Raw genomic sequence first — 57,671 nt, 5'->3', positions numbered from 1 at the left:
GAATATCCACATGGGGGTATTTTTCAAATAAAGCTTCTCGTTGTTTTATGTCAACCAAATCAGCGGTTGCATGCTTCGGTGATGTTTCCGGATATTTTGTCTTCAATTCATTGACGGTTGCTTCTACTTCTGAGTTATTCCGGCCATTGACGAGTACATGAACTCCTTCTCTGGCAAGTTCAAACGCGATTGCCTTCCCAATACCTTTCGTTGATCCTGTTACTAGAGCGGTTTTTTGATGTAATCCCATATCCATCTTTCATTTCTCCTTGATCGTTTGGCATGTACGGCAAGCTGACTGGAATCATTCATTGGTTATTCCGTCTTCTGCTCCCGATAAGGATAGTTTACCGTGACCAAATTAGTTCGTAACTAGCCTGCTGTGCCAAACTTCTTGCTTAAGACGCCAATTCGAAGGCGTTTCCCCTTCCCAACCTCGGAATGCACGGTAAAATGAATTTTGATCTTCGTATCCTACGAGGAAGGCCACTTCTTTTATATCAAGTGAGGGATCAGATAAGTACTCCCGTGCCTGCTCGTGCCTGGCTAGTGTCAGCAGCTGTTTGAAGCTCGTGTTTTCTTCAGTAAGACGTCGCTGTAAAGTCCGGTGACTCACTCCTAATTCCTTCGCCACAATGTGGATGTCGGGGCGCCCTCTGGTGAGGCTGCGTTTGAGAATCCATACGACCGCGTCTGTCATGGATGGACTGCGCTGCTGTTCATCAAGGGAGCGATCGAGCACGGGTGTCAGAATCTCAAGCAACTCTTCGTTATAAGTAATAAAGGGCCTGTCCAGATCTCTCTGATGTAAGATCAATCGGTTGCTTGGTGCCCCAATCCGGATATTGCAACCGAAATATTCTTCCAGCGTCTTCAGATCTCCCATAGCGTGCGAAAATTCGACCTGCTGTGCATTTAGGGGCTGACCCGTTCCACGGCGTCCAAGCTCCAGAAGAAATACGAGCGTAATCCCCACCAAAACGGGCGGTCCTGATTGACTCGTATTTTTCCACTCCAATTCGATCGTGCAGTGCTCCTTCTCCTCGGTAATACGCAAGCTTTCGGGAGGGCACATTTGTTTGTAACGCGCCATGCGATGCAGTGCATCACGATAGTCACGAGCATGGTAAGTGGCTAAAACACTCGGTGGATAGTGCGCTGTTTCAAAAACGGTTGCGAGCTTGATGATTCCTTCAGCCGTATCACCTATTAGATCGGAATAAGCCTGCCAGATCGCGAAATACTCATCCGTATTGACGGTTATATTGGTGATCTTCTTGAGCGGCAATTGTGCTTGGCGTGCTACGTCATGGGCGTCAATTCCCAATTGCTCTAATCCAGCCCAAAATCCAGGGGCGATTTTAATACGTTCATTGGGATGGGGCTTCATACCTTGGACTCCTTTGATTAATTTCAAGTATAGACTAGGATACTCTTTCGTTCATAAGATGTCTATTCTAATGGAATTGTCTTAAAGAGGAATGACGGTATTAGGTATTAGGCAGTAGGCTGCTGGACGTAAAAAAGCCGCCATGAAGGCGACTCCTTTACCATGCAATTTTTCAGTTGAATTACTTCCAAATTATTTCTGGATAACCCCTTGTTTGAGCAGTTCGTTAACATTTAGCGATTGATCATAAGGGACATCAATCTTGCCTTCATTCACCAATTGAATGATTTTATCCCGGTACGGGCTTGCCAGATCAATTCCAACGATCTCCCAGTTATTGTCCACTTCAGGGGAAATCTCCTGATGCTTTTGAATGTATTCAACCAGGTAATCCCGGATGCTGCGCGGTGACTCCCAGTCGCGGTTCGCTGCTACCAATTTGTAGGCCTTCAGTGCGCTGCTGTATCGATAATTGTTGACTGCAAGCTTCAGTTCCTGTGAGTCCGTCAGAGGTTTACCTTGATACATCACGTCAACGATCCGTTGTCCTGCAGGTTTGGATACATCGATTTTGTAATCCACACCCGCAAACATATCATACAGATAACCTGGAACCTCTGGATCGAAGCTGATGGATACGTCGCCTTCTTTCCATTGATTATAGTGGGAAGCAGACCACTCCATATAAGCTCTTAGTTCTTTACCAGTCACATTAACGGTATATAGTACGTTGTCGAATTTGTAGATGTCAAAAATATTGGCATACGTGATATTGCCTTCTTTTAGATTGGAGGTGTCTTTAAACAAAGCTGCGGCCGAGACGTCCGCTCCGCTCACTTCCAGCTGAACCTTGTTGATGAGATCAACCACGGCTGTATCTTGGAGCTTGCCTTCCGGAATGCCTTTAATTTCATCGACAGGCTGGAAATCCGCAGTGGCCTGTCCGAATATACCGCCCGAAGTACCTTCAGCTCCAGCAGAGCCGCCACCTGTAATGAATTGGATGGTTGCTTCATGTTCTTCTTTCACCAGGTTTTGAATTGCCGGGTCCGGCGTGTATGCGGCCATATCGACTACTTGAACTTGTCGGTCCGTTACTTTAGTTGTTCCATGATCTTTCTTCACTTCAATATCAAAGCGCACAATATCGCGTCCGAGGTTGCGCGGGCCACCAATTACGGTTTGTCCGATTTTTTCATTGACAATAATGTGCATGTGTCCAACGAGCATGGCATCCAACTCAGGCACCATTTGCACAATACGTTCTGCAGAATCCGAAGCCCCATCTTCGTCGAATTCAGCAAACATGCCGGCATGGGCGCTCGCAATAAGTACATCCACTTTCTCCTCATTTTTGAGATATTGTGCATACTTCTTCACCGTTTCACCCATGTGCTCGAATGTCAGACCGTCCACTTTATCTCCGTCCCAACGAGGAACGTTCGGTGTCGTCACGCCGATAATCCCCACTTTTACACCATCCACATCAATAACCGTGTACGGTTCGCCCAGCGTCCCACCATCTTGTGTCAGGATGTTGGCCCCAAGAACAGGGAAATTCAATTCCTTCATAATACGATCAACATGATCCAGTCCGAAGTTGAATTCATGATTTCCGAAGACCATAGCATCATAATTCATGGCATTCATGGCTTTGGAAACAGGATGAACCACATCCGTATTTTTACGATAAATATCATCCGTTAAAATATTGCCTTGATATGTGTCCCCATTGTCTATTAACAGTACATTAGGGGAGGTCTTCTTTACCTCATTGACATATGTAGATATCCGTGCCAATCCGTTGTTCGTTGTTTCCGCGCTGTCTTCATAGGTGTAACCCCACAAATTACCGTGTACATCAGAGGTACCCAGGATCGTAATGCTGGTTGTTTCTGGTTTTTCTTCTTTTGGAGGTACCTCACTAACAGCAGGAGTCTTCTCAGGAAGCTTTAACTTCTGACCGATTTGAAGAAAGTTTACATTTTTCAATTGATTGAGCTTTTGCATTTCCGCAACGGTTGTCCCATTCGTTTTGGCAATAGTCCATAACGTATCTCCTTTTTTGACAGTGTACGTTTCGGCAGCCGCAACTCCACCAAAAAGGGTAGACAACAACAAAACCATGATGAGAATCCAGCTCAACTTTCCACGATGCTTCATAAAATCCCTTTCACCTCTTATCTAGTTATGTGTGTTACCAAGTCTATCAACTAAATCATAACAAGATAAATGAAAAATATGGAGATTAAATTCAAGTTTCGGACAAAAATATTATATTTTTATACTTCATCATGTCGAATTCATGGAAATCTTCTAACTCATCTTTTCTATTATGTGATTATATGGTTATAAGACCATTTAATTTAAATAAAAAAAGCCCGATCCAGTTTGGACCAGGCTCCCTATATTCTACCCCTCTACAATATCTGCTTGCAGAGCAGTTGCAATTTCAATCATTTTAGGAACAACAGCTTCACTTGAAATAGCCACGTACAAATCTCCCGAATAAAGCCGGAACGGAACTTCCGTGTTATCGTGCTTCCACATAAAAAAATCCCCATCGATTGACATGGTACTTTCGGTTCCTGTAACGGTCAAAACCTGAGCATATGTAAAATCGGGCTGGGATGCAAAGTATTCTTTGCACTCCTCAAGAGTGATGGATTGCTCCACATTTTGTTCTTGCATCGAACGTGTGATACGGAAACGCTGATTCATTGATATGCCTCCAAATTCATTCATTCTGTTTTTGCTTTTCATCCATAATAGCAATTTACTTATCGTTTCGGCAAGGAATTGGCTCAGAACGCGCGGGATATTACTTCATTTTTCTTTGTTTCCTGCATCTTCGATCGGTTAAAATAGAAAAGAACCTCATCAAGAGGTTCATACTCCACTACCTGAACTCTATTGTTGAACAGTGCCTTTGCCAGTCTTCACCGTCTGTACTTCATACATGTTAACCGTTGTGCTGATCAGATATGCAGGTTTCTCCTGCCCTCTTTTGTTCCGGTGACCCTGTAGATGCGCATCGCTCTTCTCCCAGTTTTTCCACGCTTCTTCCGATTCCCAACGAATGATCACCATAACCTCTTCATGTTCCTTGCTTTTCTTGTTAACCATTACACTGAAATCAATCAGTCCAGGCATATCTACCACAGGGGTCGGACCACTGAAGCGTTCCAGCACCTTATCGCTGTTCCCTTTTTCAATAACCATACTGCGAGTTTGGATCAACATGACTATTCCTCCTGGTCGCCGCAGACGCTGTATACACACCAGCCTAGCAGCAATTTTATATCTCTCTCTTCTATAGTTTAATCCAATTGAAAATGATTATCAATATTACACAATATCAAGTAACAGCTTGTAATTGGAACCCTATGAAAATTTTGCTATACTACAGTATGCTAGATTAGTGTACAACGTCCCTTTTTCTACTAAATAAGGAACCAGGAGGAATATACAGAATGTTACGTAAACGTTTAGGCAAAACCGTTGCTGCCACCCTAATCGGCCTGTCCCTGCTTGGAACAACTGTAAACATCGGTGATGTACATGCAGCACCTGCCATTTCGGTTAAGCTGGATGATGTTGCGCTGCAATTTGATGCTGCCCCGCGGATTGATAAAGGAGTAACCTATGTCCCATTCCGTACAGTTGGGGAAGCGCTTGGAATTCAGATCACATGGAACAGCAAAACGCAAACGGTTAAAGCAGTAGGCAGACTTAAAGGTCAAACCACCGAGGTTCTTCTCAAAGTGGGCAGCAGCACAGCAACTGTTAATGGAACGAAAGTAAAGCTGGCTGCCGCTCCGGTACAGCGAGAAGGTCGGGTACTCATTCCGCTGAGTTCGTTCAGCAGCCAATTCGGCGTGGGTGTGGGTTGGGATCAGGCTACACGTACGGTTTCTCTGGTATCCCCGCAGCGCGAAATGCATCTGAGAGCATTTTATGCCGTGCGAGCATTTCATGAAATCGATCTTGTTACATCCATGAACTCCGTAGCCTTTGGCTGGAGTCGCATTGACCGGGAAGGCCAGTTTACGCTTCAAGGCGAGGAGTATTATCTCCCTGAGGCAGCAGGCGATGTGACCCCTCAAACCATCGTGGCGGATGCTGCAGATCAGAACATTAAGCCGTACCTTATGGTCTATGCACTGGATGGCCAAGGGGAGTTAACCAAAGTTTTGAGTGACAGCAGTCTTCGCGAAAAATCGATTCAGGGCATAACCGATGCCGTTGCAGAGAATGGATTCGGTGGAGTCGTTCTTGATTTTGAAGGATTGGGTTTTAAACTGGATGCCAAACAGCAGCAGAAGCTGCTCAACGATTACGTTAAACAATTAAAAGCTTCCTTGCCTAACGACATTTCTATATCACTAGCTGTACCGCCACTAAACAGTGCATACAAAGGCTATGATTACAATACGCTCGCTTCCTTGGCAGACGATCTCATTATTATGGCTTATCAATATAACCCTGCGGGTACCGAAGCACAGGTTCCTGAACCCAACAGTCTCGTAGATCAAGCCATTCAGCTAGCACTAAACGCAGGTGTTCCAAAAAACAAGCTGCTGCTTGGTATTAACTTAAACAGCGAAACGGGAACCTCCGTTGATGACAAGCTTGGATTAGCCAAGCGATACGATCTCAAAGGTGCTGCATTCTGGCGCCTTGGGTTATTCCGTCAATTCAGCAATCAAATGGAAGACGCGGTGAATGCATCGGTTATAAAGGAGTAGAATGAGTCCATGCGAACTTGTCTTCTATGAATATACTATTCTATCTCACAGGATAGGGGGTATGTAGATTGGCTCAATTTCTGGATGCACGAGTTTCGCAGAATGCGACATCGACCAACTCCATTGCTATACCGATTCCAGTAATCAACACTCCAACGTTATTTGCTCAGATTGGTCTATTAACTGCAGGCGCGGGGCCCAATCCCCGTGTTCAAATGAAAGGAACCATTACGGTACAGTTACCTCTGGCGCTTTTTATAGTGACGATCACGATTGTGAGAGGTACTCTGGCAACAGATCCGTTCATCTACTCGGCCAGTACCACATATGGATTGAGCGGCATAATTGCACCTGAAGTCATTACGTTTTCTGCAAATGACTTCAATCCTCCCATCACACCACAACTAACCTACTCTGCGTTCATCAGCACGAACTTATTGGGAACGGTTCGAGTAGGCCCTGAAAATTTGGACGGAGTTCTCGTCTCAGATTAATCATCATTTAAATCCAATCTTCTTTCCTACCGGAGCTGCTGCGGTAGGTTTTTTTTCGACTGAAAAAGCTCCCTTCACAGTAGCAGGTTATAAATATCCTGTCTTCTGTAAGGGGAGCTGCTTGAATCTTACCTATTAATACTGTTTCAAAACCTGTCCCAGAATCTCGATTCCCTTCACGATCTGTTCATCCGAAGGTGTCGAGAAATTCAACCTGATGGCATTGCAGGCTTCGCTCTCATCAACCAGGAAAGCCGTGCCTGGAACAACCGCTACGCCACTGGCTGCAGCTGTTTTGGCATAATCCAGCATCGGGATATGAGCCGGCAGATCACACCAGAGGAAAAGACCGCCATCCGGACGGGTAAATGTCATGGAATCCCCCATGTTCTCCTTCAGCTTGTCCATCATTAATGAAGATTTTCTGCGATATACCTCCCGAATGCTGCTGATATGTTCGGCATATGAATATTCCGCCATGAACTTGTATGCCAAAATTTGGGGAAGCATGGCCGTATGTACGTCTTCTCCCTGTTTGGCCACCACCATCTTCTGTACAACCTCGTTCGGCGCGAGAACAAACCCTACGCGTAATCCAGCAGACAGAATTTTGGAGAATGAGCCTACATAAATAACCAGTCCTTCTTCGTCCAAGGATTTGATCGTTGGCACGTCTTCTCCGCTGAAACGAAGCTCACCATATGGGTTATCTTCGAGAATCATGACCCCGTATGTTTTGGCAAGATCATAGATAGCCTTGCGTTTCTCCAGACTTGTCGTTACTCCCGTCGGGTTTTGGAAACTTGGGATCAGGTAGATCAATTTTACATTTTGCTCTGTCCGCAGTGCATGTTCCAGCTTCCCGATGTCAATGCCATCGCTCTCCATGGGGACACCCACAAGCCTTGCACCTGAAGCACGGAATGAATTCAACGATCCAATGAAGCTTGGACTCTCACAGATGATCGTGTCTCCTTCATTACAGAATACTTTACATGCAAGCTCAATACCCTGCTGAGCACCAGAAACTATGAAAAGTTCATCCGATGCTGAGCCTGTGTTATAGCCGGTCTTCAGGTGATTGGTCAATGTATCGCGCAGCGGACCGTAACCTTCTGTTATCCCGTATTGCAGGGCCGTTACCGGATCCTGCTCCAGAATCGTCTGTGTGAACGTCCGAATCGCTTCAATTGGGAACGTTTCCGGAGCGGGATTTCCAGCAGAGAAAGGAATAACGTTTTGACCGGAAGATGCCTTCAGGATCTCTCGAATAATGGATGGTTGCAGTGCTGCAATCCGATTGGAAAATGAATAATTCATTGGTGTATAGTGCCTCCCTACTTCAAATCTGACGCTCATGACTGCTTCTGCACTCCATTCTATTATACGAGGACTTGTCCGTTTTCAAAATGGTCTCCTTCAAATTAGCTGAAAACAACAAAAAAAGAGGTCGGCATAAGCCTCCCCTTTTCAGATCCATGAATTGTGCTATAGCCCGTACATTATCTACGAACCACATTCATCTCCGATAGCCTTGTGGCCTTAACCAAATATGTCGCAAGTCCAGGAATTAACCGGGCTAGCCCTGGATAGTATTTGTTCGTTTTTGCAAATGCCAGCTTCTGAATTCTTCGAGCCCTTCTAAGCAGCTGGGTAAATTCGTTGTTGGCGTCCTTCGTATAGCCCTGCTGCCAGTCCTCAAAGCTAATGTTCTTCTTCAAATAACGGTTGGTCCATTCGGCACATAAAATGGAAGAACGCAGTGCAATGGACATACCGTCCCCACACAACGGAGGAATCATCAGCATGGCATCCCCGATATGCGGGAATTGTGACCAAGGTTCAGGGATATTGGACAAGTTAAGGGGTGCTATGGAAACTTGAGTTTCCGGAACCGGGCTGCCTTCAGCAAGTCTTGCAGCCAGTCTGCCATTGGTTGTGGATGCTGCCTGCAGAATATCAGTTACAGACTTACCACTTCCCTGTACCGTATCCAATGTCAACAAGGCTGCCACGTTAGCGGTACCATTCTCGATCGGAGAAATACCGACATACCCTCCCTCGCAAAAGTAGAGCTCCACACGATTGGACAACTGGAGTCCGCTGTAGTGCGACTTCACGCCAACATATACCGTGTCATCCCGCAATTCAGGCGGAGACGTGATCCCGCGCGGCTTTTTGGTTCCATAGGCTCCAATAACCGCTTTTGCTCTGTAGCTTAATCGTTCATTCCCTTTTTTGACCTGCACCTCATAGTGGTCATCTTCAAGCTGCTGAATACCGATAATCGTCGCTTTATTGATGATTTCGGTTCCCGCCGCTTTGGCTTCGCTGTGGAGAATTTGATCCAATTCATGCCGACTGATCCCATAGGCCGATCCCGGTAAAGGAGCTTTAATCTGCCCGCCCTGAGGCATGATGATTTGGGCATGATCCATCGTGCTTGGCATCACTTTCTGATCAAGGAGTCGAATGTCCAGATATTCCAGCATTTCTTTGGTTTCTGGTGACATGAATTCACCGCAGGTTTTGTGACGAGGAAACGCCTGCCGATCAAGCAGTAATGTACGATGACCCCTTCTGGCCAGCTGCAGGGCACATGTACTGCCTGCGATTCCCGCACCTATGACAATGGCATCCAATGGTTTGGACACGTAAAATCACCTGCCTTTCATTTGTGCACCATCATCGGATTGGGCTTGAAAATCTCAAGTTATTGCTCCAACCCGATGATTCGGTATAACGACGGAGTACCGGAATAATGGTTTCCATTCGTAAGTCATGGTGTCATGGTTCAATTGCTGTTTTAACGCCTGCCAATCTCTTGCCGTAAAACCTTTGGCAACGGAGAGTGGACCATCATGGCGAATATAACGATTCCGGGATATCATTCGGGTCGTGATCCAAACTGCCGTATAAGATACCGGATGACGATGGATGTCGTTAATGACGACACCATATCTGGAGACACGCATCATGTGCGTGACCATATCAATCAGCAGTTGTCCGTCAAAATGATGCACAAATTGTGAGCCTGTAACGATATCCGCAAGGGCATCCGGCAGTTTCATTACATCGGCACGCTGCACCGTGATTCTCGGTTCATTTTGAAAAAGTTGTCTCGCCTCCTCACAAGCCTCCTCTGTCAGATCGACAAGAGTAATCCGGAGTTCGATCCCCTTCTGATCGGCCCAGTGCAGCAGTTTCTGATTTACATCCCCTGAACCTGCACCCACATCCATAATACTTAGCTTCGTCGGTCGACCAATGGATTTCCATAGCTTCTCCACACCTGCGAGGGTAGGACCGGGAGCAGCAAATATTTTATTGAGCCGCCTCAGATGCTTCAGTGCTTCACGCAATTCTTCTCCACCCATGGAGAAATCATCCATCAGTTCATCTTCCTTCGCACGGATCGACAGGCTTCTAAAGAAGGACATGATCCTTCTCCTTCGCTGCTGGAAAGTATGATGGTACATAAGTAAATTTCATGAGCTCTGCGGTCAATCCAGGTCCAAATGCCATGGCCACACCCTCGGTGGAAGACTGATTCCTTGCTTTCATATCCTCGCGCATGGCATTAAGCACAAACAGGATGGTGTTAGAGGAAAGGTTACCTACCGTTCGAAGGACTTCCCTGCTGTACTTCGTTTGCTCTTCCCTTAGATTCATAACGTCCTGAACCGAGTCCACGATTCCCCGTCCACCTGGATGAATGGCCCATAGTTCAGGCAGACTGTCATTGCCGAGTAACTGATGAAGCTCGTTTTCCAGATGCGTACCCAGCAGTTTCGGAATACGGGGAGACAAATAAAGATCATAACCTTGATTGCCTACCTCCCAGGTCATATCTTCCGTCGAATCTGGAAGCAGGACGGAATAGCCGATTCCGAGATCCAGATAATGCCGTTGTTCGGGTGCCGGGGCACCAACGACACAGGAAGAAGCTCCATCTCCGAAGAATGAAGCTGCAAACAGGGCTTCCCTCTCCTTAACCGGTTGAAAATGAAGGGTGCATAATTCCACGCATACGACCAGCACCTGCGCATCAGCCGCACCCTGGACTACATCCCGGGCCATTTGAATGGCTTTCAATCCTGCCGCACAGCCCTGGAAAATCAACGGTAATCGGTTCACCCGGGAAGACAGACCCAAATGACGAATAAGCATGACGTCCAGACCAGGCAGATACTGTCCAGTACAGCTGACCGTAATGAGATGTGTAATTCGATCAGGAGACATTCCCGCGTCCTTCAACGCCTTCTCGGCAGCCTCAATCCCAAGCGGAAGGGCCTCATGTTTATATGTATTCATTCGTTCTTCGGTGGTAGGAATTTGTGAAAGATCACCAGAAGGCAGGTAGCGACAATCCTCAACGGATCCAAGATAACTGGGTTCAACCGTATAGCGTGTTTCGACGCCGCAGGATCTGAATATTCTTTTGGCGAAACGGGCCAAGTCGGGTTGATCCTGCAGGGATGAAGCAATAAGTTCAGCAATATCAGTCTGGGCTACCTCATGAGCAGGTAATGCAGTCCCCATGCCCAAAATGGCGATATCTGTGTGGTTACGAAAGGATTGATTCATGTTTAACCTCCTATGATGGATGAGCTGTATCCTTTAATTAACAACTCTTACCCTTAACAGCGGCCTTGTAATCGGGCGATCCAGTTATATTTATTTATATGGATAAACATGATCCGCATTCTCCATCTGGATGTCCTTCTTCAAAAAGTGTAAAAAAAAGAAGCCGCCCGAAGGCGACTTAAAGAGATTTTTGGACTTGCGTCCACCATGTATTTCAGCATTTTGCATTATTCAATTCATCGCCGATAATGACGACTTCCGTCTCCAGGTTGACATTGAACTGACTGCTCACCTTCTCCTGAATGAGCGCAATCATGTCGATGTAATCCTGTGCCGTTGCATTATCCACATTCACGATGAAGCCCGAATGCTTGCGGGAGACTTCTGCACCACCGATCCGCGTCCCCTGGAGTCCGCAATCCTGGATCAATTTGCCCGCGAAATAGCCTTCAGGACGCTTAAAGACACTTCCACATGAAGCATACTCCAGTGGCTGTTTGGACTCTCTTGCATAGGTTAGTTCATCCATCTTCGCCTTGATCTGCACCGGATCACCCGGCTGCAGGTTGAACTTCACCTCAATGATGATATCCCGTTTTCCCATAAACACACTTTTGCGGTAGCCCAGCAGCAGCTCATCGCTCTGCATCGTTATGATTTCACCGACCTCTGTCACGACAACAGCAGAATCGACCACATCAGACATCTGACCCCCGTATGCTCCGGCATTCATGTAGAGTGCACCACCGACCGAACCCGGGATGCCACATGCAAATTCCAGTCCGGTTAGACTCTCGCCTAACGCCTGACGGGATACGTCAATAATTGCCGCACCGCTCTGCGCAGTCATGGTATAACCATCAACGCTGACCTGGTTAAGATTCTGCAGCGAGATTGTAATCCCACGGATGCCTCCATCTCTGACGATCATGTTGGAGCCATATCCCAGTATGGTCAACGGAATGTCATGCTGAGCTGCCTGCTTCACAATCATTGCAACTTCATCTATGGTTTCAGGGAACATGAGAATATCGGCTTCCCCGCCAAGTCGTGTATACGTATAGTTTCGAATCGGTTCAGAATATCGAATACGGTCCTTATGGAAGTTGTCAAACAGGGATTTACTTAGTAACTGATATGAATTCATGATTTCTACCACCTTGTCTTGATTGCATCGTATAGGTTATTTTACTCTGAATGTCTCCATTTTGTCGCAATTAATTCGAATTAATCATTATTTTTTTAAAATTATCATCCCGGACTGAAAAAAGCCGCCATGATGGCGACTTAGGGATACTCTATTCTGTGGCCTTTTACATTATAACTCATTTCAAGTAAGCGAGCATTATCCTTGACGTTCCCTCTTATTACAGCATCTATCCCTTCACAGCTCCCAGCGCCACGCTGCCTATAATTTGCCTGGAGAATATCGCAAAGACGATGATAATAGGCAGGATGGAGATCGCAACCCCCAAATACAGCAAACCATAATCCATGCCATAGTACCCCTGAACCAGTGCAACCAGTACAGGAAGCGGATATTTATCCAATGAAAAAAACAGAACAAGCGGCGTGAGAAAGTTGTTCCAGGAACCGATAAAAGTAAATATGCCAAGAGCCGAAATGGCTGGCCCCAGAATGGGCAATACAATCTGATTGAATGTGCGAAACTCCCCTGCACTGTCCACACGTGCTGATTCAATGATTTCATCCGGAATGCTGCTCTCCATAAATTGCTTGATGAAAAATACGTTAAAGGCATTAGCCGCCGCGGGTAGAATAATGGCCGCATAGCTGTCCAGCAGCCCCAGCGTACTGAACAGGCGATACATCCCGATGAGAGCGAGCTGCCCAGGCACCATCATCGTGGCAAGTAAAAACATGAACAGCCAGGTCCGGCCCTTAAATTTGAATTTGGCGAAGCCATATGCTGTAAGTGAACCGATATACAGTGACAATACTGTCGAGGTTCCGGCAATAAAAAAACTGTTCGCAAAACCGCGCCAAATATTGATTTTGGAGGCCATATTCATATAATTATCCGCTACAAATGGACCGGGAAGGAAGGTGAATGTAGATGCAATAGTTGCATTGTTATGTGTGGAATAGATAAGCATCAGATAAAATGGAATGATACAGATCACGGCCAGACCCGTGAGGAATAAATAGATGATAACTTTGCCTACCGTAAGCCGCTTTGTACTGGCATATTGCTGGATCGCTGCGCTTGGTTGTTCAATTGATTTAGCAGTTTGCATGGAATTCCCCCTCCCTATGAACGGCTCTTCCGCTTGGTCATCATGAAGGATACGACGGACAAGAGAATGATGATAATGAACAGGCAGAATGCGATGGCTGCCCCGTAACCAAAACGTGTACTTTGGAATGCCACATTGTACAGATACATTATACTGGTCATGGCCGCACGGTCCGGACCACCGGTTCCATTCGTCAATGTGAATGGCTGGTCGAAAATTTGAATGCCCCCAATGATGGACGTAATCATCTGGAACAGAATGATCGGGCGCAGCATCGGAACGATAATATGGATGAAGATATGCTTCTTCTTTGCGCCATCCATCTGAGCAGCTTCCTGCAATGCCGGATCAATCCCCTGAAGGCCAGCAAGGTAGATGACCATGGAGTACCCAAAATATTGAAAGAACAGAATGGCTGACACAATAAGGCGCATAAACCACGGATCATTTTTCCAGTTAATCGGGTCATCAATCAGCCCAATCTGGACCAAAAAGTGGTTCAATCCGCCGGACTGCCAATCAAATATCAAACTCACAAGCAGACCAAGCGATGCCGCTGTCACGATGTTAGGGAAAAAGTATACGGCTCTGAAAAAGTCTCTACCCTTAAGCAGCTTATCGTTCAGGATAAAAGCGAGGATCAGAGAGACGGTAAGCTGCGGAACCACAGAGACACCCCAAATGAAGAGTGTATTAAACAGCGTTTTATAGAACAATGGATCTTGCAGAACTGCAGCATAGTTTCCTACCCCAACGAATTCGGGCGTAGTGATCCCGTCAAAGTTGGTAAAGCTGATATACAGGGAATATAGAATGGGATAGAGTCCAAAAATGGTGAAAATAATGAAAAATGGGGCGATAAAATAGTAGCCATAATGGTCTTTGCGGATTGATTTGGCAAACATGATGCGTTCCTCCAGTCATCGGATGATTAAAAGCTTTCGCTCCCTCAGCTAATCCACTTCCAGCTCCGGAAATCTCAATTGAACATCGCGTTTGATTCGCTTCACCGCTTCTTCCTTGGTCTGAATGTCGTTATTGAGATACAGCTGGAGCACATTTTTATAAATGTCACTGTTAATGATGGAGTCATACTTGGTTCGCTCATAAACAGGAACCTGTTTGGCCGCTTCGGAGAAAAACTCGAAATGCTTTTGTCCTCCCAGATAAGCTGAAGTTACGGATTGTGCGAGCTGATCATTGACAACCATATTACTTGTAAAATAATCCTGTTCCTTCGCCAGCTCAGACAGAAACTCATGGTTAAAGTTATAAAACTCAATAAACTTCCAGGCCAGGTCCTTTTTATCACTTTGGCTGTACATCGCAATATACGTACCACCCGCACTAAAAGCAGATGGCCCTGGGGCAAGACCCCACATGCCTTCGGTGTCTGGTGCGTTCGCCTTGAATGTGTATTGCAGTGCCCAGGTTGCTCCAGGATAGAACATGACTTCCCCCTTTTGCATTGAAGCCGCATGCCCGGCACTTCCTTCTTCATATTCGGCCAGCACCTTCCGCTGACGAGCTTCCCGAACCAGATCCAGAACCTGCATGTAGGTTGGGTCGATGACGAGCTTACCATCCTTCACCCATGGGATCCCGTCATAGGAATTGGAGATGGCATTCCAGTTTGCCAGTGCATGTACTTTGTTCCCGCTGGCCTGCTGCACCTTCTCTCCGATCTCGAATATCTTTTCCCATGTATCGATCTGCTCGCCTACCTTCTGCGGGTCATCTGTGCCCAAATATTCCTTGGCCAAATCCCGTCGATAATAGATGCCTCCCGGTGTCCCCTGATAGCCGATGGCGCGAATATTCCCTTCGCTATCCTTCTCATTGGCCTGCACAAATGCATACTGCTCTGGAATCAGCTCATTGGCGTTATACGGAGATGCAGATAAATTCTCCAAATAAGGAACATCAATCAGCTCTCTGATATTTGCGTTCTCAATCATAAACACATCAGGAGCTTTCGACCTCGTCTGCAGTGCGGATTTCAGTTTGGTAATATAGAAATTCCCTGGGATGTTGACGAAGTTCACCTTGATGTCCGGATACTTCTCTTCGAATTTCTCAATGGCATAACCCGCTTCATCCGTAAAACTCCAGACGGTAATCTCTTCCTGCTTGGATGCATGTTCTCCCTTCGACTGACAACCGGATACGATCATCACTGCGCTTACAAGTGCAATAATGGATAGATATTTCAATCTAAAGTTTTTCATGGGCCCCCTCCTTCAATAAAAGGAAACGCTTACATTTTATTCGAGTATAGTGATTTTGGAGAGGGCTTTCTCCTCAAATATTGTGAATCATCCTTCATATTTTGTGATGTGGGTCTGATGCTTCTTCCGAAATTCGGACGGCGTGCAGTCATTATATTTTTTGAACAGCCGATTATAGGAGCTCACATTGTTAAATCCATGCCCGATTGCGATATCTAAAATGGAGGCTTGACTGAACAATAATGCCCATTCCGATTTGATGATGCGAAAGTGGTTCAAGTATTCCATCAGGGTTACTCCCTTGTTCTCCTTAAACAGCTTGCATACATGAAATTTGCTGAATTTGATGTGCTCTGCCACTTGATCCAGCTTGACGGGTTCGGCATAATGTTCCTCCAGGTATTCACACACTGATTCAAGGAATTCAAATCTTTTGGACGACGTGCAGGGCTCTCCCGAGATGCATTCGTGTGTCGTCGGTGTCTTGGTGCGCAACAAGTGAATGATAAGATCGTACAGCCTTGCAACCATGATCCATCGGTATCCCGGCTGCTGCTGTTTCTCTTCATCGGATATGGCATCTATATAATGACCCAAATTCTTCTCCCTGCAGATGGTAGACGGAAGGATTGTCGTTTTATGAAAAACTTCACGAAGCTCCTGAGATTCTTTGTCCGCTGCGAGGTTTCCCGTTAACCATTCCAGTCGAAACAGAATAATGGTCAAATGATCGGTACCCGGCAAAAAACAGTGAACATCCCCTGGTTTGATCAACAGCACGTCTCCTTGTTCCAGCTCACAGACTTGATTGTTTACTCCAATTCTCGCGCGTTCTCCATTCACTACGACCAACTCAACCTCTTCATGCCAGTGTGCGGCAAAATTAAACTGTTCACCTGTGTGAATTACCCGGATCGGAAAACCTTCTGTCATATGACCTGTTTCAAGAAACGTTGGCACTCCCATCAGATCACCCTTTCCATATTTACCAATTCCTTAGTAATCATATTATGCATGAAGTGCAGGATTCCTTTCGACTTGGAAATGAAAATAAATAATACCCAAGAAAAAAGTCACCTACATTTCATCATGCGGGCGACTTTTACAAACACAATATGGTAGCGTAACAAGTTGGATCTTTCAGCAAAGGTGTTTCTATACGCTAGTCTTGAAGCGAACGGAATGACGTTCCACACATTGATTATTCAATATGTATGAAGACTCCACGGTTTCTCCCTTTAACATTTGGATAAGTACATGTCCGGCCAGTTGGCCAGCATCCGTTTTTGGTTGACGAAATGTCGTAAGTGGTGGGTACACATAATGAGATAGATGTATGTTGTCGAATCCGACAACAGACACTTGCTCAGGAACTGAAATATGATGTTCCCGGAATGCCTCTAGCCCGCTAATAGCCATCTCATCACTCGCAAAAAACACTGCCGATGGAAGCTCATTTTCGATCAGAAATTTGGCCGCTTGATAACCGCCTTCTTTCGTGAAATGTCCGCTCAGCCTCCACTCCTTCCTTTCTTCAACACCCGCTTCGTGCAATGCTCTCAAGTAACCCTGATAACGTAGGAGATTGCAATCCGAACTGAATGTTCCATTAATATAGGCTATTGTACGGTGCCCTTTATCAAGAAGGTATCGGGTTGCCACATATCCTCCTTGTTCATCATCAATCAGAACATTTACAATATGATCATTATTTAGTTCCCGATCCATTACCACAATAGGAAATCCTGATTCAGCAGCTTCAAGAAGCAATTTATTTTGAATATTCTGAGCAATTACAATGGCGCCATCTATTCTTTTTTCCCGGATGTAGCGGCTAGCAGTTGAATGTTCTCCACCGAGTGAATTGCATACGATCATATCGTATCCATGATGCATAATAACCGATTCTATACCTTTGACTAATTCCGAGAAATACGGACTGGACATATCATGTACAATTACACCGATCGTTTGAGTATTCTTACGTTTTAGTTCTGACGCGGCTCCATGCTTGACGTACTTCAGTTTGCTTGCAGCATCAAGCACCTTCTGTCTTGTCAGCTCACTTACATTGTCTTTGCCGTTGAGTACACAGGATACAGTTGAACTGGCTACACCGGCCATCTTTGCTACATCTTTAATGGTTATCATGAACATACTCCTCAAAAGACCATTCTCATTTGTGATCAGAAAAAAATAAAATCATTCACTGGCATTTTATCACGCCATCTGGTTCATGTCTCCATTCGTATCGCATGGCTCTTTTTGCTACGAACGCCCTTTTTGATTTATTATTGAATAAGCAATTCCTATGTATAACATCTACAACCACATCTACAACCATATTTTAGAAACAGGGGTGTCCCATTGAAGTATAGCGAGTATGCAATAGGTCAGGTTTACAAATCAAAATCGATTAAACTGTCCAAAACCGATATTATGGAGTTTGCGAAAATGTACGACCCGCAGTATATGCATTTGGACGAAGAAAAAGCCAAACAAGGACGATTCGGAAGCCTGATTGCATCCGGCATGCAGACGATGAACATATCCTTCAAGCTCTGGATTGAAGTGGGCGTATATGGGGAGCATGTTGTGGCCGGCACGGGAATGAATAACATCCAATTTATTAAGCCTGTATTCCCGGATGATGAACTCCATGTAACGGCTGAAGTGATCAACCTCCTGCCAAGACGCAGGGGCAATGGAATCGTTACTGTGTTACTCACAACGTTTAATCAAAACAATCAAAAGGTATTTCAGGCCGAATTAAGTGCGTTAATTGATAATTGATTTGCCGCTAATACAAATCAAGTAAAATAGCCGCTTCCCGGAAACATTCGGGGAACGGCCACATATTCACATTTTAGTTCAAGTCCGAAGTCCCATTTATAACCGATTAATCCATCGGCGTTTTCTTGTGTGCAGCAATAGAAAATGTTCCGCATTCCGCTTGCACAGGTATAATGTGTTTGATATCCCGATTGGCGAAAGTTTCAGCACATCATATAGGTCCTCCCTAAAGTAATCTAACCTCTAATTTGCGAGTGCTTCCGGTATTGTCTTATTCTGATTTGCGGACAGCACATCCTTGGTTGGTTGAAGAAGAACCGACCCACAGCGAGTCGGTTCTTCTTCGTTTTTTATGCGAGTGTTTGACGCACATATAACCGGCTTGTTTCCTCCCATATCTCCCCAGGCTGCAGACTGAATAATCCGGCCTCCTCGGAACGCAAGTCCAAATTCGGGGCATTAACGAGATTGATCTGAGGTTCCGGACAGAAAAATCCCTCCTTCGCACCATTGTTCCAGATCATCCACTGTTTATAGGACGTGCCCACATCATAGATTAGCGTCTCTCCACTTCTCATATCCTGCAGTTCCATCCGGTTTCTTCCATTCTGTGGTACTGCAGTGTAATGGTTATCCATCTCAGCAAAAAACGGATATACCCCGGAGTCACGCATCTGCTCTTCCTCGGACACAAACGGTTGAAAACGTGTCGTCGGCAGCATACGTTCATCCAGTTCCCATCGTTCTCCTACTGTAAGCTTGAGTCTATATTCACGAGCCGATCCATCTGGCGAAAAAGGGGCATTAATGGCTGTATGAAAGGCAAGCAGACAAGGCATGGATTTGCATCCATGATTGCGGATTTGCACATGCTGCATAAGTCCATTTTCACTCAGTGCATAGCGTAAAGTAATATTGAAGCTGAACGGAAAGAACGAATATACAGGATGAGTCTCATCGACGGTGATCGACACGGTTACATGGCTTTCCTTGCCCGTATGGGCATACTCCTCCACTTTCCATGGAGTGTTGTACAAAAATCCATGCAAGTGATTACCTGTAGCTTCCTCATTAACTGGCAATTGAAGTATTTCCCCATTCCAGGCAAACTGCCCATTCTTATAACGGTTCGGTGGAAACAATACAGGAATACCGTGAATCATCGGTCTGGCTTTGAAAGATGGCATCTCGTCGGGTGCCGGTTCATGCAGAAACCGATATCCCTTCTCAACATCACGGTAAGCCACCAGATTGCCGCCAATCTCTGGAAGCATTACAGCCTCGTACGAACCGTACCGCAAATAAATCGCTTTCTCGCCGTGGTACTCACCTTCCCAGGATGCACTTGTTTCACATGTGTTCAAGACACGTCCCTCCTTATTCTCCAGCGGCCGATGGTCCCCGTCCTTCGATAATGGCCCGGATCTGTTCCATCGGCATCTTCGGCTGTCTGTCATACGTCAGCAGACCATTAATCTCCTGTTCCACATCCGTCAGTTGTGTATAACAAAAACCTTCAACGACAGGAGAATCCAGCAGTGGCTGTATTACGGCATGCAATCGCGCTGCAAAATCTTCATCATTCTCGGCTCCGGAGTAGCCCCAGCCCTCCCATTCGCTTTTTTTGTAACCAATCCCTCCAAATTCGGTAATCAGTATGGGCTGTCCTTCATAGCAATAGCCGCCTACACTCAGCTTTCGGCTGCCAGGCAGGGCACTCACTGCATTTTCACGGGTACGATATCGTTCCTCAAGGATTTCCCGTCTCCATTCATAATCATGGATATTGTACAAATCCGTTTCTACCATCTCCCAGCCGTCATTTGAGATAACCGGACGAGTCGGATCAAGTGACTTGGTCAAATAATACATCGACAAGGCGTGATATTGCTGCTCCTTGCTGGTCAGAATGTTGGGAACACCCCAGCTCTCATTAAGAGGTACCCAGACTACAATACTTGGATGGTTGTAATCCCGCTCCAGTGCCTCCTGCCATTCCTTTGTGATCTGTGCAACATATTGTTCGGAGAAATCATAGGCATTCGCCATCTCTCCCCATACCAGCAAACCCAGCTTATCGCACCAGTATAGATATCTTGGATCTTCGATCTTCTGGTGTTTTCTGGCACCGTTAAAGCCTAATTCCTTTGTCAGTTCCACATCATGCCGAATCGCCTCGTCACTCGGCGGAGTCAGGTTGCCATCCGGAAAATAACCTTGATCCAAAACCAGCTTCATAAAATAAGGACGGTTATTCAGAAACAGTTTGCCATGTTCAATCGAGATTTTACGCATACCGAAATAACTGTCGACCTCATCGACGGATACACCATCCACCAGCAGCGTGAAATGAATATCGTACAGGTTGGGTTGTTCTGGTGACCAAAGCCTGCCCAATCCATGTTGATTAAAGGTGTGAAGTCCGATGGTACGGCTCTCCTCCCTGCCGCTGATTCGGTATTCATCCTCCGTCAACTGATCGCCCTGATAAGAAATCTGCACACGCAGTCTAATTTCCTGTGTGTCCCTCTCCCTTTGTTCACTTTGAATAAAGGAGGTGATTTTTATCTCGTTGCGATCGATATGGGGAGTAAGACGAACCTTTTGCAAGTAAACAGAATCAACGGCTTCCAGCCAGACGGATTGCCATATTCCGGTGGTGCGGGTATAAAAAATTTGTGCGGACTGCTCCTGCCAGAATTGCTTCCCGCGCGGCAGTGTCACATTCCTGCTGTAATCCAGTGCCTGCACTGTTAATACGTTGACCCCTTCCTCCAAAGCATCCGTGATATCGGCATGAAAAGGGGTGTGTCCCCCTTCATGTTGAACCACAAGCTGTCCATTGACCCATACAGAGGCTTCATAGTCCACCGCTCCGAAATGGAGCAGCAGACGTTTGCCAGAAAATTTCTGCGGGATGTCAAAGGTCCGTTTGTACCAGACATTATCATGAAAATCCGGATCTCCAATACCGCTTAACCGGCTTTGAAAAGCGAACGGAACCTGAATTCGGCGGCTAAACACTTGAGTCCCCTCATTCCATTTGTCCGCACGTCCGCGATTGTCATCGTCAAACTCAAACTCCCATTCTCCGTTCAGACTCATCCAATTTTCCCGCACAAATTGCGGGCGAGGATAATCTTCTCGTACCATTGCCATCAGCACTCCTGTTCCCGTTGAATCTGTAGTGTTTCTTTAGCCTTTAAGCCAGATTGATCTTGCGGATCACTTCGAGTGGTACTTTTGGTTTACGGTCTTCCGTCAGCAGACCATTAATCTCCTGCTGCACATCCGTGACCTGCGTATAACAATAGCCCGAGATATATGGGATGGCTTTGATCGCTTCGGTGATGGAACGGAAACGTTCAATAAAGGCTTCGACCGATTCCACCTGATTACCATAACCCCATCCTTTATCCGACTGGAAAGCAATACCTCCAAACTCACTAATGATAATGGGTTGCCCCTTATACTTGTAACCTTCAGCAAAAGCAAACTTCCATCGATTGGAAGCAGTCTTGTTATTTACGATCATGTCCTTATCCTGATACCGTTCCAGAAAAGCTTCTCCCGACTCCACATAATCGTGAAGTGTCAAAATATCCGATACCGTATGCTCCCATCCGTCGTTGGTAATGACCGGACGATACGGATCAATGGCTTTGGTCAGATGGTAAATGGACTCAGTAAACTGCTGCTGCCTTACCTCATGGCCAATCGTCGGTATTCCCCACGATTCATTAAATGGAACCCAGGTAATGATGCTGGGATGATTGTATTGCTGGGGAACAATTTCTAGCCATTCTTTGGTGAATCGACTTACAGCCTCATCGTTAAACTCAAAAGTTGCCGCCATTTCCGACCAGACCAGCATGCCTTTTACATCACACCAATACAAAAAGCGTGGATCTTCCAGTTTCATATGTTTACGGATTCCGTTATACCCCATCTCGGCAATTTTATCGATATCCTCAATTAGTGCTTCCACTGAAGGCGGGGTCAAATGGCTCTCCGTCCAATATCCCTGATCCAGAATCATTCTTTGGTACAACGGAGCATTATTCAGCAGAATCTGCCCATTTTCAATCGATATTTTTCGCATACCAAAATAGGAATGGACCCGATCGATTTCCTTCTCATCTTCATACATCACAAACTCGATATCGTACAGGTTCGGTGAGCCTGGTGACCATAACGACTGTTTCCATGGCCCGCCCGCTTCATGTTTCACACTGGCTTCCACCGTCATCCAGGGTCTGTCCGGAGACAGACCGATGGTTTGCACATGCTGACCCTTCAGCTCAATCCGTGTCTCCAAACGCAAGTTGTTCTTGCCCTCGATCCCACTCAACTGAAAGTCCAAACGAATCATATGACGGTCGATATCCGGTGTCATCTTGACCGCTTCAACCCTTGCTTCACTTACATGCTCCAGCCAGACACTTTTCCATATCCCGGTGCTTTGTACATAAAAGCATTCAAAATTATCATCCACCCAGCGTTGTTTCCCCCGAGGTTGCACTGCACTCTGACTGTCTTCAACTTCAAGAACAATATTATTCTCCGAGCCGTAAGTGATATAAGGGGTAATGTCGAATGAAAACGCTGCATACCCTCCCTCATGCTCACCCACAACCGTTCCGTTCACCCAGCATTTTGCGCGATAATCCACCCCTTGAAAATGCAGAATGGTTCTCTTGCCTTCTACCTCGTTAGGAATAGTGACCTGCTTGCGGTACCAAACGAACGGATGAAATGTTTCGATCCCGATTCCGCTCGCCTGAGTTTCATAGGTAAAGGGAACTTTAATTTTGAGTCCTTCCGGAAATTGAGCTTGGTCATACCAATGCCCGCTCTCACCCACTTGATTGTCGTCAAAACTAAAGTCCCATTCTCCATTCAAATCTAACCATTCTTGGCGTACAAATTGTGGTCTTGGATAATCTTTATTGTAAAATTTAGTTGTCATCTTGTTCTCCCCGATCTCCTATTTATTTGGCTCATTGGCCTGAAACACATCAGCGTTAGGTTTAAATATAAGAAAATTGCAGGTTATCCCTTAATACCGGACATGCTAATGCCTTTAACAATCTGTTTCTCAAAAATGATAAACAATATAATGATGGGAACAGAAGCCACGGCATTAATAACCATCGGTTTGACGTAATCTTCCGAATACTGCCCCATTAACGTTGGAATACCCATTGGCAGCGTAAACAGATTATCATCCGTTATGGAAAGGAATGGCCATAGGAAATTGTTCCACGAACCGATAAAGGTCAGAATTGCCATGGATGCCATCGCCGGTCGTGTCAAAGGAAGCATGATGCTGGTAAAGATTCGCCAAAAGCCTCCGCCGTCTATTTGCACACTCTCCAGCAGATCATTAGGCACGCTATCGAAGAAGCTTTTGAGTACTATGACAGCTACAGGTGAAGCCAAAGCAGGAATAATCAATCCACTGTATGAGTTCAGCAAATGCAAATCCTTGGCTACCTGATAGAGCGGAATAATGGTAGCTTCTCCGGGGATCAGTAATCCACCAAGAATGAAAAAGAACACAAAAGTACGGAAACGAAACGGCACTTTGGAGAGAGCAAATCCAGCCATCGCCGCGAAAATCACAGTCAGTACCGTCACAACTACAGCGACAAACAAACTGTTAACAACCCACTGGGAAAGCTTGGTGGTCGTAAGTACTTCCTGATATACAGCCATGGAATATGGAGGTTTAAACCAGTCCAGGACCGTGATGATCTTCATGCCTTCTTCTTTGATGGATACAACCAGCATCCATACCAGTGGGGCAGCGAACATGACTGCCATCAATGCTGAACCTATACGGTATAGCCATTTCATCAGCTTTCCGCCCCTTTCCGGTTATTAATCCAGTATTGCAGCGCCGACAGCACCAGCAGGATAACGAACAAGATATAGGACATCGTTGCGGCATAACCCAGATTGTTGTTCTTGAATCCGGTCTGATAGATCAACTGAATAATCGGTCGTGTCTGGTCAAGCGGTCCCCCGCCCGTAATAACGTAGATCTGCATAAAGACCTTATATGAAGCGATAATTTGCAGCATGGTAATGGTTTTGGTCAGTGGCTTCAGATAAGGAAGAGTAATCTTCCAAAATATTTGTGTATCGCTTGCTCCATCCAGCCTTGCTGCTTCATAGATCTCATCCGGTATTTCCTGCATGGCCGAGAGATACAAAATAAAGTTGAAGCCGACCGTCCACCAGAGGGTAATGATCGTAATCACGACCCATGCCAGCCCCGTTTCTGTCAGCCAGAAGATCTCAGCATGTTCAGGCAACAATTGAAACAGGTGCAGCACGGAATTTACAAGTCCCGTATAGGGCTGAAATACGAATAATCCCAGATAGGCTGCGACGGCAACAGAGAGCACGCTTGGAATGAAAAAGATGATGCGGTAGAATTTCTGCAAAACCGATTTTCGGTTGGCAATCACAGCCAGCATAATGGCAAGGATAATCATGGTTGGAGTACTTAAAAAAACGAAAAAAGTTGAATGCCAGATTGCCTCCCAAACTTCCCTGTCCTGAAGAACCTTACGGAAATTGTCAAGGCCGACAAAATCCATTTTCTTAATCAACGTCCATTTGTAGAAGGTCATCTCAACGCCTTTAATCATTGGCCAGATCGTAAATAAACCATAGACAATTAAGAATGGAAGCAGAAATACCAGCGCCTGAATATCCGCTCTCATTTTTTTGATCTTCATATGCGTCTCCCCTTTGATTGGCACGCAAGCCTGTGATTGTAATGAGGATTAACACAGGCCTGCATGATCCGTCATCCTTCTATTCACTCAGTATTTTCTGAATGGCTGCCTCCATGTTGTTCATGGCATCCGCCGGAGTCATTTTGCTCACCCAGACTTCATTCAAAAATTTAAAAGCGGCTTCATCACGGATTTGCGCATTTTTGGTGGAATGTTTACTGAATTTAACGACGCTTGCCACCTCGGCATAATCGCTGCGATATGGCAGATCCTTAAATTCCTGCTTCTCCAGCACAGATGGCTTGGATGGGATATGTCCTGCTTTGGCCCAAACTTGACCATTGTCGGCAACATAATCGGCAAAAATCATGGCCGCTTTACGTTTGGCTGGATCTTCATCCTGCGTCAGTGGCAAAATGATCGTGTGAGAATCTCCCCAGGTTGCTTCCTGATCATAGAATTTGGGAATAGGCATGGCTCCAAACTCAAGTCCCTTGGTGGATTCCCACGTTCCTGTTGTCCATACCCCTGTCATGATAATGGCTGAAGTACCACTCTGAAAATTTTTATAAAAGTCCGGATCATTTTTCTTGATATAACCTTCGGTAAACAGTTTCTGAACATACTCAGCTGCTTTAATGCCTTTCTCCTTATCTATGGCTGCGGATTTCAGGTCATCCGATACCACATCATTTCCACCCATTTGTGAATATAAGGACCACCATAGCCGGTATGGATCATCATTGTTATTGGAGAGTGCAAAAGGGGTCACCTTGGCAGGCAGCTTTTCTTTTAAAGTCTGAAGGAAAGTGAGAAATCCGTCAGCGGATTGCTCCAGGATTGGCTTGCCGTCTTCGCCAAGCAGCCCCGCATCTTTTAACAGTTTTTTGTTGTAGAACATAATAAAAGGATGAGTATCAATGGGAGCGGCATAATGCTGGCCATCGACTGTAACCGCATCCAAAAGATTCTGATTATAGGAATTCCAATCCACGCCTGCATCTGTGGCGGGAGTGTCGAGTTCAGTGACTACCCCTTGGTCGATCAGATCGGGAAGCCTGGAGGAATGGGAAATGCCAATGTCCGGTCCATTGCCGTTTCCAACAGCGGTAATGAGCTTGGTGTAATACTCTCCCCAAGCCAGTTTCGTATTTTTCACTTCGATGTTCGGGTGAGTTTTGTTAAATTCATCGACCAATGTCTGCATGTTTGCACCATCTCCGCCATCAAACAGTGTCCAGAAAGACAACGTTACTTTTTCATCCCCGGAGGCATCATTACCAGCGCTGTCATTACTTCCGCTGCAAGCACTTAAAACCGTGGATAGCGAGAGAAGTAACGTTAGTGCCAACAAGCCCATTCTTCTTTTCATGCGAGTATCCCCTTTGTTCTAGTTTTATAGATACAAACGATTTAATTGATTTATTACATTATTATTGTATCTATAGTGGGATTATATCGATGTATTTTTTGTTTGTCAACGCTTTCAATCGTATTTCATGTAATTATTAAATTGAAAAAAGCTTTAGTTACAGTTTATCCGCAACTAAAGCTTTTTCATTAATACACATCGGGATCCATTACATAATTAATAGTCATTTTGATGTTCTGATCGTGATCTCCGAATTGGCGACCAAACAAGTTAACGCCCCCTTGGTACACCGCGTCTGGTTTGATGCCTATACGTAAACGAAGTTTATGGCTGTTCTGCAGGTTGAGCTGATCCAAAGTAACCTGTGAAATTCTCTCCATATCAAGCGTTGTCTTCTCTTTATCCACCCGCCACGTCTTAAGCAACCCGTACTGGGTAGATCCCTCATACCACCAGGCAGGGTTCAACTTCCCTCTCCTGTCCCCAAAATCACCGGGACAAGTCCACATGCCGATTTCCACACCATTAATCCATATGGAAATATCAGAAGGCCAGTTGAGATCATAATTAGGGGCTTCGGAACACATCTCCATCGAAAGCTCCAGGGAATCAATCCTCGCACCTGACGGTATTTCTAAAGGCATTAAATATTCGACATAACCTTTGCGAAACCACATAATCTGGGCCCCTATATGTTTCGGGTGAAAGAAGCTCGCCGGCTCATCCTCGCGTATAATCATTCCATCCGCATTCGCCATACCGCAAGTGGGTGATACTTCACAATCACTATAATGACCAATCGGCATATCTACTTCATAAACCTGAATATTCCCTTTGGTACCTGCTTTATCCAAATTCAGTGCAATATGAATATCGTCATAATTGCGACTGCACACCTTCATCGCTCCGCGAGAAGCTGGCTGCAGCTCTGTATTTATTAACCTCGCAGACTCCAATACTTTGATATTGCTGGCTACTGTGGATACAGGCAAGTTGAGAGCTTCAGCGATTTCCACAATGTTAAGGTTTTTGGAAATAAGGAGGCGGAGGATATCCACCCTGGAACGTGTAGATAAAGCATGAGTAACTGTTACCAGCTTGTCCGGTTCATCAAAACTAAGTTCAAGCATTGCGTTATCCACCTCATTTCAAGTTTGTGTTTCAATAATTTTACTTGTATGCATCTAAAGAGTCAACTTTGCTGTATTAAACCTTTTATTTTGTATTAAACGAATTTTATCGAATGACTGTTTTTATCTTCACTTCAACGGTGCAAATCACTCTCATAGCCAACACAAAAACACCTTAAAAACCATCCTCCATCTCTTACGACATGGGGGATTTTTTAAAGGTGTTTTGCCGTGCCTCAAGCTTTGGCTTTGGGTTCAATCAGACAAAGCTTTCGCCCGTTTATAGTGAGCTTTTTTTGACTTTACTATTTTTTGATGCGTATGGTTTGGATTTGCTGTTATTTGCTTTCCCCGTCTTTGTAAACCACTCGGACTTGGGCTTGCGTGCCGGGTTAGCTTTGGACTTGGCAGGTTTATTCGCCGCGGGTTTGCGGGCTTTAGCTTTCGCTTCGATTTTTGCGAACACAGGAGCACTCGCCATCGGATAAGGGTGACCCTTCACTTCAGGAATGCTCTTCTTGATCACCTTCTCAATATCCTTGAGGAACGGCAGCTCTTCCTTTTCACAAAAAGAGATCGCCATCCCGCTATGCCCCGCTCTACCCGTACGTCCAATGCGGTGTACATAGGTTTCCGGAATATTAGGCAGGTTGAAGTTAATGACATGTGAAAGCTCTTCGACGTCAATTCCTCTCGCCGCAATATCCGTCGCTACCAGCACTCGTGTAACTCCGCTTTTGAAATTGTTCAGTGCCTTTTGCCGATCCGTTTGAGACTTGTTGCCGTGAATAGCCTGGGCAGTAACATTCACCTTGGACAATTCCCGCGTAACACGGTCCGCGCCACGCTTCGTGCGGGTGAACACCAATGCCGAAACAATGGATTTATCCTGTAAAATGTGGTTCAACATATTTTGTTTCTTGCCGTTCTCCAATAAATACACAGACTGTTCAATTCGATCTACCGTAGAAGACACAGGCGTAATTTCTACTTTAACAGGATCAACCAGCAGCGTTTTTACCATTTTTGTGATTTCCGGAGGCATCGTCGCCGAGAAGAAAAGGGTTTGTTTCTTGCTCGGCATCTTGGAGATGATTCTCTTCACATCGTGAATAAAGCCCATATCCAACATGCGGTCAGCTTCATCAAGAACCAAAATTTCAATAAAACTCAAATCAATACGTTTTTGATTGACCAGATCGATTAATCGGCCGGGAGTTGCGATAATAATGTCTGCGCCTTGATTCAGCGCACGCTCCTGCACCTTTTGTGAAACACCACCAACGATAGCCGAGCAGCGAATATCCGTATAACGGCTATACGTCTTGATGTTATCCGAAATTTGGATAGCAAGCTCTCTTGTCGGCGTTAAAATCAATGAGCGAATACGGCGTCCGGGTTTGGGACCACTGGCCTTTTCGCTTAATAGTTGAATGATCGGCACAGAAAATGCTGCCGTCTTCCCTGTCCCTGTTTGCGCACAGCCAAGCAGATCTCTTCCTGCTAACACGGCTGGAATCGCCTGTTCCTGTATAGGTGTCGGGGAGGTATAGTTTGCTTTGTTCAAACCTTCCAAAATCGGTGGGATAATATTCAAGTCTTTAAAATTCATTGAGTCTCCTTAATTACGTTCATATATAAGACGTATCTTTGTTTTCACACGTAACGTATAAGGATAACATTAAAAAGACAATTTGTATATTATCTTTTCATTTCCAATGGTTCAACTCACCAGTTTCAACCCCACCGCTGATCCGAGAACCAAGGCAATAAACACGATTCTCAACGCATTTCGGGATTCTCCATAAAAAATCATACCCAGTATCGCGCCCCCGGAAGCTCCGATTCCCGTCCAAACCGCGTAAGCCGTTCCCATAGGGAGGGTTCTCATCGCCAGAGACAGGAACCCAAAGCTTAACCCAAAACCTGCAACTAAGAGAAGAATGGATGTCAGGTTGCGATCCTTGTTCCATTTATTAATCATCAGCACACCCATCATCTCGAACAACCCTGCCATAATAAGAAATACCCAGCTCATGAATGATGCGCCTCCTTCGTTTTCTGCTTGCTTACCATCTTCAGTCCGATTACACCGAGTAGCAAGACACCAATGAGTATCATTTTCCCAGCCTGAACAGCTGCACCAAACAATATAATCTCTGCTAGTACTGTGCCCGCCGTACCCAGTCCAACAAAGACCGCGTATACAGTGCCCACATCGAGTGAACGGGAAGCTGCAATCATTAAGGAAAAGCTGATGGCAATGGCAATTACGGTTGCTCCCCATTCCACCAAACCGCTGGCATGCTTCAGGCCGATCACCCAACCCACTTCGAAAAACGCTGCAATAATGACAAACAACCAGGTTTTGTTCATTCTGACCTACTCCTTTTTCAATACATTTCATACAACCAGGATGGATCTCTTCGCGAAAAATAAAAAAAGCCCGGGAAATAAACTGCATTGATGCAGTTCATCTCCCAGGCTTTTATCCCTCCGTGGCACAACCATCAGGTTATGAGCTTTCTCTCGGACCAGACCGATATTCTATCGCGGAACCCTAGAAAACATGTCGTATGATTTTATGATACCTATTATACACACTTCCCCCCTAACGGCAAGCCTTTTATGATTTAATAATCATCCCCATTAATCCCACAAAGGTTGCCGCTTGATATGGGGAAATGATACAGCCATTCAAATCTTCCATGTTCAAAACCAAAGAATCAAAGTGGCAATTGCTAAGATCCATGTCTTTCATTTTGGTCCCCATCATGGAAGCTTGATCTATTTTACAGTTGTCCATAACGATCTTCTGCATTGCAAGATAGGCAAAGTCAGATCGAATGAATGAAGATTCGGCAAAAGCGACGTGTTTAAGATGAGCAAACCTGAAATTGGAGTAATCTCCCACACATTCAATAAATCGAACATTTTGCATTCGGCTGTTGGAGAAATCAGTACCAACCATTTTGCAATTTTTCCATGCGACGCGGTGCATAAAAGCATCTGGTAATTGGACATTGGAGAAGTCACAATTTTCAAAAATCACATCCGTAAATTCGAAATTATCCAATGTCGAATCGGAGATGATCACATTTCTAAAAATGACATTCTCAAAGGAAGCTTTGGCTGCTTCCTGGTGATCGAGCGACATATTTTCGATGAGTTGATTCCGGTATTCAACTTTGGATTCCAATACCTCAATGGTTCCGGATGTCATCCATTGTTCCTGCATTTTGGGATTGTCAATTTTCATGGTTCACCCCCGTCTCCTTCATAGCTACGACCCGCAACCGGCTTGTATCCAGAAACCATTGTCCTTCAGTCATAAGATGCGGCTGTACCTTTTTCTCGACCGCATCTATGATGACTTCTTGGTCTGCAGGTGTGACGTCCCGGAAGAAATAATCTGCAAAACTGCTCACCCATTTCCTAACACCTGGCTTGAGCGGTTTACGCTGATCGAAATGTTCGGCCATGGTGACACGGAAGCCGTTTTGTTCGAGCAGTTGGGCGTATTCCCCAAGGGTAGGGTGATACCACGGATTTCGCCCTTCCCATCCATATCCACGCGCAACCAGTTCCTCCTGAATTGCCATTGTCAGTACAGCAACATTGCCTTTTCCCGCAAATTCAGCCACAAATCGTCCGCCCTCTTTCAGGGCTAAGTATATCGTATGAACCACAGCAGGTGCGTCCAGTATCCAATGTAAAGCAGCATGTGAGAAGACTGCATCAAACGGATCATTTGTCCGATAATGACATGCATTCTCCACTTGAATGTTCAGATCGGGGTATTTCTTCTTCGCCTGACTGATCATTTCCTCTGACAGGTCGATGCCTGTTGGCAGAGCTCCTGCAGCTGCAATTCGGGCTGTTAAATCTCCATTGCCACATCCCACATCAAGAATTCGTTCTCCAGGAGAGGGCTGCAGCAAGGAAATAAGGTCTGCTCCCTTCTTTACTGGAGAATCTGGCGTATGACCGCTCAGCTCTTGTCTTGTCGATTCTTTAATACTCATAAATAATATACCCACTCTCAATTAAAGATCTAATGTATCCATGATAACTTTAATACACCGGAAATGTCAATCCAATCTGTGAGCATAAAAAAAGGCTAACCAGCAGTTTCTGGCTAACCTGATCGTTACAATGCCTTCTTCCATGGCTTTCTTTTTTGCGCACGCGATGCGAATCGCACTTTATTTAAACACACTGTCCGGAACATAATACACTTTCTGTGTGTTCTTCTTGTTTACCGGATCCGAAACAATGGTAAAATACACGTTACCATTTTTGGTCTGTACACCTTCAATTTCCCGTTTCCCTACATTGGTAATATTCACAAGCGTTTTGTACGTTCCCGAGTTCGATATCAGTGCAATTTTCGGTGTATCACCATCCGCACCTCCCGAAGTGTAGATCTCCGTTTTGTCTAACAGATCCGCACCCTGAAATGAATCATTCGGTCTGATGATATTGTCACCGGACTGCGTAAAACTCGCAACACAGGCACCAACTGCTGCAGCACTATCCAGTCGTACCTGCTTATTGCTATCCAGCAACTTGTTCAATTTCACTGTATCATAAATCGACCAAGTGACTGTTTTCTCCTTCGTTTGTACCCGGAATACGGTATATTTGCTGTTGCCACCGCCATCAACGCGGTACGTTTCACCCAGCCTTGAACCATTTTTATTGGCATAATTCATGTATGTGAATCGGTTCAGATCGGTGTAATCTACTGTTTTACCAGCAGCGTACTTCAGCCTCGCTACCTGCAGTGACCAATAATAAGAAGTTGAAGAGTCCGCTTTGGAACTGAAATAAAAATAGTTATCACCATTGTAAGTATACATATCGAGTGTTTGACAGTGGCCTGTATTCGTAATGGTCATTTCATCAACATAAGCAGCATCATTGCCGTTAATCAGCAATCTGGACAGATAGCATGTACCTTTGGAGCGCTGAGTCACATAGAGGTACTTATCCGCAATATATGCTTTTTGAACAGCTACATTGTGATTAAGCCCTTTCAGATTATAGGCCAGTTTAGCCGTAGTATTTACGGTTTTCCCAGGATTTGATGCGAAGACCGGAATGACAGACATGCCAAATACAACCAAGGCGAGCATTAGAGATGTGTACATCTTCAATGTTCTTCTGATCAGACTGGATGTTCTCACTTGAGACATAATGATACCTCCATCACATTGATCTTTGTTTTGCATCGAATTTAGCGTCAAGGACTACTTCCATTCTAACTACATTTCGAAATTGGATAAAAGTGCCATTAGATGTGTTTTAATAACCACCCTGATGTACCTATAAAATAGGGCCATGATTCCATCCGGGATGAATTCATGGCACCTTTTTCGAATATAAGGTTCAATACTCAATTGTAGTGAATAGTGAAATACATCTGCTTATAAACGCCTCATCGTTCTGAAGCACCCGACTTCTCCCCAATGTGCATTGATTTACGTTTCACATACAAAGTAAACAGGAGAAGGGCAATCAAAACAGACACCGCACTGACACTAAAAAGAACGCTGTAGCTCGTGTATTCGGATACCAAACCCAGTAAAATTGCACCCAAACCGATCCCCAAATCCGTAGCGGTCGAGAAAAAGGCATTGGCCGCACCTTGACGATCCTTCGGTGCCATGCGAAGTGTTATAGCTTGAAGAGCAGGCTGTGCAGAACCAAAGCCAATGCCGTATAGAACGGCAGAACTCAGTAATCCGAATAAACTGGTCGAAAAACTTAAGACAATCAGGGCCAAAATAGTCATGATAAGGGCTGGCACAATAACAGCCACCTCCCCGGTTCGGTCAGAGAGTTTTCCTGCAATGGGACGAGAAAGAGCAAGCGTTGCTGCGTAAACCAGAAAAAAAGTGCCGGAATTTACTTGTATTTCCGCCGCAAATAGTGGAACAAAAGTGGTAATCCCGCCATATGCAACAAACAAAAAGAAAATGGGTGCCATGACAGGCAGGACGGATTTTTCGAAAATTTGAATTTTCTTCTGACCTGTAATCGGCTTGAACGGCATTTTAGCACCCAGCGTCAGCAGCAATGCAACAACAGATAGTGCAGCGGCAAACTGGAACATGCTCTGATAAGAATCAACTTGCATGATACCCAATCCAATCATCGGACCAATTGCCATGGCAAAGGTCATGGAGGTGCTGAACCAGCCCATCCCTTCCCCTCGGCGCTTGGCTGGAATCATGTCCGTGATGGCGGTCATCATGGCAGTCGTGGACATGGCCCAGCTCATCCCATGCAGAATCCGTAGTCCCATCAGTACCAGAATGCCGCCAACCCAGTTATACATATACATCGATGCAATAAAAACAAGCAGCCCTCCGATCATAAATGGACGTCTGCCGAACCGATCCAGCAATCCTCCGACAAAGGGCCGGAATGCAACAGAAGACAACATCAAGGCGCCCATCGCCAGCCCCACTTGCCGTTCATTGCCACCCATCTCTTTAATGAAGAGCGGAAGAGTCGGATATAGCATATAAAATGAAGTGAATAAAAAAAGCAACCCCACTGTCATCAAAATAAATGACTTGGTCCATAAACGTTCCAACGATACATTCCTCCTCATCAGTACGACTTTAACAGGTTCCTCTATTCTAACTAGGATTCATAAAGCTCATCTTCGATTTATAGAACTGAAGAATGGGTTTGTCTAGTAAAAAAAGTCGCCACCAAGGCGACTTCATGAATAGATAAGTTTACATGCTAGCTGAGATTTCCGGTCACCGGATGAGGCACATACGCTTCTTCCAGGAAACTGATTTCTTCCGCAGTGAGTTTCACTGAAAGCGCGGATACAGCATCTTCGAGATGATGAATCTTGGTTGCACCAATGATCGGTGCGGTTACTGCTTCTTTTTGCAGCAGCCATGCCAGAGCAACCTGAGCTCGTGGAATATCGCGTTTCCCAGCCACTTCCGCTACTCTCTCCACTACCTGACGATCGGCTTCCACCATTGTACTTTCATAAAACGCTTTTCCGACAGGATCAATCTCCGAACGGGCAGTCTGTTCATTCCAATCCCGTGTAAGGCGTCCTTTGGCCAGGGGGCTCCATGGAATAACACCAACACCTTCATCAAGACATAATGGCAGCATTTCACGTTCTTCTTCGCGATATAACAAGTTCAGATGATTTTGCATGGAGACGAATTTCGTCCATCCATGCCGTTCGGCTGTATGCTGGGCTTTCATGAACTGCCAGGCATACATGGAGGAAGCCCCAATGTATCTGACTTTTCCAGCCTTCACCACATCATGAAGGGCCTCCATTGTTTCTTCAATAGGCGTTGTATGATCCCATCGATGAATCTGATACAGATCCACGTAATCTGTTCCCAAACGCATAAGACTGTTATCGATTTCGTTCATAATCGCTTTTCTCGACAACCCTGCACCATTGGGTCCATCATTCATCCGGAAAAACAATTTGGTCGCCAGAACAATCTCATCCCGGCGGGCAAAATCCTTCAAGGCACGCCCTACGATTTCTTCACTGGTTCCATCTGAATAGATGTTCGCCGTATCAAAGAAATTAATACCCGCCTCAACTGCTTTTTGAATAAATGGGCGACTCTGCTCTTCATTCAGTGACCACGGAGCCATCCCCCGTTCCGGTACACCGTAACTCATACAGCCAAGGCACAATCTCGAAACGTCCAGACCGGTACGTCCCAATTTGACATATTCCATGATTCACACTCCCCTTGATTATTTCTATCCCAACAACCCAAAATCACTGTCGATTTTCCCAAAAGGTTCAAAGCCCCGTCCTTTTCTCCAGTTCTTCCGTGTATCGCGCGCCCATCAAAGTAATCTTCGAGGCTGCGTCATTTATGTTCTTTACATCTTCAGGCGTGAGTATAATGTCTGCCGAGTTCAGATTTTCTTCCAATCTGCTTCGTTTGCGCGTGCCCGGAATCGGTACGATCCAAGGTTTCTGTGCAAGTAACCACGCAAGCGCAATTTGGGCCGGACTGGCCTTTAATGCCTCCGCCTTCTCTTTCAATAGATCAATCAGCACTTGATTCGCCTCCAATGCTTCAGGCGTAAACCGGGGCAGAATGTTTCGCAAGTCCCCTTGATCAAATGTCGTTTTTGAGTTGAAACTTCCCGTGAGATAACCTTTGCCCAGCGGGCTAAATGGAACAAAACCAATGCCGAGTTCCTCAAGCGCAGGAATCAGCTCTTCTTCGGGACGTCTCCACCACAGGGAATATTCACTCTGCACTGCAGCGAGAGGCTGAACTGCATGAGCACGACGGATCGTATTCACTCCAGCCTCGGACAGTCCCCAGTGCTTCACCTTTCCTTCCCGAATCAGATCCTGAACAGCCCCCGCCACTTCCTCAATGGGCACATCCGGATCGACCCGGTGCTGATAGTACAGATCAATGGCTTCGACCTGCAGACGCTGCAGTGACTCCTCCGCCACCTTGCGAATATGTTCGGGACGGCTATTCATTCCGCTGTGTTTGCCGCCCTGTATATCGAAGCCAAATTTGGTTGCGATGATGACTTGATCCCGCACGGATTTCAGCGCTTCGCCCACAAGTTCTTCATTAATATAGGGTCCGTATACCTCAGCAGTATCGAAGAAGGTTACACCTCGCTCGACAGCTTCCCAGATCACAGAGATCATCTCACTTTTGTCAGAAGCCGGGCCATACCCGTAGCTCATGCCCATACAACCAAGCCCTATCGCCGAAACTTCCAACCCGCTATTTCCCAATGTCCGTTTTTGCATCATGCATCTTCCTTTCCCATATAATAATACTTTTAGCCAACATTCCAGGCATTTCACTGAACACACTCTCACTTGTTTAATTCTGTGAGCTTAGTCTTATTATGCTCAAGCATGTGCACCAAGCGGTATATCAATTGTCTTAAATGATTGCCTAATCCTATCACAGGCTCTTTTGATTTCAAATAATAGGCCTTATAATGAAACCAGGTTAAACCCGTAAGGAGGATTCAAATGACCGAGGATCTATCTCATCAGAGCCGAGAATTAAGCGAGTTGGTTGAGCGTCATTCCATTCGCAGCGGTGGTGTGGAGACACCAATCCCTTCCCTGTTTTTCTTTCATCACACAAGGACTTCCGAACCGGCATATCGGGTTTATAAGCCTTCATTTTGCGTTATCGTTCAAGGTTTAAAAGAAGTATTGCTCGCCCAGGAGCGCTTCGAATACGGCCCTTCCAATTATCTGATCGCTTCCATGAATCTTCCGGTGATTGGGCAAATTATCAAGGCATCCTCTGATGCCCCTTACCTAAGTCTCAAGCTTGAGTTCACACCGAATCAAATTCTTGAAGTGTTAAACGAATGCAACATACAAGTAACTTCCAAAGAAAACGCCAGACGCGCCTTATTCGTCGGAGAGATGGAATCAACCATACAGGATGCCCTACTTCGGCTGCTTCGCTTACTGGACACACCGGGGGAAATTCCTTTTCTGGCCCCTTTGTACACCAAGGAAATTTTGTTCCGTCTTCTCCAAGGACCTTACGGAGGTGAACTGGCACAGATTGCTGTGGAGGGAAGCAGTACGTATCGAATCAGGGAAGCCATTGAGTATATCGTTCGTCACTGGGAACAGCCATTTCGGATCGAAGATCTGGCAGAGACAGCCAGCATGAGCGTATCCTCGTTCCATCGGCACTTCAAGGAGATTACGGCCATGAGCCCATTACAATTCCAGAAACAATTAAGATTACAGGAAGCCCGGCGGCTTCTGATGGCTGAGTCTGCCGATGCTGCCGATGTAGCTTTCCGGGTGGGATACGAAAGTGCTTCCCAGTTCAGCCGTGAATATGCGCGCATGTTCGGTGCACCTCCGAGAAGTGATATTAAACGGTTGAAGGAAAAATACGATCTTATCTTGAGTGAGTAGCTCCTAAGCGCATCAATAAAGCAAACCAAAAAGGACGACCAGTGGTCGTCCTTTCTCAGTATCACGTAACTAATCATCATTCATTTCTATGCTTAAACCAATGCTTCAGCGAGTAGCGGGGCCTTACTTGTTTCACGCAATAATTGGGCGATGTCCCGAGTCAATGCATCCACATTCTCCCGCCGAGTTGCCCAGCTTGTACAAAAGCGAACTGCACTGTGGGTATCGTCAACCTTTTCCCAAAAGGAGAACGTATACTGACTCCGCAATTGTTCAAGAAGATGGTCAGGCAAAATCGGAAATTGCTGGTTCGTTGGTGATTCGTACAGGAATCGGATGTTCTGCTCTTCGAGTGAATCATGAATTCTCATCGCCATATCAATCGCATGACGGGAAATCTCCAAATACAATCCATCCTCAAACAGCGTTTCGAATTGAATGCCCAGCAATCTGCCTTTGGCGAGCAAACCACCTTTTTGTTTGATCATATAACGGAAATCGGGCTTCAGTGCTTCATTCAGGATTACTACGGCCTCCCCCATCAAAGCCCCAATTTTGGTGCCACCAATATAGAACACGTCACACAGACGGGCAAGATCAGCAAGAGTCATATCACAATTTTTGGACGCAAGTGCATATCCCAGGCGTGCTCCATCAACGAAAAATGGGAGACCGCATTCCCGGCTTGTTTCGAATAATGCCTGCAGTTCCGCCTTGCTGTACATCGTACCGTTCTCTGTTGGCTGAGATATGTAAACCATGCCAGGCTGTACGCAGTGTTCCGGAGATGACTCACTCATATGTGACTGATAGACTGCCTTCACTTGGTCAGGTGTGATTTTCCCGTCTTCGCTGGAAACAGTGAGCACTTTATGGCCGGTTGCTTCAATCGCTCCCGTCTCATGAACGGCGATATGGCCCGAGGTTGCTGCAATAACACCTTGATAAGGACGCAATATGGACGCAATCACTGTGGTGTTCGTTTGTGTGCCGCCGACCAGGAAGTGCACATCTGCCTGCTCATTATCACACGCCTGACGAATAAGAGCTCTCGCCCGATCGCAGTGTGGATCTGTGCCATATCCGCTCGTTTGTTCCATATTGGTCTCTAACAGTCTTTGCAATATACGCTCATGCGCACCTTCGTTATAATCACATTCGAATCGTATCATCGTGTTGTCTCTCCTGCTCTCTTATTCAACTTCTCTTGTATGTTCATCATCGAGGCATAGACCTCTCTGATCTCTTCCTCGTCCAGATTCTGCATTAACTTCAGGATCTGCTGGTCAGACCGATCATTTAATTCGGCGTAAAGTTCCTTGCCCTTCTCCGTTAGTCGAATTAAACTGACCCGACTGTCTGCTTCCGAATTCACTTTGACCAGCAGGCCTTCCTTGGACAGCTTGTTCACGATTCGGCTCATGTAACTGCGATCAATGGTCAGCGTATCCACCAGATTGTTCGCAATACTTTCTCCACGAATCCCAATTTCAATGATGACCCTTACTTCGGCAAACGAATAGCCTGTACCAAGGATATGCTTATCCAGTACACCAAGGATATTGGTATAAAAACGGTTGAAACGCCGCATATCAGCCAAAATATCGGAATTTATGTGCTGAGAGTCGATATCAAACCCTCCCTTTTAGTGGACATTGTCAACAATATAATAATTAGATTAGTGGACGATGTCAACAAAATGATTCTAAACAATAAGAAAACCAAATACCTGCGCATATAAAAAACCGCGCATGATGCGCGGCTCTGTTTATACAATCTTATGAATGGCTGTATTGTACCTGATGAAGTCGGCTGTATATTCCTCCAGCTGCGACCAGTTCATCATGGTTCCCCTGCTCGGCAATGCCGTCAGCGTTCACGACCATAATCCGGTCCGCATTCTTGATGGTTGTCAGACGGTGTGCAATGACCAGCGTCGTTCTTCCCACAGAAAGTTCTGCAAGAGATTTCTGAATTAACGCTTCGGTTTCAGTATCCAAAGCGGATGTAGCTTCGTCCAAAATCAGGATCGGTGGATTCTTCAGGAACATGCGGGCTATGGACAAACGCTGCTTCTGCCCTCCCGAGAGCTTAACCCCTCGTTCACCGATAACCGTATCGATGCCGTCCGGCAAAGTAAGAAGCAATTCTTCCAGCGATGCGCGGCGGGCAGCATCCCAGATTTGCTCATCCGTTGCCGTCAGATCACCATAGGCAATATTCTCCTTGATTGTGCCTGAGAACAGGAATACATCTTGTTGAACAATACCGATATGCTTGCGAAGGGATTGCAGCTGGACATTTCGAATATCGACACCGTCCACCGTGATCCGCCCCTCTTCCACTTCGTAGAACCTTGGAAGCAGGCTGCATATGGTGGTCTTACCTGCACCGGATGGACCAACAAAAGCTACCGTTTCTCCAGGTTTAATGGATAAACTGATGTTCTTCAAAATTCGGCGGTTGGGCTCATAACCAAACGACACATTTTCGAAGCGAATATCCCCCCGAACGTGATTTAACGCAACAGCATTTTTGTCATCCGCGATTTCGGGCTCCGTATCAATAATCTCCAGATAGCGCTTGAAACCGGCGATTCCTTTCGGATAACTTTCAATTACAGCATTGATTTTCTCAATCGGGCGGAAGAAGATGTTGGACAGCAGCAGGAATGCCATGAAATCACCCATATCAATTTTGCCGTCAATAAAAAACCAGGCACCACTGATCATCACAAATACCGTAACCAATCTCATCATCATATAACTGACAGATATGCTCTTGGCCATCGTTTTATAGGCAAGCAGCTTGGTTTGACGAAAGTTCTCATTGTCAACGGAAAACAGTTTTTTCTCATGTTCTTCATTGGCAAACGATTGAACCACACGAATTCCGCCTACGTTATCTTCGATCCGGGAATTGAAATTACCCACATTACCGAAGAGACGACGATAGGTTTTGGTCATGCGTCCACCAAACACGATAATGACCCAGGCCATAATCGGGATAATGACAAATGTAATCAGTGCAAGCTCCAAATTAATGTTTGCCATCAGCCAGAATGATCCGATCAATGTCATAACCGCGATGAAAACATCCTCAGGTCCATGGTGAGCAACCTCTCCGATGTCGTTTAGATCATTGGTCAGGTGACCGATCAGATGGCCCGTTTTGCGGTTGTCAAAAAAGCGGAATGACAACTTCTGCAAGTGAGCGAACATCTTCTCACGCATGTTGGTCTCAATGTTAATACCGAGCATATGTCCCCAATATGTAACGACATAATTCAAGGCTGTATTAAGCGCATAGATCGATAGCAGTACAATACAGGCCAGGATAATGAGCGGCCAATCCTGACCTGGCAATAACTCATTAATAAATTTACTTACAGCTAGAGGAAAGGCCAGTTCCAGCAAACCTGCGATGACCGCACAACCAAAATCAATGACAAACAATTTCTTGTAAGGCCGATAATACGAAAAAAAACGACGAATCATTCTTGTTCACTCTCCACATCCTGATTAGGGCTTTCCTCTTCATTTTGCAGTTCGAAGAGATGAATATATTCATCGATCACCTGGTCAATGGCTTTCAGTTCACCACTGATCATCGGACGAATATGCTCATATTCCTCTTGACCGAGTTGTCTGGCCAAAGTCGTTCTTCGATTCTGCATTTGTTCCAAAAAGACTAAAATTCTTCCACGTCGAAACGTTTGTGCCCCATTACCCCGTTTTCCGTTATGCTCTCCATGCCCTCTCCCACGTCTTGAACGTTCACTTTGTTGCTCATCTTCCCCGCGGCCACGTCTGGATCGCTCTCCATGGCGATCAGGTTGTTCGTTCATATTTATATGTCTTTCTCTCATTTGTGAAACACCTCCATTTCCGTATACATATGTATACAAATTGTTCATGTATACGATTGTATACGCAGAGGTTTTTTCTGTCAACCCGTATTTTTCCATTTTATTCTGAACAGGAGAAGAGCAGATTGACACTAAAAAAAAACAACTTCAATCGCCGCCTTAGCCCCGGTGCTAACACAGCGATAGAAAAACCGTCCCACAGGACGGCTTTTGATATTCATTGATACACATCTCTGAATCACGAGTAGACTTTTACAGAATAGCTACTTCGCTTCGTTCATGAATGCTCTAACATCTTCAGCGATTTCTTTAAATAACGTATGGTGTAAGTAATGCTCGCCATCCATAGTTATTACTTTTCCATGTAAAGAATCTTTAATCTGTCCTTCGTGCAGTGGTATCCATTCTTTTACACCTTCATTATTCGCTTGAACAAGGAGAAGAAGTGGAAGGTCTTTAGGGAAGGTTAAACCTTGAGCTGCCTTGAAATTGGAAGAGATATGCTCCATCTCATTCAACATCGTGGAACTATTCGAGTTTTTATTCGACAGCATTTTCATCTGCTCTACGGTGTGCTCGTCAAATGGGAGTCCAGCATAAGGGTCATCACCAAATTTGACCACCAATCTTTGAAGACCTGATTTTTTAAGGAAATTGAACATTTTTACAGGTAATTTAGCATCCATACCCGGTTGTGTTGGAACACTGCTATCAATTCCGACAAATGCAGTTACTTCATTCGGATACTTGTTCACATAATCAATGCCGTAAATGCCTGCAATGGAGTGGCCCATGAGGATGTATTGGTTAATATTAAGCTGCTGCAGAGCTTCATGAACTTCACTTACGATATTCTCTGTGGTTCGTTCTTTTTCCGTTGCATCGCTTAAGCCATAACCGAAAGGCTCCACTGCTACCACTTTGTAATATGGAGATAGCTCGTCGATGAGCAGTTTAAAATCAAGCGCTGGTGAAGCTGTTCCATAACCTGGCAGAAGCACAATCGTTTCCTTGCCTTCGCCCTGAATGAACACATTCATATTTTTCCCGTCTACGGATACATGCTGACCATAGGGCTCTATCTTTTTCGCCTCTGAATTTGTACTGATCACATTCGTGATATAGACAATACCTAGAAATAGAACAATGGCAATTACGATTGCTCCCAGTATTTTTAGTATCCTGTTTCGTATTTTCTTGGCCCTCGATCCATTCTTTGCTTTCTTTTCCTCTGGTTGTGTCACTCTCATCTTCTCCAATCCTGAACTGTTGTTGGGCTTTTCTTCTTTGATGCTAATGAAATCTTAACTCCTGAAAATGTACTGCCCGTGACGTCAATATGAACTCAATATGAACAAGCACGAAAATGTTGCGGCATGACGGGTACGGCAGCTTGTACATGAAGGAATTATTGGATTCCTCCCATAAAATTCATGAATTTTTCAGCGATTTCTTTGGAATGGGAACGATATAAATAATGATTGGCTTCAAGCAGCACCATTTCTCCATGTACGGAGTCCTTTATGAGCTTCTCATGCTCGGGAATCCACTGATCCGTTCCCGGATGATTCGCCTGAACAAAGAACAGGACTGGCAGATTTGGAGGAAAAGTTTGCTTTTCAGCTGTTTTAAAGTTGGAATACATGCTCTCGGCCTCATTTAATTGAGTGGTATTATACATGTTTTTGCGTATCAGAATGTTCAATTGTTCTTTCGTTTGTTCATCATAAGGTAATTCATCATAAGGGTCGGCATTCAGTTTCAATTGAACACGGGCAAAACCTAAGTCACGGAACCATTTAATCGGTTGTGTATCTGACGAATCAATCTTTTGTTCACTCAGCGAGGGCACACTGCTATCCAGTCCGACAAATGCACGTACTTCGTTTGCATATTTGTTCACATAATCCAGGCTATAGATCCCCGAAATGGAATGACCCATCAGGATATAGCGATCAATATGTAGGCTCTGTAACGCTTCATGAATTTCACTGACGATATTTGCCGTACTGCGTTCCTTTTCGGTCTGATCGCTCAATCCGTAACCAAAAGGCTCTACGACGACGACCTTATAATATGGGGATAACTCTGAAATAAGCGGTTTAAAATCAAGTGCTGGCGATGCCGTTCCAAAGCCGGGTAAAATCACGATGGTTTCATCGCCCTTTCCTTGAACGGTGACATTCATCTGTTTCCCATCTACAGACACATGCTGACCATAAGGCTCCAATCTCTTCTTCTCCGAATGACTGCTGATTTTGTTAACGGTGTACACTGCAGCAACAAAAAGTAGGAAGGCTACAACAATTGCACCTAATACTTTAAGCAAAATATTTAATACTTTCTTCCACTTGGTTCCATTCCATTTTTTCTTCTCTCTTTTTTGTTTCACACACATCTGCTCCTGTCCTTATCTGGTTCATGGCATAACAAGCCGTAAATGCAAGCCTAACCAACCAAGATGTCCTCACCATGACGACAATATGAACAGAGTATGAACTAACAAAAAAACCACGTTTCACATACAAGAAAGCTTGCATGTGAAACGTGGCATGTAAATACGGTTTAGATAACTGATGTGCATTTTATACACCCACCTTATTCTGTAAAGCCTAACTATTCCGTTGGTGGAGTGATTGGCAGCGTGACAATAAAGGTTGTGCCTTGATCAGGCTCACTTTCCACCCGGATGTCCCCTTGATGAAGCGATATAATCTGCTTCACGATGGCGAGTCCCATTCCGCTACCGTCATATTTGCGACTGTGGGAACGATCTGCCTTGAAAAACCGTTCGAATATGCGTTTCTGATCTTCCAGAGGGATACCAATGCCACTATCGGATATTCGGACGATCACATTTTTGACATCCTGCTCCAGGCTGACACGAATTACCCCCTCATCCCTGGAAAATTTGATGCCATTGCTGAGAATATTCGTCCACACCTGATTCAACTGGTCGTGATCCGCCACAACTTTAACAGCCTGCAGATCAAGCTCAAAGTGAATGCTGCGTGCAAACCATTGTGGCTGGAGAGTTACAATGACGCGCCTGATCTGTTCATCCAGGCTGAGTGTGCTAAGTCGAGGTTGCTGAGACTGTGATTCAAGCATGCTCAACTTGAGCAAATTATCACTCATTTTGGACATCCGCTTCGCCTCGGCGATAATAATCTCAAGATATTTGCTTCTTTCGTGTTCTGAGAGATTTACTTGCTTCAGTGCTTGAGCATAACCGGATATTGAAGTAAGCGGAGATTGAACCTCGTGCGATACATTCGTTACAAATTCCCTGCGCATCTGCTCCAACTGCTGCAGATCCTGCATCATTTCTTCGAAGCTGCGTGCCAGCGTGCCCAGTTCTCCGGTTTGCTTGATATTCAGCTTGACGTTGAAATCTCCGGCAGCGATCCGCTTCGTCGCTCTTGTCAGTTTTTTGATTGGTCTAACCAAATATATGGATGCTACCAGAATGATAAGACTTCCTGCAATCAATGAACAGGTTGCAAAGATCGAAGCAAATTTGACGACAAAGGAGGACGAAGGTGGAGCGAGCGTCTCCAGAAACATGGCTTTCGTTCCCATTTCCGTTTTCACTGGCAAACCTAGAAGTACGGATGCAATACCGTTCGGATTGTCCTGGACAACACCTCCGTCTAACACTTTCTTAAGCCGCTCCTCCGTCACCGGGGCCAATTTATGTCCGTTAAGCTTTCCATACGACTGGAAGTGACCCGCTGCATCGTACATTCGAATATAATAGGAATCCAGCTGCTTCATCTTACTAACGAATGACTCTGCTTCGCGTAAGGGAAGGGTTTTATAAATCTGCACAACATCTTGTCCAAAGTTACGTAAATTGATTTGAGCGTTCTCGTTCAACTTGTCCTCAAATATCCAGGTAGACATAAAAAAAGAAATGACCGTACCTGCGATGACGGAGACCAAAAATGTCAGAACTACACGTATGTATAGCGACCTGATCATTCATATACCTCAAGGCGGTATCCAAGCCCGCGCACTGTCTCAATTCGAAATTCAGATGTCGTCGCGAATCGCTCACGCAGGCGTTTAATATGTACGTCTACTGTTCGATCATCACCAGTGTAATCAATGCCCCAGATCTGATCGATCAATTGCTCTCGTGTATAGACTTGACCGGGTGTTCCCGCAAGCTTATACAGCAATTCGAATTCTTTCAGGGGTAACGTAAGCGACTCCGTTCCTCTCATCACCTTATACGTTTGTCGATCCAGGGTGACGTTACCAAAATGAATCATCTGCGTGGAGCCGATTTTGTATCGTTTCAGTAATGCACGAACACGAGCTGTGAGCTCCAACGGATCAAACGGTTTAGTCAGATAATCATCGGTCCCCAGTTCGAATCCCTTCACCTTCTCCCAGGTCTCACCTCTCGCCGTCAGCATGAGCAACGGAAGATCAGGATTGGCTCTTCGCAGCTCCTTACATAACGTCCAGCCATCCATGACAGGCATCATGATATCAAGCACGACAAGATCAATAGGTGTTGAGCTGTAAACGGTCAGAGCCTCCTTGCCATCCGCGGCTTCAGCCGTTTCAAATCCGTCATTTCTCAAAAATAAACAGACGAGTTCACGAATATTCGGATCGTCGTCAGCAACCAGTATTGTAGGCATTTGTGTCCTCTTTTCCTGTCTTACATCTTAAGTAGTCGTTAACCATTATTTCCCTATTGGATTCGTAAAAAGCAAACTTCTTCTCGTATATAGTACGTTCTTTATACAGAAACGAGTTAAAATTTGAATATGCTGCTTAAAATGTCCTGCATCCCGGCTTTGGAATTATCAAACTGTTTTACACGGTGGCCGTTGGCACCTGACGGATGAGGGAAGCCCCACAATATTCTTTCTTCTTTTATTCGACCTTCATCAAGCAATTGACGAAGCACAGCCTCAACAGACTTACCTAATGGTATGATGAGGGGATGATTTAACTGATTCACTTCAGGCAGAAACGACCCAAGCACGGCATGATACAGAAATGTATTTTCTCGAATGGATGGAAAGTGTCCATTATAATTCTGTTGATCCACAAAGACTGGAAATCGGATCAGGGAAGTCGTGTGCAAGATTGGGCATTCAGGTTCAAATAACCTTTGTACATGAGGAACGCTTAAATAGTGATGCAGCCCTATTTCCTGCAGCATATGAACCAAGTTGGCTCGCATTGTTCCGGCCATTCTTGCTGCAAATTTTGCTTCTTTACAGGCATGTTCAAAGGATTGCTGATCCTTTAACGCTTTGATCGCCGTTCGAAAAGCAATCTCCATCTGCTGCCAGCCCGGTGTGATGCCGACGAGCATGACTTCTGCGGAAGGATTGATATATTCATTGTGCGGAGAGTAGAACATCTCAACTTTTCCAGAAGAATTTAGTTTCAATTCGTTAATTAGCAGCTCCGCTTTGGAATACTTTTGTTTTTCCGGGAACGAATTCATGACTGTAATGAAATGCTTTTGGCGAGTCGAAGGTATCAGCAGTTTGTTTCCCTCCTTCCAGCATCTTAACCTCTATTTACGCGGCTTTTGTACAGAGCGTATTGGTAGCTGTACGGTAAACGCTGCACCTTCTCCCGGTTCACTAGATACCGAGACAGAACCATCGTGCATCTCAACTATTTTTTGCACAATGGACAACCCCAGTCCACTCCCGCCTGCAGTACGTGTACGGGATTGATCTGCTTTGTAGAACCTTTCAAATATCCGAGGTTGATCCTGAGGTGCGATACCAGGACCTGTATCTGTGATGCGCACATTGACCTCGTCTTCACTTTGTGTAAGGAAAATATCAATTTTCCCGCCTTCGGGTGTAAACTTGATTGCATTATGGATCAGGTTAATCCACACCTGAATCATCAAGTCCTTATCTGCAACGATTTCGACTTCTTCCAGTTCCACGTTCATCTCTATTTTTTTGTCATCCCATTGGGGCTCACAGGAGAGTACAAGAGTAACCAGTTGTCGATCCAATCGATAGGATGTTTGCTGAGAAGCATGCTCGGATGAGTCCAGAACAGCGAGCTTCATCAAATTATCACTGAGTCTGGACAAACGAACACACTCCGTCTCAATAATCGTCAAATATTGGTCGCGTTTCTCCTGATCCATCGTTGTATCCTTCAGCGCTCTGGCGAATCCGCTGATCGACGTTAGTGGTGATCCGATCTCATGTGACACGTTAGAAATGAACTCCTGGCGGAGTTCTTCCATCACTTTGAGATTCGCGGCCATGTCATTGATACCCTCTACCAGTTGGGCAAACGGGTGATCATGTCCCTGTCTGCCTTTTCGTTTGGCGAGGGTCGAATCCAGATTTACGCGAAAGTCGCCCCGGGAGATTCTTTTCAAAGCCTCAATCAATTCGTTAAAGAATTCGTATTCTCTGCCTTTAACCAATGGACCAATGATTGTGATGCATACGCCAAATAGAATGAATCCGAGCATGGCATTGATGAGAAAAGCAATCAATTCATGCGGTTGCCACGCGATATGGGAATACGCGCTCCTCGTAATATAGAACGCCCCAGTCCAGCATATAAATAGGGCCAGTGATACCAGAATTACATTTTTGGCAATATGAAGAATTCCAGGCTCCCGCTTCATTGCCTAACCTCCAGTCGGTAGCCCAAACCTCGCATGGTGCGGATGATGAAGGTGTGATCCTCTTCGGGGAAACGCTCGCGAAGACGTTTAATATGCACGTCAATCGTTCTTTCGTCACCTTCATAATCATAACCCCAGATCTTTTCAATTAACTGATCACGCGTAAAAGTCTTTCCAGGATAACTGGCAAGGGTGAACAGAAGTTCAAATTCTTTGCGTGGCAGCACAATATCCTGATCGCCCTTCCTGCACTCAAATGTATCACGACGCAGAACGAGATCGCCCAGAAATACGGCTTGTGAAGTCATAATCCGATATCGTTTCAACAATGCCTTTACCCGAGCGACAAGCACCAAAGGGTCAAAAGGCTTCACCAGATAATCATCCGTCCCGAGCGTAAAACCTTTTATGATCTGCGAAGTATCTCCTTTTGCCGTTAACATCAGAAGTGGCAAGTCGGTCTGTTTACGCAGTTCACGACACAGCTCCCATCCATCCATGCCCGGCATCATAATATCGAGAACGACCAGGCCGACATTATGGTCAGCGAGTAATCGCAATGCATCCAGTCCGTCAACAGCCTCGATTACGTGCAAACCTTCCTGCTGTAAAAAATGTCCTACCAGCTCCCGGATATGCGGGTCGTCATCAACGACCAATATGCTTGTCAATGTGACCACCTCCTTCAGGCAACCTTGCCTTATACTCCACATTCTGTCAAGAAGGAGACCTTTACCATGAAGGCATAACGTCTCTTTCCTGACAAGCTACGCGTTTTAAGCAAAATTTGATGATTTCCAATTACGTTCTGCGCATATATGCCCGTACTGTCAATGGTGCAAAAATGGCTACGATAACCGCAGCTCCGGCAAGACTGCTCACCAGATCTGTGCCCATTGTCCCTTGATTCGCCAATTCCCGTACAGCTGAAACCAAATGGGATATCGGATTGACATTGACTACCCACTGAAGCCAATTCGGCATCGTATCTACCGGAACGAAAGCATTCGAAGCAAAGGTGAGTGGAAACAGGACGAGCATGGAAATCCCTTGTACACTGGACGCTGTGCGAGCAATCACACCAAGAAAAGCAAATATCCAACTGATAGCCCATGAACAAGCGATGACGAGCAGCCCGGCCAGCGCGACATGTCCCAATCCACCTGCAGGGCTATATCCCAATAAATAGCCTATCGCAAAGGTTAGTACCGTTGCAATGGTATATCGGATCGTGTCTGCCAGCAATGCTCCGGCCAGAGGCGCAATACGTGCTATAGGCAATGATTTGAATCGGTCGAATACCCCTTTATCCATATCCTCACGCAATTGCACACCAGTAACGACTGAGCTTGTAATTACCGTCTGCACAAGTATACCCGGAATAATGACCAACAAATAAGCTTGAATGTTTCCCGAGACCGCACCACCAAAAATGTACGTAAACATCAATGTGAAAATGATCGGCTGTAGGGTAACATCGAATAATTGCTCTGGTGTTCGTCGAACCTTTAAGATCCCACGGTAAGCCATCGTTAAGGAATTCCGGACGGTTTGCCCAAAGCTTGTGTATTTTCTCAGCTTACGACTTGGGTTTTGTTTCGCTATTGTACTGTTCATACTTGCAACTCCTCCACTGCTTGTGATTCTTGAGACGTATCAGATGTATTGCCACTCGCATCTTGGCCCGTAATGGTAAGAAACACTTCATCAAGTGTAGGTTTCTGGACACTCATCTCAGCCAGATCAATGCCTGCGGAACGGAAAGCTATCAACAGATCTGCTGTAATATTCGCATTCGCCATCGGTGCAGTAATCTTCCCTGCTTCCGCTGATACGCTGGATTCTGTTCGAAGGATCTGCTCCACAATCTGCCGGGCTGTTTCAATGCGCAAGGGTTCCTGAATTCGCAAATGGAGTGAAGCCGTTCCCACCGAAGCTTTCAAATGATCCACAGTACCTTCCGCAACCACACGTCCATGATCGATGACAGCAACGCGGTCGGCCAGTTGATCTGCCTCATCCAGATACTGGGTAGTTAACAATACGGTTGAACCCGATCTTACCAGTTGCCGAATCGTGTTCCACATCTGCACACGGGTGCGGGGATCCAAACCTGTCGTTGGTTCATCCAGAAAGATCAGCGGCGGCTGGGCAATAAGACTGGCTGCCAGATCCAGACGACGGCGCATCCCTCCCGAAAAGCTCTTCAACGGTCGTTTAGCGGCTTCTATCAAACCGAACTCCTCCAGCAGCTCTGCCGTTTTACGTTTGGCTTCCGTTCTTCCAAGTCCCAGTAAGCGCGAGAAAATCATCAGGTTTTCGTTGGCACTAAGCGACTCGTCAACCGAAGCATATTGTCCGGTCAGCCCGATAAGCTGGCGAACCATATGAGACTCTTTCACTACATCGTGCCCGAATATCCGGGCTGATCCCTCATCAGGACGCAGCAGGGTAGCCAGCATGCTGATCGTTGTCGTTTTGCCTGCACCATTCGGACCGAGCACGCCGTAGATCGTACCTGCCCCGACTTTCAAATTCACGCCATCCACTGCACGATGATTCCCGAACGTTTTGACAAGTTCTTCCGCTTCAATTGCCCATTCCCCTTGATTCGTATTTATGGTACTTTGGTGTGTATTTATCAATTGTTGTTCCTCCCATATCGTTTATAGGAGAAGAATATCGTACATTTATGAACTGAATATGAATGACATTAGAGTTACAAATCCAGAGAAACAAGAAAACCCCGCCAAGGTCTAATATAGACCGGCAGGGTTAAATCTGAACAATCATATTCTAGTTGGCGGGCTTAATATCAAAAAAGTCCAGTTCTCCGTAACCTTCGCCTTTGGAAAAGCGAATCTTGTTCACCCCTGCCTTCAGTTGAATCTTGGCGGTAGACAGCCCCCAGTTCTCCCATCCTTTGTTGGTCATATGAAAAGGATTGGCCGTTCCTCCATTTACACTCAGCAGCAGATTCGACCAATTGCCCCCAGCTGTGCCGTTCGCGGTTCGTGCCAGCAAAATGTAGGTACCCGCGGATGCTGCATTCACATCGAATTCAACATAGCTGTCCACGGTATCCATATGTCCGGCCTTCATCCCTCCAGATCCGGTAGGACTCTGCGAGGCGTAAGCTATACCTCCGAATGTTCCCTCTTCCCCTTCATATCGAACATGCTGCGCTTCTCCTGAAGGCAGTGCAATAGGAACATTAGGATTCGCCGGTACGCCCAGATTCGGTGTATTGTCCGCATTCCAGGTGAATTTTTGCATTCGAATCTCTCGATTCCAACCCGCATTATTGTATTTCGCTGTATGATATATCATCCAATCCTCGGTTCCATCTGGAGACTTGGTAAACGACTGATGACCTGGTCCATATAGACCGTTTCCTGACTGGAATATCGGCTGACTGCGCTTGGTCCAGGATGCCGGGTTCAGCAAATTGCTCGACGTACTCGCCGTAATAAGTCCAAGTGAGTAATCATTGGTCCAGCTTCCGCTGGCCGAGTACACAAGGCTGATCACACCGTTTCGAATGATCACTTGTGGACCTTCATTGACGTTGGGAGAGTGATTGGTCTCCCATGCATAGGTTGGCCGCGCAATCTCTACCCGATTCGAATCAATGGTCCACGGATTGCTCATATGAGCAATGTACAGATTCTGCCTTACATTCGTATCTCCTTCCCAGCCCGACCAGATGAAGTAGAGCTGTCCGTTCACCTGTAATACCGTCCCGTCGATAGCCCACTTATTGGTGGGGTCCGTGATCTGTCCTTTATACTGCCAGGTTCCCTCGGTCGGGTCAGCCGACGTATTTTCCATCACGTACATGCGATGATTGACGTTGTCCCCGTCGTCCTTGGCGTAATAGATATACCAGGCACCATTGATGTAATGCAGCTCCGGAGCCCAAATTCCGCAGCAGCCCGTGTTCACCACAGTTGTCGGTGCCGCATCAATGGTCGTCAGCTGAGCAGATTTCCATATGGTCACGTTGCCACCGGTTGTTTTGGTAAAATAGTAGAATCCATCCGTATGCATATACACCCAGGGGTCTGCACCATCCTGCATGACCACATTATAGAAATTGTTCTGAACCGTAGCTGCATGTGAAGTCTGACCCATCGGAAGAATAAGGAGTGCACATAAGGCAAGCAGCAATTTGCTTCTGTAATTCATCTTCATTATCACTCACCGACCTTTCTTCAATCTTCTATTGCAGCCTTCCGCGAATTGATACGGCGAATGATCTCCGAGTCGAACTTGGCACGTCTGTCATAGGTGTACAGCCCGTTCACTTCCTGTTCCACGTCATACAATTGGGTATAACAAAATCCGAACATCATTGGATGGTCAAGCAATACATTGGTCAATCCCTCATATCGGGCAATAAACGCATCTTCGGATGTCGGCCTGTCGCCGTAACCCCACGCTTTGTCATCTTTTTGATCCGGGTTCCACCATATTCCTCCATATTCACTGATGAAATAGGGCTGCCCAGCGTACGTTTGTCTATCCGGAAACGTATTGTACACTTCCCCGCCGCTTTTCATCGGTTCATATCTGGCCCGGAACGTTTCGGGATTCTGATCATAATCATGCAGATCGAAAATATCGGTCACGACATGAAAGTTACCGCTGGTGTCAATGACCGGACGTGTCGGATCCATACGTTTCGTCATTTCATAGACGATGCGCAGAACATCATTATCCTGCTTGGCCCCGTCCCGATCCCACGTTTCATTAAACGGGCACCAGCCGATAAGCGCAGGGTGATTGAAGTCGCGTTCCATACCCTCAATCCATTCCGGCAGAAACCGGGCTAGACTCTCGGTTGTCGTGATATCCAGTCCCCAGTTGGCATGTTCACCCCACACCAGATATCCAAGCCGGTCAGCCCAGTACAGAAAGCGCGGCTCGAATATTTTTTCATGCAGTCTTGCCCCGTTAAAACCCAGTGCCATGGAGATTTCGATATCTTTGCGCAGATCGTCATCGCTGGGAGCGGTATAGATGCCTTCTGGATAAAAGCCCTGATCCAATACAAGCCGTTGAAAAACGGACTTTCCATTGATCCGGAACGCCATGCCATCCAATTTGACGGTACGCAGTCCAAAATACGATGTAACTTGATCTATTGCCTGATCCTGTTTATGCAGTTTCAACTCCAGATCATATAACTTGGCAAGGCCCGGCTCCCATAAATGGATCTCGGATAACGGAATCGTAAGCTTAACGGAAGGCCCATGAATGAACGCAGCAGCTTCTCCAACTTCCTTCCCTTCATATCGTGCAATCGCGGTCAATTTCTCTCCAGCGGTATTTCCACCAAGCCTGATCTCCAGATGAGCACACTGATTGTCCGGATCGGCTACCACCTTCATTTCGGACAGGTAGACTTGAGGCACCCGCTCCAGCCATACCGTCTGCCATATGCCTGTAGTACGGGTGTAATCACAGCCATGGGAGTGATATCTTTCGCTTTGTTTTCCACGAGGCTGCCGACCCGAACGCGGGTCGTCTTCCGCACATACGGCAACTACATTCGTACCTGCCGATACATAGTCTGTAATATCAAAATGAAACGACGTATATCCCCCCCGATGTCTGCCAACCGAGGTTCCGTTAATCCAGATCTCGGCTTCATAATCAACAGCGCCAAATTGAAGCAAAATCCGATCATTTTCCCAAGCCTTTGGAACTTGAAACTCCCGTTTATACCAAACAGCAGCCATAAAATCGGTATGTTGCACACCTGACAGCTTGCTCTCCGGACAGAATGGCACAGTAATTGTTCCGGTAAGCTGGTGTCCGGATTGCTCATACCCGCGTTCTCTTCCACTTCGGCCGTGATCAATCTCGAATTGCCAGGAACCATTCAGATTGATCCACTCTTCGCGCACAAATTGCGGTCTCGGATATTCCGGACGGGGTGCAGCCATTTCATTCTTTGCATTCATGATAGAATCGCTCCTTTTAACCTTTTATTGAACCGACATAAACGCCTTTTACAAAATACTTTTGCAAGAAAGGATAAACCATCAGGATCGGAATGGTGGAAACGACAATGGTACAGTATTTGACCAACTCACGATAAGCGGTCGAACTGCCCGCACTGTCAATCACGACACCACCTGCACTGCCCATCGTTGTTGCGCTCGAGTCGTTGGCCACCAGGATCTCTTTCATCAGAAGCTGCAGCGGGAATTTGTCCCGATCCTGCAAAAGAACCATGGCGTTAAACCAGGAGTTCCAGTTGCCAACGAGATAATACAGGAAAATAACAGCCAGGGTCGCTTTCGATAGCGGCAGGATGACATACATCAATATGCGTGCCTGACTGGCTCCATCGATTGTCGCTGCCTCTTCCAGTTCGAGTGGAATGGCCTGAAATCCCGTCCGCAAAATGATGATGTTCCATGTACTCAATGCCGTAGGCAAAATCATGGCCCACAGATTGTTGAACAATCCGATATCCTTCATTAACAGGAACCAGGGTATAAGTCCTCCACCGAAAAACATCGTGATGGTAATGACGATCATAATGGCATTTTTAAAATATAAATCACGTCTGGACAGTACAAAGGCCCCCATGATCGTCATAAGCATGTTAACCAGCGTACCTAGTCCCACGTAAATCAGTGTATTGCGATACCCGATCAATAGACTGTTATCTTTAAAAATCAGCTTGTATCCATCCAAAGTGAACCCCAGCGGTCTAAGCAATAGCCCTTTGTGTGCCACGAGCTGGGCCGGATCGCTGAACGATGCAAACACTATATGCAAAATGGGATAGAGACAGGCCATCGTCAGCAAGGATAACAGCGTATAATTTACGATGTCGAAAACCCGGTTTCCCCACGTTTTGTGAACAATCATTTTTGATTCATCTCCTCCCTACCACAGGCTGACATCGGAGTTTCGCTTTGCAATGCGGTTTGTAGCCCAGAGCAAAGCAAAATTGATTATTGCGCTTAACAGCCCGACTGCGGTCGAGTAACTCAAACTTGCTTCCCTCAGACCTCGTCGATACACATAGGAAGCGATAACATCTGCAGTATCATAGGTCAGCGGGTTATACAAAAGGATGATTTTCTCATAACCGGATGCCATCAGGCCGCCGATGGCGAAGATAAACAGGATGACAATCACCGGACTGATCTGGGGCAAGGTGATATGCCACATCTTTTTGATTCTTCCCACCCCATCAATGTCGGCTGCCTCGTATAGAGCAGGATCAATCGAACTCATGGCTGCCAGATAAATAATGCTCTCCCAGCCGATGCTCTGCCAAATGCCCGAAAAGGTATATATCGGGCGGAACATGGACGAGTAACCAAGCAGCGAACTGTATTCCTTGCCTGTAATAAACTGCAGAATCTGTGTAATGATGCCTTCGTCCGCAGTGAAGATATGAATCATGCCGCATACCACGACGAGTGAAATGAAGTGAGGCATGTAAGTTACCGTCTGAACCACTTTTTTGAACCTGCTGTTACGTGCTTCATTCAGCATCAACGCCAGGATGATCGGTGCGGTGAAGCCAAAAACGATTCCCCATAGATTTAACAAAAGCGTATTCTTAACAACTCTCCAGAAATAAGGTCCCTGAAAAAATTCAATGAAATGCTTCAGTCCAACCCATTCACTGTCTGCGAACCCAAGCAGCGGCTTGAAGTCTTTGAATGCAATAAGCACACCCCACATCGGTCCGTAACAAAAGACGAGAAACCAGGCGATTACCGGGATCGCCAGCAAATAGGCAAACCAGTTCTTTTTGAAATCTTTTTTAATGACATGACTGGTATTTTTGCGTTTGGGGGTCATCATTCCACTCTGCAATTCCCTATTTTTCCGTAAAGTCAGCAACTCATAAGCACCTCGTTTCTAACTCCTCACCATTCAGAATTTACTGACTACCTTTGGTTGTACCGATCCAGTGCAGCCTGATGGATGCTGAGGAATTCTTTCAATCCCATCTTTTCCGCATCGCTCAGGAACTTGTCATAGGCATCCACCGGGAGTTCCCCCATAATAATTTTGGCAAAGTACTCTCCCCGAAGTGTTGACAATTGATTCCCGAGCTCTGCCTCTCGTGAAGCCTCTTCCTGAGTAAACGTAATTGGAGGCATGGCCATGCTGGTGTCCATTTTTTCCGTCCACTCCTTCCGGATGTCACCGGAATAACTTCCTTTCGCAACAATCAATGGATTGGAATTGTGCTCGTCACGAATGGATGGCCAGGAATGCATGCGGTACTTCAACAACGTTGTCGCCACAGGCTGACCTTCCGGGTCTTTGTAAATGTAGCTGTCTTCATGGAAATAGGGTTTGCCATTTTCATCGATCAGGTGTACCGTTCCGTATTCACCATAGTTGAGAATTTCCCAGCCTTTTTTGCTGTAGTTAAAATCAAGCCAGGCCATTGCTGCTTCGACATCTTCACATTGGGTTGTAATCGCTGCGGTGGTTCCAGTTCGCTTGAAGTTTTTGTATGTGGTTGCGGACTGGTCCCCTTTATTCAGAACAGGGTTAAGTGCTCCGACAAAATCGATGTCGTTCTGCTGTTTCCAGTAACTAAACATGGTATCCGGAGAGTCCATCATGATTGCCGTCTTGTCCGAGATGGCGCTTGCCATTCTCTGGTTGAAGTCAGCGGTTGCCCAATCCCGATTAAGCAAACCCTCCTTATTCCATTGCTGCATGGTAGTCAGGTATTCCTTGGCCTTCGGCTGAGCCGGTCCCCAAGCCACTTTGCCGTTCTCATCCAGGAAGGTCCAGTCCCATACGCCATATGCACCATTAATAATTCCCGTAAAGATCTGACCATACGAAGAGCCGTAATTCAGTGGTTCGGTATATCCGACTTCTTTGCTCTTTTTCAGGAAGTTATGCCATTCGTTAATGGTTGTCGGAACTTCCAATCCCGTCTTATCCAAAGCTTCCTTTTTGATCAGAGTGCCAAACCAGGTCCATTCGGAGTAAGGTGCGATTCCGTAAAAACCAAGCAGTTTCCCGCTATCCGTAACCGTTGTTTTGCGTCTCGTTTCATCGGAGTTCCGCCATGCCGAATAGTTGGGCGCATTCGTTTCCATAAGTTCGGTAAGATCCAGATATGCCCCGTCATTCAGTCCGGCCTCAAGGCCGCCCGGATAACGCTCAGGATTGATAATAATATCGGGAAGCTCGCCGGAAGAGATCATGAGGGTAAATGCATCTGCCTCCTGCCCAACGGGCGGTGTGATGAAATTAACCTTGATGCCGGTTAGTTCTTCTACCTGCTTTTGCACCGCATGATTGTTCATGTCGGGAATTTCTGCAATAGCTGGCATCCAGACGTCCAACGTGACATCTTTCTCGTAGGGATACGCCGAGTAGTCATTAGGGATGGTCTCATCGAAGAAATCGCCCAGATAGGTGTCATTCAACGTCTGATTGACCTCTTCTTGCTGCTCT

General features: G+C 45.8%; 53 protein-coding genes and 1 riboswitch (2 of these 54 cut by a window edge). Of the genes, 4 read left to right on the top strand and 49 right to left on the bottom strand.

What is annotated here, in order from left to right; all coding sequences use genetic code 11:
• The 5 genes from AAIH57_RS03505 to AAIH57_RS03485 all read right to left on the bottom strand — a co-directional run.
• Positions 1 to 256, bottom strand: partial view of an SDR family NAD(P)-dependent oxidoreductase gene (locus AAIH57_RS03505; RefSeq protein WP_430020552.1) — the 5' portion only. The gene continues 539 nt to the left of window position 1, outside the view; 256 of the gene's 795 nt are visible here — the first part of the coding sequence; the start codon lies at positions 254 to 256; its stop codon lies beyond the left edge, outside the window.
• Positions 257 to 361: 105 nt separating this feature from the next.
• Positions 362 to 1,390 (bottom strand): helix-turn-helix domain-containing protein, encoded by a 1,029-nt coding sequence (locus AAIH57_RS03500; protein WP_430020551.1) that lies wholly within the window; start codon positions 1,388 to 1,390, stop codon positions 362 to 364.
• Between the two features lie 192 nt (positions 1,391 to 1,582).
• Complete coding sequence (locus AAIH57_RS03495; RefSeq protein WP_430020550.1) at positions 1,583 to 3,553, bottom strand: 5'-nucleotidase C-terminal domain-containing protein; 1,971 nt, start codon at positions 3,551 to 3,553, stop codon at positions 1,583 to 1,585.
• Between the two features lie 249 nt (positions 3,554 to 3,802).
• On the bottom strand, positions 3,803 to 4,111 hold the full coding sequence (locus tag AAIH57_RS03490) for a hypothetical protein (RefSeq protein WP_430020549.1): 309 nt from the start codon (positions 4,109 to 4,111) through the stop codon (positions 3,803 to 3,805).
• Between the two features lie 189 nt (positions 4,112 to 4,300).
• The gene (locus AAIH57_RS03485) at positions 4,301 to 4,633 is read right to left on the bottom strand and encodes an antibiotic biosynthesis monooxygenase (protein ID WP_413033539.1); all 333 of its coding nucleotides are present in this window, start codon (positions 4,631 to 4,633) and stop codon (positions 4,301 to 4,303) included.
• A gap of 230 nt (positions 4,634 to 4,863) precedes the next feature.
• Between AAIH57_RS03485 and AAIH57_RS03480 the strand changes: the two genes are divergently transcribed.
• A complete protein-coding gene (locus AAIH57_RS03480) occupies positions 4,864 to 6,138 on the top strand; it encodes a stalk domain-containing protein (protein WP_430020548.1) in 1,275 nt (424 codons plus the stop codon).
• Between the two features lie 68 nt (positions 6,139 to 6,206).
• The gene (locus AAIH57_RS03475) at positions 6,207 to 6,632 is read left to right on the top strand and encodes a hypothetical protein (RefSeq protein WP_175396542.1); all 426 of its coding nucleotides are present in this window, start codon (positions 6,207 to 6,209) and stop codon (positions 6,630 to 6,632) included.
• A gap of 135 nt (positions 6,633 to 6,767) precedes the next feature.
• On the opposite strand, the gene AAIH57_RS03470 is transcribed toward AAIH57_RS03475, so the two are convergent.
• The 10 genes from AAIH57_RS03470 to AAIH57_RS03425 form a co-directional block, all read right to left on the bottom strand.
• A complete protein-coding gene (locus tag AAIH57_RS03470) occupies positions 6,768 to 7,952 on the bottom strand; it encodes a PLP-dependent aminotransferase family protein (RefSeq protein ID WP_430020547.1) in 1,185 nt (394 codons plus the stop codon).
• A gap of 182 nt (positions 7,953 to 8,134) precedes the next feature.
• Entirely contained in the window at positions 8,135 to 9,286 is a 1,152-nt protein-coding gene (locus tag AAIH57_RS03465; RefSeq protein WP_430020546.1) for an NAD(P)/FAD-dependent oxidoreductase, read from the bottom strand.
• Between the two features lie 54 nt (positions 9,287 to 9,340).
• Entirely contained in the window at positions 9,341 to 10,072 is a 732-nt protein-coding gene (locus tag AAIH57_RS03460) for an SAM-dependent methyltransferase (RefSeq protein WP_430020545.1), read from the bottom strand.
• Positions 10,059 to 11,219 carry a type III polyketide synthase gene (locus AAIH57_RS03455; RefSeq protein WP_430020544.1) on the bottom strand — a complete coding sequence of 387 codons (1,161 nt, stop codon included), beginning with the start codon at positions 11,217 to 11,219 and terminating at the stop codon, positions 10,059 to 10,061. The genes AAIH57_RS03460 and AAIH57_RS03455 overlap by 14 nt, the downstream gene beginning before the upstream one ends.
• A gap of 214 nt (positions 11,220 to 11,433) precedes the next feature.
• The gene (gene murB, locus AAIH57_RS03450) at positions 11,434 to 12,366 is read right to left on the bottom strand and encodes a UDP-N-acetylmuramate dehydrogenase (protein WP_430020543.1); all 933 of its coding nucleotides are present in this window, start codon (positions 12,364 to 12,366) and stop codon (positions 11,434 to 11,436) included.
• A 229-nt stretch (positions 12,367 to 12,595) separates the two neighbouring features.
• Complete coding sequence (locus AAIH57_RS03445) at positions 12,596 to 13,477, bottom strand: carbohydrate ABC transporter permease (RefSeq protein WP_175396536.1); 882 nt, start codon at positions 13,475 to 13,477, stop codon at positions 12,596 to 12,598.
• A 14-nt stretch (positions 13,478 to 13,491) separates the two neighbouring features.
• Positions 13,492 to 14,382: a carbohydrate ABC transporter permease gene (locus AAIH57_RS03440; protein WP_175396535.1), complete on the bottom strand. Its 891-nt coding sequence runs from the start codon at positions 14,380 to 14,382 to the stop codon at positions 13,492 to 13,494.
• 48 nt (positions 14,383 to 14,430) lie between these two features.
• The gene (locus AAIH57_RS03435) at positions 14,431 to 15,705 is read right to left on the bottom strand and encodes an ABC transporter substrate-binding protein (protein WP_430020542.1); all 1,275 of its coding nucleotides are present in this window, start codon (positions 15,703 to 15,705) and stop codon (positions 14,431 to 14,433) included.
• A gap of 87 nt (positions 15,706 to 15,792) precedes the next feature.
• Positions 15,793 to 16,671, bottom strand: coding sequence for an AraC family transcriptional regulator (locus AAIH57_RS03430; protein ID WP_175396534.1), 879 nt, complete (start codon positions 16,669 to 16,671; stop codon positions 15,793 to 15,795).
• Positions 16,672 to 16,860: 189 nt separating this feature from the next.
• Positions 16,861 to 17,856, bottom strand: a complete 996-nt coding sequence (locus tag AAIH57_RS03425; protein ID WP_430020541.1) for a LacI family DNA-binding transcriptional regulator — start codon at positions 17,854 to 17,856, stop codon at positions 16,861 to 16,863.
• Positions 17,857 to 18,072: 216 nt separating this feature from the next.
• On the opposite strand from AAIH57_RS03425, the gene AAIH57_RS03420 reads away from it, so the two are divergent.
• Complete coding sequence (locus AAIH57_RS03420) at positions 18,073 to 18,498, top strand: MaoC family dehydratase (protein WP_430020540.1); 426 nt, start codon at positions 18,073 to 18,075, stop codon at positions 18,496 to 18,498.
• A gap of 350 nt (positions 18,499 to 18,848) precedes the next feature.
• On the opposite strand, the gene AAIH57_RS03415 is transcribed toward AAIH57_RS03420, so the two are convergent.
• The 16 genes from AAIH57_RS03415 to AAIH57_RS03340 form a co-directional block, all read right to left on the bottom strand.
• The gene (locus tag AAIH57_RS03415) at positions 18,849 to 19,862 is read right to left on the bottom strand and encodes an aldose 1-epimerase (protein WP_430020539.1); all 1,014 of its coding nucleotides are present in this window, start codon (positions 19,860 to 19,862) and stop codon (positions 18,849 to 18,851) included.
• Positions 19,863 to 19,875: 13 nt separating this feature from the next.
• Entirely contained in the window at positions 19,876 to 21,657 is a 1,782-nt protein-coding gene (locus AAIH57_RS03410) for a glycoside hydrolase family 2 protein (protein ID WP_430020538.1), read from the bottom strand.
• 43 nt (positions 21,658 to 21,700) lie between these two features.
• Positions 21,701 to 23,467 carry a glycoside hydrolase family 2 protein gene (locus AAIH57_RS03405; RefSeq protein WP_430020537.1) on the bottom strand — a complete coding sequence of 589 codons (1,767 nt, stop codon included), beginning with the start codon at positions 23,465 to 23,467 and terminating at the stop codon, positions 21,701 to 21,703.
• 83 nt (positions 23,468 to 23,550) lie between these two features.
• Positions 23,551 to 24,357 (bottom strand): carbohydrate ABC transporter permease, encoded by an 807-nt coding sequence (locus AAIH57_RS03400; RefSeq protein WP_430020536.1) that lies wholly within the window; start codon positions 24,355 to 24,357, stop codon positions 23,551 to 23,553.
• Positions 24,357 to 25,247, bottom strand: coding sequence for a carbohydrate ABC transporter permease (locus AAIH57_RS03395; RefSeq protein WP_430020535.1), 891 nt, complete (start codon positions 25,245 to 25,247; stop codon positions 24,357 to 24,359). Before AAIH57_RS03395 ends, AAIH57_RS03400 begins: the two co-directional genes overlap by 1 nt.
• A 79-nt stretch (positions 25,248 to 25,326) precedes the next feature.
• Positions 25,327 to 26,619 (bottom strand): ABC transporter substrate-binding protein, encoded by a 1,293-nt coding sequence (locus AAIH57_RS03390; protein ID WP_175396518.1) that lies wholly within the window; start codon positions 26,617 to 26,619, stop codon positions 25,327 to 25,329.
• Positions 26,620 to 26,807: 188 nt separating this feature from the next.
• On the bottom strand, positions 26,808 to 27,749 hold the full coding sequence (locus tag AAIH57_RS03385; RefSeq protein ID WP_175396517.1) for an ArsR/SmtB family transcription factor: 942 nt from the start codon (positions 27,747 to 27,749) through the stop codon (positions 26,808 to 26,810).
• Between the two features lie 280 nt (positions 27,750 to 28,029).
• Positions 28,030 to 29,361: a DEAD/DEAH box helicase gene (locus AAIH57_RS03380; RefSeq protein ID WP_430020534.1), complete on the bottom strand. Its 1,332-nt coding sequence runs from the start codon at positions 29,359 to 29,361 to the stop codon at positions 28,030 to 28,032.
• Positions 29,362 to 29,472: 111 nt separating this feature from the next.
• Complete coding sequence (locus AAIH57_RS03375) at positions 29,473 to 29,787, bottom strand: DMT family transporter (RefSeq protein WP_175396515.1); 315 nt, start codon at positions 29,785 to 29,787, stop codon at positions 29,473 to 29,475.
• Positions 29,784 to 30,125: a DMT family transporter gene (locus tag AAIH57_RS03370; RefSeq protein ID WP_175396514.1), complete on the bottom strand. Its 342-nt coding sequence runs from the start codon at positions 30,123 to 30,125 to the stop codon at positions 29,784 to 29,786. The genes AAIH57_RS03375 and AAIH57_RS03370 overlap by 4 nt, the downstream gene beginning before the upstream one ends.
• A gap of 99 nt (positions 30,126 to 30,224) precedes the next feature.
• Positions 30,225 to 30,324: riboswitch (guanidine-I (ykkC/yxkD leader) on the bottom strand.
• 51 nt (positions 30,325 to 30,375) lie between these two features.
• Positions 30,376 to 31,008, bottom strand: coding sequence for a pentapeptide repeat-containing protein (locus AAIH57_RS03365; protein ID WP_175396513.1), 633 nt, complete (start codon positions 31,006 to 31,008; stop codon positions 30,376 to 30,378).
• On the bottom strand, positions 30,998 to 31,774 hold the full coding sequence (locus AAIH57_RS03360; RefSeq protein ID WP_430020533.1) for a class I SAM-dependent methyltransferase: 777 nt from the start codon (positions 31,772 to 31,774) through the stop codon (positions 30,998 to 31,000). Before AAIH57_RS03360 ends, AAIH57_RS03365 begins: the two co-directional genes overlap by 11 nt.
• Before the next feature lie 180 nt (positions 31,775 to 31,954).
• Positions 31,955 to 32,947: a hypothetical protein gene (locus AAIH57_RS03355; protein WP_430020532.1), complete on the bottom strand. Its 993-nt coding sequence runs from the start codon at positions 32,945 to 32,947 to the stop codon at positions 31,955 to 31,957.
• 242 nt (positions 32,948 to 33,189) lie between these two features.
• A complete protein-coding gene (locus AAIH57_RS03350; RefSeq protein ID WP_430020531.1) occupies positions 33,190 to 34,353 on the bottom strand; it encodes an MFS transporter in 1,164 nt (387 codons plus the stop codon).
• Between the two features lie 155 nt (positions 34,354 to 34,508).
• On the bottom strand, positions 34,509 to 35,495 hold the full coding sequence (locus tag AAIH57_RS03345; RefSeq protein WP_175396509.1) for an aldo/keto reductase: 987 nt from the start codon (positions 35,493 to 35,495) through the stop codon (positions 34,509 to 34,511).
• A gap of 67 nt (positions 35,496 to 35,562) precedes the next feature.
• Positions 35,563 to 36,549, bottom strand: a complete 987-nt coding sequence (locus AAIH57_RS03340; protein WP_430021326.1) for an aldo/keto reductase — start codon at positions 36,547 to 36,549, stop codon at positions 35,563 to 35,565.
• Between the two features lie 231 nt (positions 36,550 to 36,780).
• Here AAIH57_RS03340 and AAIH57_RS03335 point away from each other — a divergent pair, with 231 nt between their 5' ends.
• Positions 36,781 to 37,698, top strand: a complete 918-nt coding sequence (locus AAIH57_RS03335) for an AraC family transcriptional regulator N-terminal domain-containing protein (RefSeq protein ID WP_430020530.1) — start codon at positions 36,781 to 36,783, stop codon at positions 37,696 to 37,698.
• 92 nt (positions 37,699 to 37,790) lie between these two features.
• On the opposite strand, the gene AAIH57_RS03330 is transcribed toward AAIH57_RS03335, so the two are convergent.
• From AAIH57_RS03330 to AAIH57_RS03245, 18 genes are all read right to left on the bottom strand, one after another.
• Complete coding sequence (locus tag AAIH57_RS03330) at positions 37,791 to 38,870, bottom strand: threonine aldolase family protein (protein WP_175396507.1); 1,080 nt, start codon at positions 38,868 to 38,870, stop codon at positions 37,791 to 37,793.
• Positions 38,867 to 39,289, bottom strand: a complete 423-nt coding sequence (locus AAIH57_RS03325; RefSeq protein ID WP_175396506.1) for a MarR family winged helix-turn-helix transcriptional regulator — start codon at positions 39,287 to 39,289, stop codon at positions 38,867 to 38,869. Before AAIH57_RS03325 ends, AAIH57_RS03330 begins: the two co-directional genes overlap by 4 nt.
• Positions 39,290 to 39,476: 187 nt before the next feature.
• Positions 39,477 to 41,195 carry an ABC transporter ATP-binding protein gene (locus AAIH57_RS03320; protein ID WP_175396505.1) on the bottom strand — a complete coding sequence of 573 codons (1,719 nt, stop codon included), beginning with the start codon at positions 41,193 to 41,195 and terminating at the stop codon, positions 39,477 to 39,479.
• Positions 41,192 to 41,566, bottom strand: a complete 375-nt coding sequence (locus AAIH57_RS03315; protein ID WP_430020529.1) for a 2-keto-3-deoxygluconate kinase — start codon at positions 41,564 to 41,566, stop codon at positions 41,192 to 41,194. Before AAIH57_RS03315 ends, AAIH57_RS03320 begins: the two co-directional genes overlap by 4 nt.
• Before the next feature lie 263 nt (positions 41,567 to 41,829).
• Positions 41,830 to 42,810, bottom strand: coding sequence for an alpha/beta fold hydrolase (locus AAIH57_RS03310; RefSeq protein ID WP_430020528.1), 981 nt, complete (start codon positions 42,808 to 42,810; stop codon positions 41,830 to 41,832).
• A 164-nt stretch (positions 42,811 to 42,974) separates the two neighbouring features.
• A complete protein-coding gene (locus tag AAIH57_RS03305) occupies positions 42,975 to 43,964 on the bottom strand; it encodes an alpha/beta fold hydrolase (protein WP_430020527.1) in 990 nt (329 codons plus the stop codon).
• 218 nt (positions 43,965 to 44,182) lie between these two features.
• Positions 44,183 to 45,550 carry a sensor histidine kinase gene (locus AAIH57_RS03300; RefSeq protein ID WP_430020526.1) on the bottom strand — a complete coding sequence of 456 codons (1,368 nt, stop codon included), beginning with the start codon at positions 45,548 to 45,550 and terminating at the stop codon, positions 44,183 to 44,185.
• A complete protein-coding gene (locus AAIH57_RS03295; protein WP_430020525.1) occupies positions 45,547 to 46,221 on the bottom strand; it encodes a response regulator transcription factor in 675 nt (224 codons plus the stop codon). The genes AAIH57_RS03300 and AAIH57_RS03295 overlap by 4 nt, the downstream gene beginning before the upstream one ends.
• Before the next feature lie 116 nt (positions 46,222 to 46,337).
• On the bottom strand, positions 46,338 to 47,042 hold the full coding sequence (locus tag AAIH57_RS03290) for a hypothetical protein (protein ID WP_430020524.1): 705 nt from the start codon (positions 47,040 to 47,042) through the stop codon (positions 46,338 to 46,340).
• Between the two features lie 72 nt (positions 47,043 to 47,114).
• Positions 47,115 to 48,206, bottom strand: coding sequence for a sensor histidine kinase (locus AAIH57_RS03285; protein ID WP_430020523.1), 1,092 nt, complete (start codon positions 48,204 to 48,206; stop codon positions 47,115 to 47,117).
• Entirely contained in the window at positions 48,203 to 48,877 is a 675-nt protein-coding gene (locus tag AAIH57_RS03280; RefSeq protein WP_175396499.1) for a response regulator transcription factor, read from the bottom strand. Before AAIH57_RS03280 ends, AAIH57_RS03285 begins: the two co-directional genes overlap by 4 nt.
• 130 nt (positions 48,878 to 49,007) lie before the next feature.
• On the bottom strand, positions 49,008 to 49,823 hold the full coding sequence (locus AAIH57_RS03275; protein ID WP_175396498.1) for an ABC transporter permease: 816 nt from the start codon (positions 49,821 to 49,823) through the stop codon (positions 49,008 to 49,010).
• Entirely contained in the window at positions 49,820 to 50,848 is a 1,029-nt protein-coding gene (locus AAIH57_RS03270) for an ATP-binding cassette domain-containing protein (RefSeq protein ID WP_430021325.1), read from the bottom strand. The genes AAIH57_RS03275 and AAIH57_RS03270 overlap by 4 nt, the downstream gene beginning before the upstream one ends.
• A 154-nt stretch (positions 50,849 to 51,002) precedes the next feature.
• Positions 51,003 to 52,400 (bottom strand): family 43 glycosylhydrolase, encoded by a 1,398-nt coding sequence (locus tag AAIH57_RS03265; protein ID WP_430020522.1) that lies wholly within the window; start codon positions 52,398 to 52,400, stop codon positions 51,003 to 51,005.
• 20 nt (positions 52,401 to 52,420) lie between these two features.
• Positions 52,421 to 54,175 carry a glycoside hydrolase family 2 protein gene (locus tag AAIH57_RS03260; protein ID WP_430020521.1) on the bottom strand — a complete coding sequence of 585 codons (1,755 nt, stop codon included), beginning with the start codon at positions 54,173 to 54,175 and terminating at the stop codon, positions 52,421 to 52,423.
• Between the two features lie 16 nt (positions 54,176 to 54,191).
• The gene (locus tag AAIH57_RS03255; protein WP_175396496.1) at positions 54,192 to 55,094 is read right to left on the bottom strand and encodes a carbohydrate ABC transporter permease; all 903 of its coding nucleotides are present in this window, start codon (positions 55,092 to 55,094) and stop codon (positions 54,192 to 54,194) included.
• An 18-nt stretch (positions 55,095 to 55,112) separates the two neighbouring features.
• Positions 55,113 to 56,084, bottom strand: coding sequence for an ABC transporter permease (locus AAIH57_RS03250; protein WP_376768963.1), 972 nt, complete (start codon positions 56,082 to 56,084; stop codon positions 55,113 to 55,115).
• Positions 56,085 to 56,131: 47 nt separating this feature from the next.
• A protein-coding gene (locus tag AAIH57_RS03245; RefSeq protein WP_430020520.1) for an extracellular solute-binding protein crosses the window boundary here: on the bottom strand, positions 56,132 to 57,671 show its 3' portion. The gene runs 188 nt beyond the window's last position; 1,540 of the gene's 1,728 nt are visible here — the last part of the coding sequence; the start codon falls outside the window, past its right edge; it ends in the stop codon at positions 56,132 to 56,134.

Source organism: Paenibacillus sp. MABNR03 (assembly GCF_050455445.1).
Taxonomy (GTDB): domain Bacteria; phylum Bacillota; class Bacilli; order Paenibacillales; family Paenibacillaceae; genus Paenibacillus; species Paenibacillus xylanilyticus.
The sequence above is the reverse complement of the archived record's forward strand: the minus strand, read 5'-3'. Positions and strand labels throughout refer to the sequence as shown.

Coding starts and splice junctions, on each gene's coding strand:
- AAIH57_RS03500 (WP_430020551.1), bottom strand. CDS start 1,390: ATGAAGCCCCATCCCAATGAACGTATTAAAATCGCCCCTGGATTTTGG.
- AAIH57_RS03495 (WP_430020550.1), bottom strand. CDS start 3,553: ATGAAGCATCGTGGAAAGTTGAGCTGGATTCTCATCATGGTTTTGTTG.
- AAIH57_RS03490 (WP_430020549.1), bottom strand. CDS start 4,111: ATGAATCAGCGTTTCCGTATCACACGTTCGATGCAAGAACAAAATGTG.
- AAIH57_RS03485 (WP_413033539.1), bottom strand. CDS start 4,633: ATGTTGATCCAAACTCGCAGTATGGTTATTGAAAAAGGGAACAGCGAT.
- AAIH57_RS03480 (WP_430020548.1), top strand. CDS start 4,864: ATGTTACGTAAACGTTTAGGCAAAACCGTTGCTGCCACCCTAATCGGC.
- AAIH57_RS03470 (WP_430020547.1), bottom strand. CDS start 7,952: ATGAATTATTCATTTTCCAATCGGATTGCAGCACTGCAACCATCCATT.
- AAIH57_RS03460 (WP_430020545.1), bottom strand. CDS start 10,072: ATGTCCTTCTTTAGAAGCCTGTCGATCCGTGCGAAGGAAGATGAACTG.
- AAIH57_RS03455 (WP_430020544.1), bottom strand. CDS start 11,219: ATGAATCAATCCTTTCGTAACCACACAGATATCGCCATTTTGGGCATG.
- murB (WP_430020543.1), bottom strand. CDS start 12,366: ATGAATTCATATCAGTTACTAAGTAAATCCCTGTTTGACAACTTCCAT.
- AAIH57_RS03445 (WP_175396536.1), bottom strand. CDS start 13,477: ATGCAAACTGCTAAATCAATTGAACAACCAAGCGCAGCGATCCAGCAA.
- AAIH57_RS03440 (WP_175396535.1), bottom strand. CDS start 14,382: ATGTTTGCCAAATCAATCCGCAAAGACCATTATGGCTACTATTTTATC.
- AAIH57_RS03435 (WP_430020542.1), bottom strand. CDS start 15,705: ATGAAAAACTTTAGATTGAAATATCTATCCATTATTGCACTTGTAAGC.
- AAIH57_RS03430 (WP_175396534.1), bottom strand. CDS start 16,671: ATGGGAGTGCCAACGTTTCTTGAAACAGGTCATATGACAGAAGGTTTT.
- AAIH57_RS03425 (WP_430020541.1), bottom strand. CDS start 17,856: ATGATAACCATTAAAGATGTAGCAAAGATGGCCGGTGTAGCCAGTTCA.
- AAIH57_RS03410 (WP_430020538.1), bottom strand. CDS start 21,657: ATGGCAATGGTACGAGAAGATTATCCTCGCCCGCAATTTGTGCGGGAA.
- AAIH57_RS03405 (WP_430020537.1), bottom strand. CDS start 23,467: ATGACAACTAAATTTTACAATAAAGATTATCCAAGACCACAATTTGTA.
- AAIH57_RS03400 (WP_430020536.1), bottom strand. CDS start 24,357: ATGAAATGGCTATACCGTATAGGTTCAGCATTGATGGCAGTCATGTTC.
- AAIH57_RS03395 (WP_430020535.1), bottom strand. CDS start 25,247: ATGAAGATCAAAAAAATGAGAGCGGATATTCAGGCGCTGGTATTTCTG.
- AAIH57_RS03390 (WP_175396518.1), bottom strand. CDS start 26,619: ATGAAAAGAAGAATGGGCTTGTTGGCACTAACGTTACTTCTCTCGCTA.
- AAIH57_RS03385 (WP_175396517.1), bottom strand. CDS start 27,749: ATGCTTGAACTTAGTTTTGATGAACCGGACAAGCTGGTAACAGTTACT.
- AAIH57_RS03380 (WP_430020534.1), bottom strand. CDS start 29,361: ATGAATTTTAAAGACTTGAATATTATCCCACCGATTTTGGAAGGTTTG.
- AAIH57_RS03375 (WP_175396515.1), bottom strand. CDS start 29,787: ATGAGCTGGGTATTTCTTATTATGGCAGGGTTGTTCGAGATGATGGGT.
- AAIH57_RS03370 (WP_175396514.1), bottom strand. CDS start 30,125: ATGAACAAAACCTGGTTGTTTGTCATTATTGCAGCGTTTTTCGAAGTG.
- AAIH57_RS03365 (WP_175396513.1), bottom strand. CDS start 31,008: ATGAAAATTGACAATCCCAAAATGCAGGAACAATGGATGACATCCGGA.
- AAIH57_RS03360 (WP_430020533.1), bottom strand. CDS start 31,774: ATGAGTATTAAAGAATCGACAAGACAAGAGCTGAGCGGTCATACGCCA.
- AAIH57_RS03355 (WP_430020532.1), bottom strand. CDS start 32,947: ATGTCTCAAGTGAGAACATCCAGTCTGATCAGAAGAACATTGAAGATG.
- AAIH57_RS03345 (WP_175396509.1), bottom strand. CDS start 35,495: ATGGAATATGTCAAATTGGGACGTACCGGTCTGGACGTTTCGAGATTG.
- AAIH57_RS03340 (WP_430021326.1), bottom strand. CDS start 36,549: ATGCAAAAACGGACATTGGGAAATAGCGGGTTGGAAGTTTCGGCGATA.
- AAIH57_RS03335 (WP_430020530.1), top strand. CDS start 36,781: ATGACCGAGGATCTATCTCATCAGAGCCGAGAATTAAGCGAGTTGGTT.
- AAIH57_RS03330 (WP_175396507.1), bottom strand. CDS start 38,870: ATGATACGATTCGAATGTGATTATAACGAAGGTGCGCATGAGCGTATA.
- AAIH57_RS03325 (WP_175396506.1), bottom strand. CDS start 39,289: ATGCGGCGTTTCAACCGTTTTTATACCAATATCCTTGGTGTACTGGAT.
- AAIH57_RS03320 (WP_175396505.1), bottom strand. CDS start 41,195: ATGATTCGTCGTTTTTTTTCGTATTATCGGCCTTACAAGAAATTGTTT.
- AAIH57_RS03315 (WP_430020529.1), bottom strand. CDS start 41,566: ATGAGAGAAAGACATATAAATATGAACGAACAACCTGATCGCCATGGA.
- AAIH57_RS03305 (WP_430020527.1), bottom strand. CDS start 43,964: ATGTGTGTGAAACAAAAAAGAGAGAAGAAAAAATGGAATGGAACCAAG.
- AAIH57_RS03300 (WP_430020526.1), bottom strand. CDS start 45,550: ATGATCAGGTCGCTATACATACGTGTAGTTCTGACATTTTTGGTCTCC.
- AAIH57_RS03295 (WP_430020525.1), bottom strand. CDS start 46,221: ATGCCTACAATACTGGTTGCTGACGACGATCCGAATATTCGTGAACTC.
- AAIH57_RS03290 (WP_430020524.1), bottom strand. CDS start 47,042: ATGAATTCGTTCCCGGAAAAACAAAAGTATTCCAAAGCGGAGCTGCTA.
- AAIH57_RS03285 (WP_430020523.1), bottom strand. CDS start 48,206: ATGAAGCGGGAGCCTGGAATTCTTCATATTGCCAAAAATGTAATTCTG.
- AAIH57_RS03275 (WP_175396498.1), bottom strand. CDS start 49,823: ATGAACAGTACAATAGCGAAACAAAACCCAAGTCGTAAGCTGAGAAAA.
- AAIH57_RS03265 (WP_430020522.1), bottom strand. CDS start 52,400: ATGAAGATGAATTACAGAAGCAAATTGCTGCTTGCCTTATGTGCACTC.
- AAIH57_RS03260 (WP_430020521.1), bottom strand. CDS start 54,175: ATGAATGCAAAGAATGAAATGGCTGCACCCCGTCCGGAATATCCGAGA.
- AAIH57_RS03255 (WP_175396496.1), bottom strand. CDS start 55,094: ATGATTGTTCACAAAACGTGGGGAAACCGGGTTTTCGACATCGTAAAT.